At 59.8% G+C, this 55,265-nt stretch carries 59 protein-coding genes and 1 pseudogene (2 of these 60 only partly in view); 26 read left to right on the plus strand and 34 right to left on the minus strand.

Annotation, left to right across the window (positions count from 1 at the left end; all coding sequences use genetic code 11):
• The 6 genes from ACR0L1_RS04025 to ACR0L1_RS04050 form a co-directional block, all read left to right on the plus strand.
• Positions 1–439, plus strand: partial view of a GumC domain-containing protein gene (locus ACR0L1_RS04025; RefSeq protein WP_170774360.1) — the 3' portion only. It extends 344 nt beyond the left edge of the window; only the last 439 of its 783 coding nucleotides appear in the window; its start codon lies off the left edge, out of view; the stop codon is at positions 437–439.
• A gap of 122 nt (positions 440–561) precedes the next feature.
• Positions 562–1,923, plus strand: coding sequence for a DNA repair protein RadA (gene radA / locus ACR0L1_RS04030; protein ID WP_480857279.1), 1,362 nt, complete (start codon positions 562–564; stop codon positions 1,921–1,923).
• Between the two features lie 42 nt (positions 1,924–1,965).
• Complete coding sequence (locus tag ACR0L1_RS04035; protein WP_170788691.1) at positions 1,966–2,565, plus strand: CvpA family protein; 600 nt, start codon at positions 1,966–1,968, stop codon at positions 2,563–2,565.
• A gap of 609 nt (positions 2,566–3,174) precedes the next feature.
• Positions 3,175–4,698, plus strand: a complete 1,524-nt coding sequence (gene purF, locus ACR0L1_RS04040; RefSeq protein ID WP_480548166.1) for an amidophosphoribosyltransferase — start codon at positions 3,175–3,177, stop codon at positions 4,696–4,698.
• 267 nt (positions 4,699–4,965) lie between these two features.
• Entirely contained in the window at positions 4,966–5,214 is a 249-nt protein-coding gene (locus tag ACR0L1_RS04045) for a hypothetical protein (protein WP_170782508.1), read from the plus strand.
• Between the two features lie 42 nt (positions 5,215–5,256).
• Positions 5,257–5,901, plus strand: coding sequence for an SDR family NAD(P)-dependent oxidoreductase (locus tag ACR0L1_RS04050; protein WP_480857281.1), 645 nt, complete (start codon positions 5,257–5,259; stop codon positions 5,899–5,901).
• Between the two features lie 63 nt (positions 5,902–5,964).
• Here the strand turns inward: ACR0L1_RS04050 and ACR0L1_RS04055 are convergent, their stop codons facing one another.
• From ACR0L1_RS04055 to ACR0L1_RS04070, 4 genes are all read right to left on the minus strand, one after another.
• Positions 5,965–6,807, minus strand: coding sequence for an ATP-binding protein (locus tag ACR0L1_RS04055; protein ID WP_480857283.1), 843 nt, complete (start codon positions 6,805–6,807; stop codon positions 5,965–5,967).
• Between the two features lie 111 nt (positions 6,808–6,918).
• Positions 6,919–7,791, minus strand: coding sequence for a twin-arginine translocase subunit TatC (tatC, locus tag ACR0L1_RS04060; RefSeq protein ID WP_480857284.1), 873 nt, complete (start codon positions 7,789–7,791; stop codon positions 6,919–6,921).
• Complete coding sequence (tatB, locus tag ACR0L1_RS04065; RefSeq protein WP_170774374.1) at positions 7,788–8,246, minus strand: Sec-independent protein translocase protein TatB; 459 nt, start codon at positions 8,244–8,246, stop codon at positions 7,788–7,790. Before tatB ends, tatC begins: the two co-directional genes overlap by 4 nt.
• A 6-nt stretch (positions 8,247–8,252) precedes the next feature.
• The gene (locus tag ACR0L1_RS04070; protein ID WP_170354368.1) at positions 8,253–8,468 is read right to left on the minus strand and encodes a twin-arginine translocase TatA/TatE family subunit; all 216 of its coding nucleotides are present in this window, start codon (positions 8,466–8,468) and stop codon (positions 8,253–8,255) included.
• 219 nt (positions 8,469–8,687) lie between these two features.
• Here ACR0L1_RS04070 and ACR0L1_RS04075 point away from each other — a divergent pair, with 219 nt between their 5' ends.
• Positions 8,688–8,993, plus strand: a complete 306-nt coding sequence (locus ACR0L1_RS04075; protein WP_170782513.1) for a hypothetical protein — start codon at positions 8,688–8,690, stop codon at positions 8,991–8,993.
• Between the two features lie 21 nt (positions 8,994–9,014).
• Complete coding sequence (locus ACR0L1_RS04080) at positions 9,015–9,686, plus strand: helix-turn-helix transcriptional regulator (RefSeq protein WP_480857287.1); 672 nt, start codon at positions 9,015–9,017, stop codon at positions 9,684–9,686.
• A 61-nt stretch (positions 9,687–9,747) separates the two neighbouring features.
• Here ACR0L1_RS04080 and ACR0L1_RS04085 read toward each other — a convergent pair whose 3' ends face one another.
• The 8 genes from ACR0L1_RS04085 to ACR0L1_RS04120 form a co-directional block, all read right to left on the minus strand.
• Complete coding sequence (locus ACR0L1_RS04085; protein ID WP_480857288.1) at positions 9,748–10,908, minus strand: peptidoglycan DD-metalloendopeptidase family protein; 1,161 nt, start codon at positions 10,906–10,908, stop codon at positions 9,748–9,750.
• Positions 10,909–10,971: 63 nt separating this feature from the next.
• On the minus strand, positions 10,972–11,622 hold the full coding sequence (locus tag ACR0L1_RS04090) for a protein-L-isoaspartate(D-aspartate) O-methyltransferase (protein ID WP_170774383.1): 651 nt from the start codon (positions 11,620–11,622) through the stop codon (positions 10,972–10,974).
• On the minus strand, positions 11,619–12,401 hold the full coding sequence (gene surE / locus ACR0L1_RS04095; protein ID WP_480857290.1) for a 5'/3'-nucleotidase SurE: 783 nt from the start codon (positions 12,399–12,401) through the stop codon (positions 11,619–11,621). Before surE ends, ACR0L1_RS04090 begins: the two co-directional genes overlap by 4 nt.
• 121 nt (positions 12,402–12,522) lie before the next feature.
• Positions 12,523–13,608, minus strand: coding sequence for an ABC transporter ATP-binding protein (locus tag ACR0L1_RS04100; RefSeq protein ID WP_480857292.1), 1,086 nt, complete (start codon positions 13,606–13,608; stop codon positions 12,523–12,525).
• Between the two features lie 80 nt (positions 13,609–13,688).
• The gene (locus ACR0L1_RS04105) at positions 13,689–14,747 is read right to left on the minus strand and encodes a methyltransferase domain-containing protein (RefSeq protein ID WP_480857294.1); all 1,059 of its coding nucleotides are present in this window, start codon (positions 14,745–14,747) and stop codon (positions 13,689–13,691) included.
• Positions 14,748–14,834: 87 nt separating this feature from the next.
• Positions 14,835–15,944 (minus strand): hypothetical protein, encoded by a 1,110-nt coding sequence (locus ACR0L1_RS04110; RefSeq protein ID WP_480857296.1) that lies wholly within the window; start codon positions 15,942–15,944, stop codon positions 14,835–14,837.
• Between the two features lie 3 nt (positions 15,945–15,947).
• Positions 15,948–16,727 carry an SDR family oxidoreductase gene (locus ACR0L1_RS04115; RefSeq protein WP_170788982.1) on the minus strand — a complete coding sequence of 260 codons (780 nt, stop codon included), beginning with the start codon at positions 16,725–16,727 and terminating at the stop codon, positions 15,948–15,950.
• Positions 16,728–16,800: 73 nt separating this feature from the next.
• A complete protein-coding gene (locus ACR0L1_RS04120) occupies positions 16,801–17,163 on the minus strand; it encodes a SnoaL-like domain-containing protein (protein ID WP_480857298.1) in 363 nt (120 codons plus the stop codon).
• 109 nt (positions 17,164–17,272) lie between these two features.
• Here ACR0L1_RS04120 and ACR0L1_RS04125 point away from each other — a divergent pair, with 109 nt between their 5' ends.
• The 3 genes from ACR0L1_RS04125 to ACR0L1_RS04135 all read left to right on the plus strand — a co-directional run bounded on the left by ACR0L1_RS04125 (position 17,273) and on the right by ACR0L1_RS04135 (position 21,422).
• Positions 17,273–18,877, plus strand: a complete 1,605-nt coding sequence (locus ACR0L1_RS04125) for a peptide chain release factor 3 (RefSeq protein WP_480857299.1) — start codon at positions 17,273–17,275, stop codon at positions 18,875–18,877.
• Between the two features lie 18 nt (positions 18,878–18,895).
• Positions 18,896–19,834: a glycosyltransferase family 2 protein gene (locus tag ACR0L1_RS04130; RefSeq protein ID WP_480857301.1), complete on the plus strand. Its 939-nt coding sequence runs from the start codon at positions 18,896–18,898 to the stop codon at positions 19,832–19,834.
• Between the two features lie 184 nt (positions 19,835–20,018).
• Positions 20,019–21,422, plus strand: coding sequence for a DEAD/DEAH box helicase (locus ACR0L1_RS04135; protein ID WP_480857302.1), 1,404 nt, complete (start codon positions 20,019–20,021; stop codon positions 21,420–21,422).
• Here ACR0L1_RS04135 and ACR0L1_RS04140 read toward each other — a convergent pair.
• The 3 genes from ACR0L1_RS04140 to ACR0L1_RS04150 are packed head-to-tail and all read right to left on the minus strand — an operon-like array spanning position 21,419 to position 23,417.
• The gene (locus ACR0L1_RS04140) at positions 21,419–22,321 is read right to left on the minus strand and encodes an EamA family transporter (protein WP_480857304.1); all 903 of its coding nucleotides are present in this window, start codon (positions 22,319–22,321) and stop codon (positions 21,419–21,421) included. The genes ACR0L1_RS04135 and ACR0L1_RS04140 overlap by 4 nt on opposite strands.
• A gap of 21 nt (positions 22,322–22,342) precedes the next feature.
• Complete coding sequence (locus tag ACR0L1_RS04145) at positions 22,343–23,221, minus strand: fatty acid desaturase (protein WP_480857305.1); 879 nt, start codon at positions 23,219–23,221, stop codon at positions 22,343–22,345.
• A complete protein-coding gene (locus ACR0L1_RS04150; protein WP_170752778.1) occupies positions 23,214–23,417 on the minus strand; it encodes a DUF2061 domain-containing protein in 204 nt (67 codons plus the stop codon). The genes ACR0L1_RS04145 and ACR0L1_RS04150 overlap by 8 nt, the downstream gene beginning before the upstream one ends.
• A 106-nt stretch (positions 23,418–23,523) precedes the next feature.
• Between ACR0L1_RS04150 and ACR0L1_RS04155 the strand changes: the two genes are divergently transcribed.
• Together ACR0L1_RS04155 and ACR0L1_RS04160 are read left to right on the plus strand one after the other, a co-directional pair.
• The gene (locus tag ACR0L1_RS04155; protein ID WP_480857308.1) at positions 23,524–24,384 is read left to right on the plus strand and encodes a helix-turn-helix domain-containing protein; all 861 of its coding nucleotides are present in this window, start codon (positions 23,524–23,526) and stop codon (positions 24,382–24,384) included.
• Between the two features lie 71 nt (positions 24,385–24,455).
• Complete coding sequence (locus ACR0L1_RS04160) at positions 24,456–24,638, plus strand: hypothetical protein (protein ID WP_480857310.1); 183 nt, start codon at positions 24,456–24,458, stop codon at positions 24,636–24,638.
• Here ACR0L1_RS04160 and ACR0L1_RS04165 read toward each other — a convergent pair.
• The 3 genes from ACR0L1_RS04165 to bcoG are packed head-to-tail and all read right to left on the minus strand — an operon-like array spanning position 24,635 to position 27,837.
• Positions 24,635–25,396 (minus strand): SDR family oxidoreductase, encoded by a 762-nt coding sequence (locus ACR0L1_RS04165; protein ID WP_480857312.1) that lies wholly within the window; start codon positions 25,394–25,396, stop codon positions 24,635–24,637. The two genes, ACR0L1_RS04160 and ACR0L1_RS04165, sit on opposite strands and share 4 nt — an antisense overlap.
• Positions 25,393–26,874, minus strand: coding sequence for a carnitine 3-dehydrogenase (locus tag ACR0L1_RS04170; RefSeq protein WP_480857314.1), 1,482 nt, complete (start codon positions 26,872–26,874; stop codon positions 25,393–25,395). The genes ACR0L1_RS04165 and ACR0L1_RS04170 overlap by 4 nt, the downstream gene beginning before the upstream one ends.
• 48 nt (positions 26,875–26,922) lie before the next feature.
• Positions 26,923–27,837 carry a 3-dehydrocarnitine:acetyl-CoA trimethylamine transferase BcoG gene (bcoG, locus tag ACR0L1_RS04175; RefSeq protein WP_480857316.1) on the minus strand — a complete coding sequence of 305 codons (915 nt, stop codon included), beginning with the start codon at positions 27,835–27,837 and terminating at the stop codon, positions 26,923–26,925.
• Between the two features lie 131 nt (positions 27,838–27,968).
• Between bcoG and ACR0L1_RS04180 the strand changes: the two genes are divergently transcribed.
• Positions 27,969–28,955 carry a GlxA family transcriptional regulator gene (locus ACR0L1_RS04180; protein ID WP_480857318.1) on the plus strand — a complete coding sequence of 329 codons (987 nt, stop codon included), beginning with the start codon at positions 27,969–27,971 and terminating at the stop codon, positions 28,953–28,955.
• 88 nt (positions 28,956–29,043) lie between these two features.
• Here the strand turns inward: ACR0L1_RS04180 and ACR0L1_RS04185 are convergent, their stop codons facing one another.
• Genes ACR0L1_RS04185 through ACR0L1_RS04195 form a run of 3 tightly spaced genes read right to left on the minus strand, consistent with a single transcriptional unit; the run spans position 29,044 to position 32,052 of the window.
• A complete protein-coding gene (locus ACR0L1_RS04185) occupies positions 29,044–30,090 on the minus strand; it encodes an aldo/keto reductase (RefSeq protein WP_170782528.1) in 1,047 nt (348 codons plus the stop codon).
• Positions 30,091–30,122: 32 nt separating this feature from the next.
• Positions 30,123–30,581 (minus strand): DNA polymerase III subunit chi, encoded by a 459-nt coding sequence (locus ACR0L1_RS04190; RefSeq protein WP_480857320.1) that lies wholly within the window; start codon positions 30,579–30,581, stop codon positions 30,123–30,125.
• A 4-nt stretch (positions 30,582–30,585) separates the two neighbouring features.
• A complete protein-coding gene (locus ACR0L1_RS04195; protein ID WP_480857322.1) occupies positions 30,586–32,052 on the minus strand; it encodes a leucyl aminopeptidase in 1,467 nt (488 codons plus the stop codon).
• A 231-nt stretch (positions 32,053–32,283) separates the two neighbouring features.
• On the opposite strand from ACR0L1_RS04195, the gene lptG reads away from it, so the two are divergent.
• The 5 genes from lptG to rsmA all read left to right on the plus strand — a co-directional run bounded on the left by lptG (position 32,284) and on the right by rsmA (position 38,676).
• Complete coding sequence (gene lptG, locus ACR0L1_RS04200; protein WP_170788714.1) at positions 32,284–33,384, plus strand: LPS export ABC transporter permease LptG; 1,101 nt, start codon at positions 32,284–32,286, stop codon at positions 33,382–33,384.
• On the plus strand, positions 33,384–35,546 hold the full coding sequence (locus tag ACR0L1_RS04205; protein WP_480857324.1) for an LPS-assembly protein LptD: 2,163 nt from the start codon (positions 33,384–33,386) through the stop codon (positions 35,544–35,546). Before lptG ends, ACR0L1_RS04205 begins: the two co-directional genes overlap by 1 nt.
• A gap of 56 nt (positions 35,547–35,602) precedes the next feature.
• On the plus strand, positions 35,603–36,790 hold the full coding sequence (locus ACR0L1_RS04210) for a peptidylprolyl isomerase (RefSeq protein ID WP_480502493.1): 1,188 nt from the start codon (positions 35,603–35,605) through the stop codon (positions 36,788–36,790).
• Positions 36,787–37,752 (plus strand): 4-hydroxythreonine-4-phosphate dehydrogenase PdxA, encoded by a 966-nt coding sequence (gene pdxA / locus ACR0L1_RS04215; RefSeq protein WP_170788716.1) that lies wholly within the window; start codon positions 36,787–36,789, stop codon positions 37,750–37,752. Before ACR0L1_RS04210 ends, pdxA begins: the two co-directional genes overlap by 4 nt.
• Before the next feature lie 81 nt (positions 37,753–37,833).
• The gene (gene rsmA, locus ACR0L1_RS04220; protein ID WP_480857327.1) at positions 37,834–38,676 is read left to right on the plus strand and encodes a 16S rRNA (adenine(1518)-N(6)/adenine(1519)-N(6))-dimethyltransferase RsmA; all 843 of its coding nucleotides are present in this window, start codon (positions 37,834–37,836) and stop codon (positions 38,674–38,676) included.
• A gap of 55 nt (positions 38,677–38,731) precedes the next feature.
• Here the strand turns inward: rsmA and ACR0L1_RS04225 are convergent, their stop codons facing one another.
• The 3 genes from ACR0L1_RS04225 to prfA all read right to left on the minus strand — a co-directional run bounded on the left by ACR0L1_RS04225 (position 38,732) and on the right by prfA (position 41,442).
• Entirely contained in the window at positions 38,732–39,307 is a 576-nt protein-coding gene (locus ACR0L1_RS04225; protein ID WP_170774436.1) for a DUF4167 domain-containing protein, read from the minus strand.
• A 237-nt stretch (positions 39,308–39,544) separates the two neighbouring features.
• A complete protein-coding gene (prmC, locus tag ACR0L1_RS04230; protein ID WP_480857329.1) occupies positions 39,545–40,390 on the minus strand; it encodes a peptide chain release factor N(5)-glutamine methyltransferase in 846 nt (281 codons plus the stop codon).
• Positions 40,387–41,442, minus strand: a complete 1,056-nt coding sequence (gene prfA / locus ACR0L1_RS04235; RefSeq protein WP_480857331.1) for a peptide chain release factor 1 — start codon at positions 41,440–41,442, stop codon at positions 40,387–40,389. The genes prmC and prfA overlap by 4 nt, the downstream gene beginning before the upstream one ends.
• A gap of 63 nt (positions 41,443–41,505) precedes the next feature.
• On the opposite strand from prfA, the gene ACR0L1_RS04240 reads away from it, so the two are divergent.
• Positions 41,506–41,793 (plus strand): hypothetical protein, encoded by a 288-nt coding sequence (locus tag ACR0L1_RS04240; RefSeq protein WP_170774443.1) that lies wholly within the window; start codon positions 41,506–41,508, stop codon positions 41,791–41,793.
• On the opposite strand, the gene ACR0L1_RS04245 is transcribed toward ACR0L1_RS04240, so the two are convergent.
• The 4 genes and pseudogenes from ACR0L1_RS04245 to ACR0L1_RS04260 all read right to left on the minus strand — a co-directional run bounded on the left by ACR0L1_RS04245 (position 41,734) and on the right by ACR0L1_RS04260 (position 45,360).
• Complete coding sequence (locus ACR0L1_RS04245; protein WP_480857333.1) at positions 41,734–42,141, minus strand: DUF1499 domain-containing protein; 408 nt, start codon at positions 42,139–42,141, stop codon at positions 41,734–41,736. The genes ACR0L1_RS04240 and ACR0L1_RS04245 overlap by 60 nt on opposite strands.
• Positions 42,142–42,213: 72 nt before the next feature.
• Positions 42,214–43,155, minus strand: a pseudogene (speB, locus tag ACR0L1_RS04250) (agmatinase).
• 63 nt (positions 43,156–43,218) lie between these two features.
• On the minus strand, positions 43,219–44,184 hold the full coding sequence (gene speB / locus ACR0L1_RS04255; RefSeq protein WP_170774449.1) for an agmatinase: 966 nt from the start codon (positions 44,182–44,184) through the stop codon (positions 43,219–43,221).
• Between the two features lie 12 nt (positions 44,185–44,196).
• Positions 44,197–45,360, minus strand: a complete 1,164-nt coding sequence (locus ACR0L1_RS04260; RefSeq protein ID WP_480857335.1) for a M20 aminoacylase family protein — start codon at positions 45,358–45,360, stop codon at positions 44,197–44,199.
• A gap of 66 nt (positions 45,361–45,426) precedes the next feature.
• Here ACR0L1_RS04260 and mazG point away from each other — a divergent pair, with 66 nt between their 5' ends.
• From mazG to ACR0L1_RS04275, 3 genes are all read left to right on the plus strand, one after another.
• Complete coding sequence (gene mazG, locus ACR0L1_RS04265) at positions 45,427–46,284, plus strand: nucleoside triphosphate pyrophosphohydrolase (RefSeq protein ID WP_480857337.1); 858 nt, start codon at positions 45,427–45,429, stop codon at positions 46,282–46,284.
• Between the two features lie 63 nt (positions 46,285–46,347).
• On the plus strand, positions 46,348–47,286 hold the full coding sequence (locus tag ACR0L1_RS04270) for a nucleoside hydrolase (RefSeq protein WP_170774454.1): 939 nt from the start codon (positions 46,348–46,350) through the stop codon (positions 47,284–47,286).
• A complete protein-coding gene (locus tag ACR0L1_RS04275; protein WP_170788724.1) occupies positions 47,283–47,732 on the plus strand; it encodes a GNAT family N-acetyltransferase in 450 nt (149 codons plus the stop codon). The genes ACR0L1_RS04270 and ACR0L1_RS04275 overlap by 4 nt, the downstream gene beginning before the upstream one ends.
• 35 nt (positions 47,733–47,767) lie before the next feature.
• Here ACR0L1_RS04275 and ACR0L1_RS04280 read toward each other — a convergent pair whose 3' ends face one another.
• From ACR0L1_RS04280 to ACR0L1_RS04300, 5 genes are all read right to left on the minus strand, one after another.
• Positions 47,768–47,935, minus strand: a complete 168-nt coding sequence (locus ACR0L1_RS04280) for a hypothetical protein (protein WP_170788725.1) — start codon at positions 47,933–47,935, stop codon at positions 47,768–47,770.
• A 324-nt stretch (positions 47,936–48,259) separates the two neighbouring features.
• Positions 48,260–49,537 (minus strand): phosphopyruvate hydratase, encoded by a 1,278-nt coding sequence (gene eno, locus ACR0L1_RS04285; protein ID WP_480857340.1) that lies wholly within the window; start codon positions 49,535–49,537, stop codon positions 48,260–48,262.
• A 124-nt stretch (positions 49,538–49,661) separates the two neighbouring features.
• Entirely contained in the window at positions 49,662–50,543 is an 882-nt protein-coding gene (locus ACR0L1_RS04290) for a DMT family transporter (protein ID WP_480857342.1), read from the minus strand.
• A gap of 126 nt (positions 50,544–50,669) precedes the next feature.
• Positions 50,670–51,083 (minus strand): Fur family transcriptional regulator, encoded by a 414-nt coding sequence (locus tag ACR0L1_RS04295; RefSeq protein WP_480502502.1) that lies wholly within the window; start codon positions 51,081–51,083, stop codon positions 50,670–50,672.
• Positions 51,084–51,157: 74 nt separating this feature from the next.
• Entirely contained in the window at positions 51,158–51,862 is a 705-nt protein-coding gene (locus ACR0L1_RS04300; protein WP_480548240.1) for an endonuclease/exonuclease/phosphatase family protein, read from the minus strand.
• A gap of 165 nt (positions 51,863–52,027) precedes the next feature.
• Between ACR0L1_RS04300 and ACR0L1_RS04305 the strand changes: the two genes are divergently transcribed.
• Positions 52,028–52,939: an FHA domain-containing protein gene (locus ACR0L1_RS04305; protein ID WP_480857345.1), complete on the plus strand. Its 912-nt coding sequence runs from the start codon at positions 52,028–52,030 to the stop codon at positions 52,937–52,939.
• Here ACR0L1_RS04305 and ACR0L1_RS04310 read toward each other — a convergent pair.
• Positions 52,915–54,333, minus strand: coding sequence for a protein adenylyltransferase SelO (locus ACR0L1_RS04310; protein WP_480857811.1), 1,419 nt, complete (start codon positions 54,331–54,333; stop codon positions 52,915–52,917). The genes ACR0L1_RS04305 and ACR0L1_RS04310 overlap by 25 nt on opposite strands.
• A gap of 86 nt (positions 54,334–54,419) precedes the next feature.
• On the opposite strand from ACR0L1_RS04310, the gene ACR0L1_RS04315 reads away from it, so the two are divergent.
• The gene (locus ACR0L1_RS04315) at positions 54,420–54,839 is read left to right on the plus strand and encodes a cupin domain-containing protein (protein WP_480857347.1); all 420 of its coding nucleotides are present in this window, start codon (positions 54,420–54,422) and stop codon (positions 54,837–54,839) included.
• 3 nt (positions 54,840–54,842) lie between these two features.
• Positions 54,843–55,265, plus strand: the start of a protein-coding gene (locus ACR0L1_RS04320) for a fatty acid desaturase (RefSeq protein WP_480857349.1). The gene runs 468 nt beyond the window's last position; the window shows 423 of its 891 coding nt (coding positions 1–423); the start codon lies at positions 54,843–54,845; its stop codon lies off the right edge, out of view.

A 55,265-nucleotide genomic window follows, 5' to 3' on the forward strand; every position in this document is an offset into this window, starting at 1 on the left:
CACATTCATGATGTCGTCCGAGTTCGATGCCGTCAAAGAACGTATCGCCTTTTTGCGCCAACATCCCGACCTGCAAGCGCTGGAGCCCGAAATTCTGGAACTCGCCGCTCAGATGAGTCAGATCAGCCATGAATTGGCCGTCACCTACAGTGATGAACGCGTGGCCCGAGCGCGCACCTTCCTGCAACAGCGTCAGGAAGAGATCGAACAATTCCAGCAGCGCATCGGTGACGCTCAAACCATCCAGCAAGAACTGCGGCAATGGACCCGCGATGTCGAAATCGAAGAATCCATCGCCAAATCGCAACTGGCACGCCTGCGGGACGAGTTGTTCGACCTGCTGCCCGAACTTTCGACCCAGCTTCAGGCCCCGGTCGAGGATCGCAAAACGGCGACATCCAGCGTCATCGCCATGTCGCCTTCACGCGCCGCAGAGTAGGCGCCCTTGGGCGCCCGTCGCGGACGATGGCCCGCAGGGCTTGAGGACGTGGCGCGCCACCGGCGGCAGTGAAAGCCCGCAAGGGCTTGAAGAACCGCCCCACCTCGGGCACCAAGGGCCGCATGGCAAAGACGACTTTTTCATGCTCGGCCTGTGGCGCCACGCATTCCCGCTGGTCCGGCCGCTGTGACGGCTGCGGCGAGTGGAACACGATTGTACAAGAAGCCCCCCTTTCGGCTGGCCCAGCCAAGAAATCCCTCGGCGGCAAGCGGGGCCAGACCATCGCACTCACGGACTTGTCGACCGAGGAAACCCCTCCGCCTCGCACATTGTGTGGGGTCGAGGAACTGGATCGCGTACTGGGCGGTGGCCTTGTCCCCGCCTCGGCCCTACTGGTGGGCGGAGATCCAGGCATCGGAAAATCCACCCTCTTGCTGCAAGCCGCCGCACGGTTTGCTCGTGCTGGCGTCAAAACCATCTATGTCTCGGGCGAGGAAGCCAGCGCCCAGGTACGGATGCGCGCCCGCCGTCTGGGGCTGGAGGACGCGCCGGTGCAACTGGCGGCAGAAACAAACCTGCGCAACATCCTTACCACGCTTGAGGCGGAAAAGCCCGGCCTTGCTATAATCGACTCGATTCAGACCATGTGGGCCGACAATGTCGACAGCGCGCCCGGATCCGTGTCACAAGTAAGGGCCGCAGCCCATGAATTGACCACGTTTGCGAAACGATACGGCATTTCGATCATCATGGTCGGCCATGTCACCAAAGAGGGCCAGATCGCGGGCCCCCGCGTCGTGGAGCACATGGTCGACACGGTGCTGTATTTTGAAGGCGAACGCGGACATCAGTTCCGTATCTTGCGCGCAGTGAAGAACCGTTTTGGCCCCGCCGACGAGATTGGCGTATTCGAGATGACGGGTAAGGGATTGGCACAAGTCACCAACCCCTCGGCCCTGTTCCTGTCCGAACGCGGCGCGCCCAGTCCCGGCTCGGCCGTGTTTGCCGGGATCGAAGGCACCCGCCCGGTTCTTGTTGAGTTACAAGCACTTGTCGCCCCCTCTCCCCACTCACAACCGCGCCGCACCGTTGTAGGATGGGATAGCGGGCGACTGGCCATGATCCTGGCGGTGCTCGAAGCGCGCTGTGGCGTGCCGTTCACCGGTTTGGACGTCTACCTGAACGTCGCCGGAGGCCTGAAGGTCAGCGAGCCCGCAGCCGACCTTGCGGTGGCAGCAGCCCTGCTCAGTGCGCGCGAGGATACCGCCCTGCCTGCAGATACTGTCGTATTCGGAGAAATCTCTCTTTCCGGGGCTCTGAGACCCGCAGCCCAAACCGAAAACAGGTTGAAAGAAGCCCAGAAACTTGGTTTCACATCAGCTATAGCTCCGGCAGGTGGCAAAACCGGCACTGTGGCAGGTCTGACACTCACCCGACCCTCTGATTTAGTGGGGTTTGTTGGCGAAACCTTCGGAGCAGGTTAAGGTAAAGCCTTGAGAGGCTGAAAAAAACTACAGGCGAGGGCCATGGAAGGTTTTACAATTATTGACGGGGTGGTTGCCCTGATCATCGTGGTGTCGGGTCTTCTGGCCTATTCCCGCGGTTTATTGCGCGAGATTTTGGCGATTGCAGGATGGGTTGCGGCCGCTGTTTTGGCCTTTATTTTCGCCCCCCAAGCGGTTCCGCTTATCAAAGAAGTTCCGGTTGTCGGAGATTTCCTGCGCGACAGTTGCGAATTGTCAGTAATCACTGGTTTTGCGGCGGTCTTTGCGGTAGCGCTGATCGTGGTCAGCATCTTTACCCCGCTGTTTTCGTCGTTGGTGCAACGCTCAGCCCTGGGCGGTTTGGATCAGGCACTTGGCTTCTTCTTCGGGATTGCGCGTGGCATCCTGCTGGTCGCCATTGCCTTCTTTGTCTACGACACCGTCATGACCGGTCAATCCTATACGATCGTCGATGAAAGCCGCTCGGCCAAAGTGTTCGAACAGTTCAGCGACCAGATCGAAGAACAAAACCCGGAAGAGGCGCTTGGTTGGATCACACAGCAATATGAAGAGCTTGTCGCCAGCTGCTCGACGGAGCCCACCGCGACCGAAGAGTTGACCGAACCGGCAGCAACTGAATAACCGCGAAAGCCCGGCCTTGGCCGGGCTTTTCTTTTACCAGTCAGGTAAAGCCCTCGCCTGCGCAAACGGTGCAGCGGATATTCTTCAAGCCGAAGCAGCCATCACAGCGGCTGGTTATAGGTTTCCCAAACACATCGCGGCTTTTGACCACCTCGCCTGCGCCATTGCAGATCTGGCAAGGCGAACGCCCCATGCCACGGCAACGGTGGCATCGGCGTTTTACGGGTGTTTCTTTCTTCTGACCCTGTTTGTGCTGCCACATGGCTCAATTCATCCCAGCGAAAACAAATGATACTCTCTATCCGGTCATGACAGCACACCCTGCCCTGCCTGTCACTTGAACAGGCGTGGTTGCTGCAAAATTCGCCTGCAACAGATGCGAATTGTGATCCTTTGATGACACAGGCATCGTTACGCAGTATGTGAGGGCCGAACTGAGATGGAATCGGAGCCACCGATCTTGCTGAACCCGTTTTCTTTCGCACCAGCCCGTTGCGGCAAGGGTGCGACTGTATCCACAGGCAAGCCAGCGGCTTTGAACAGGGCAAGCGCCCCGATGTTTCTCAACCTGCCGTCAATCGCTACGTCATAGAAAGTTGGAGCCCGTACATGTGTGGGATTTTGGGGATCGCAAGCCGAACGCATGATGTGTTTGCGGAAATCTATGACGGGCTGCTGATGTTGCAGCACCGGGGTCAGGATGCCTCGGGGATCGTCACCTACAACGGAGAATTCTTCCGCGAGAAGAAAGCTAATGGCTTGGTCAAGGACGTCTTCAACGCCAAGGATGCGGAAACCCTGCTGGGCAAGGTGGGCATCGGCCACGTACGCTATCCAACCGCCGGATCGCTGAGCGCCGCCGAGGCGCAGCCGTTTTTCGTGAACGCCCCATATGGCATCTATCTGGTCCATAACGGCAACATCACCAACACGGCCGAACAGCGAGAGAAAGTGACCGGCAAATACAGCCGCCACCTGCGTACCACCTCGGACTCCGAGATTCTGCTGAATGTGCTGGCAGACAAGGTGGCTGATGCGATCAAGGTCAACGGCAATGCCGATCCGATCCGCAACATCTTTGCCGGTGTGAAGATGACGATGGAGCGTATTCAGGGCGCCTATTCGGTGATTTGTCTGATTGCCGGTGTCGGCATGCTGGCGTTCCGCGACCCGCACGGGATTCGCCCCTTGTCCGTCGCGGTCCGAGAATCGGATGTGGATGGTGACGATTTTGCCTTTGCGTCCGAGGATGTGGCCTTTGGTATCAACGGTTTTGACAAACTGCGCGACCTGCGCCCCGGCGAGGCAATCCTGATCGATCTCGACGGCAACAAGCATGAGTTTCAGGCCGTCGAAGGCAAGCTGACGCCTTGTATCTTTGAATATGTCTACCTCGCCCGTCCGGATTCGCTGTTGGATGGGGTCTCCGTCTACAAAACCCAGATGCGCATGGGGCAGACTCTGGCCAAGCAGATCCAGGACTCAGGGCTTGAGATCGACCGGATCATTCCCGTCCCCGACAGCGCCCGCCCTGTGGCGCTTGAGGCCGCAAAGATCACCGGTATTCCCTACCGTGAAGGGTTGGTGAAGAACCGATATGTCGGCCGAACCTTCATCATGCCCGGTCAGGAAGAACGCCAGAAATCGGTGCGCCGCAAGCTGAATGCGGTCCCGTTGGAGTTCAAAGGTCACAACGTGCTACTGATCGACGATTCCATCGTTCGCGGCAACACGATCAAGAAGATCGTGCAAATGTGCCGCGAGGCTGGCGCGAAAAAAGTCTATATCGCCAGCGCCTCGCCGCCTGTGAAATATCCCAATGTCTATGGCATCGACATGCCCACCAAGCATGAACTGGTCGCCAACGGCAAAGAGATCGAAGAGATCCGGCAGGAACTGGGCGCAGATGCGCTGTTCTATCAAAAGTTGGACGACCTGATCTGGGCCGCCAAGGAAGGCAACCCCGAGATCGAGGCGTTTGATTGCTCGTGCTTTGACGGTAATTACATCACCGGCAGCGTCAGCGACGATTATCTGGACAGCCTGGAAAACAGCACCCGCGTCAGCAAAAAGCGCGAGGACATGCAGGTGCCGGGCGGGTCTTGGAACGCCACGAAATTGGCGTCGGGTTAATAAATCCAGCGAATCAGAAGCGCGGAAGAGCTCGGATCTTAGTGTCGGTCCGGGCTTTTTTGTCAGATGCAGCGCCGGGGGCAAAATTTTCTGACACACAACTCTCTGGCGAAGGAAACGCAATCGCAATGGGTTCGCAGACCCACGCGAAATTGTGAGAAAACCAGCGAGCACCGCCGCCTTTCGTTTCACCTGCTCATTTGCTAGGCCGCTGCCACCACTCACTCAGACATAAGGGGTTGGGGCCCTTCGCCCCTGCCGCAAACCATGCCAAATTCCACCGTCGAAAGCGCGGCTACGCAGAAGGACGCGCTAAAGAAAAGTTCGGTCGCCCTGTTGGGCGTGTTCGGGCCCAAAACCGAGCTACGTGCGCTGATGCGCCTGTCCTCGGGTCGGGTCAAAGAGGTCAAACCGGGTAGCCGCGTTGCCTCGGGCACCGTCGTAGCCATTGATGCCGAAGGGATCATGCTGCGACAAAGCGGCCAGACCCAGCGGATCGCCATCCCCGGTCGCTAATCCTGTCTTGACGGCTTGCGCGCAGGGGTTCAAACCCCACCCATGACCGATCAGACTAAAATTGCCCTCATCACCGGGGCGTCTCGGGGCCTGGGTGCTGCCCTGGCCGAGGCGCTGGCCCCCGAATACCACATCGTTGCTGTTGCCCGCACCACCGGTGGGCTGGAAGAGTTGGACGACCGCATTCAGGCCAAGGGCGGCGCGGCCACGCTGGCGCCAATGGACATCGCCGACCCGAACGCTATGGCAACCCTGTGCCGGGGCATTTACGATCGCTGGGGCAAGGTGGACCTATGGCTGCATACCGCCATCCACACCTCGGCCCTGACGCCTACGCACTTCATCGATCCCAAGGAATGGGCGAAGGCTTTGAACACCAACGCGACGGCGACTTCAGTTCTGATCCCATATGTCGCGCCTTTGTTGGGCGAGAGCGGTCACGCTGTGTTTTTCGACGACCCCAAGGCGGGTGAGAAATTCTATGGCATCTACGGCGCGACCAAAGGCGCACAGATGGCGTTGGCGCGGAGTTGGCAGCTTGAGACCGAGCGTACTGGCCCGCGCGTGTCTATTGTCGAGCCCGCCCCCATGCCCACCGCCGTACGCGCCCGGTTCCATCCCGGCGAGGACCGTGGTGCTTTGACGAGCCCTACGGATGAGGCGGCCCGGATTTTGGCGTCGCTATAGGGGAATGGCCCTTGCGGGCCATGCCTCTGGCAGGGATATTTTTAGCCAGATGAAGCGGGCGGATCAGCCGATATGGATACCGGTGCGCCCGGCCAGATCGACGAAGAATTGCCACGCTACGCGGCCAGAACGTGCGCCGCGTGTGGCCTGCCATTCGATGGCTTCGGCGCGCAGGGTGTCGGGGGCGACGTTGACGCCATAGGCGGCGCAGTAGCGGTTGATCATGGCGAGGTATTCGTCCTGATCGCAGGGGTGGAAGCCCAGCCAAAGGCCGAAGCGGTCGGAGAGTGAGACTTTTTCCTCGACCGCCTCGGACGGGTTGATGGCGCTGGACCGTTCGTTTTCAATCATGTCGCGCGGCATCAGGTGACGGCGGTTCGAGGTGGCGTAGAAGACAACATTCTCCGGACGGCCTTCGATACCACCGTCCAGCACCGCCTTGAGCGATTTGTAGTGTTGGTCATCATGGCTGAACGAAAGATCATCGCAGAACAGGATGAACCGATGCGGCGCGGCCCGCAGATGGTTTAGCAGACGCGCGACCGAGCCCATGTCCTCGCGCTGAAGTTCGACCAGTTTCAGATCGGGGTATTCATCTTGCAAGCTCCCATGGACCGCTTTGACAAGGCTGGACTTGCCCATACCCCGCGCACCCCAGAGCAACGCATTGTTTGCCTTATACCCAGCCGCAAAGCGCCGCGTGTTGTCCAACAGTGTGTCGCGCGAGCGGTTAATGCCTACCAGCAAATCCAGATCGACCCGGTTGACCTTTGTCACCGGTTCCAGCCGGTCCGGGTCCACATGCCAGACGAAAGCCGGTGCCGCGCCGAAATCCGGGGCTGCCAAGGGGGCTGGAGCCATGCGCTCCAAGGCATCAGCAATGCGGTTCAGGGCTTGGTCATCCATCAGGGCCTCCAGCTGTTTTGGGGTTCAAAACATGATCAGATGCAAGCGGCAAGACCCGCGCATAAAAAAGGCGCGCCACCAGTGGGCGCGCCTAATCCGGGTTAAGCCGGTTTACTTGCTTTCTTCGTCGGCGATTTCGGCATCCGCCTCTTCGTCGTCGTCATAGTAGCCGTCAGCGCGCAGCTGTTCTTCGCGCTTTTTCTCGACACGCGCTACGAGGAAGATCGAGATTTCGTACAGTCCATAGACCACCACGAACAAGATCACCTGAGTAATCACGTCGGGCGGTGTCACCAGCGCGGCAAGCACCAGAATGGCGACCACGGCGTATTTGCGAACCGATCCCAGACCTTCGGCCGTCACAAGCCCCGCCTTGCCCATCAGCGTCAGCAGAACCGGCAGTTGGAAGCACAGACCAAAGGCTACGATGAATTTGATCGTCAGGTTTAGATATTCCTGCGCCGAGCCCTGAAAGACCACGCTCAGCGGGGCAGCAACTGCGCCATCGGTCACGGCCTCGCCTTCGGCACCAAATTGCTGGAATCCAAGGAAGAAATCATAGGCCAGCGGTGTCACTACGTAAAAGGCAAAGCTGGCGCCCAATAGGAACATGAAAGGCGAGGCCAGCATGAACGGCAGGAACGCGTTCTTTTCCGATTTGTACAACCCAGGCGCCACGAACCGCCACATCTGCATCCCGATATAGGGAAAGGCCAGAATGAACCCGCCCAGCAGTGAGACTTTGATGGCCACAAAGAACCCTTCCTGCGGCGAGATGAAGATCAGCCCGCAATCCTGCCCGCGTTCAGCCAGAACGTCACACAAGGGGCGCGTCAGAAAGTTGAAAAGCGGCGTCGCCACAGTGAAACAGATGATCATCCCGATCAGAAACGCCACAACGCAATGAATAAGCCGCGTGCGCAGTTCTGCCAGATGCTCGATCAATGGGGCCGAGCTGTCCTCGATCTCGTCGGTTTTGGTCATGTCTTGCTTTCGGATTTCAGCGCGGCCTCGGCCTCTTCGGCCTTGGCCAGAGCGTCAGCCGCCTCTTTCGCCTTGCGCTCGGCGGCGGCGCGCGCAGTCGAAGCCTGGATCTTCTTGGCTTGCTCTGCCCTTTCGGCCGCCAGCTTGCCGGTCTCGCTGTCGGGGTCGAACTTGGTCGGGTCGATGCTCTTGGCCAGATCCTGCGCGGCCTCTTTCACGCCATCCATGGCGCTGCCCACAGGGTTGGTGGCCGCGTTCAGACCCTTCTTGATCTCATTGACACCCGCCTGATCGGCGGCTTCGTTCATGGCGCTGGAAAACTCACGCGCCATGCCGCGGGCCTTGCCGACAAACCGCCCCACATTGCGGAACAGCACCGGCAGGTCCTTTGGCCCTACAACGATCAGGGCAACAACGCCGATGACCAGAAGCTCGGTCCAGCCCAGATCAAACATCTGCGCTTAGGCCTTGTCTTTGTCGGTCTCGGGGGTGACGTCCTTGGCCATCTCGGAGGCGTCCTGCTCCAGCTCATCCGCGCCTTCTTTGACGCCCTTCTTGAACGAGGTGATGCCTTTGCCCACTTCGCCCATCAGCGAGCTGATTTTGCCGCGGCCAAACAGAACCAGAACCACAACGGCGATCAGCAGCAGACCGGGAAGGCCGATATTGTTAAGCATGTCTTGTCTCCTTCTACATCGACGCCGAGCGCCGGGAATGTTGTTTGGCCATGTGTCTACGCCTGACGAGCCGCGGACAACAGTGCGCCAGATCAAATCCGCGTTCGAATTCGCCCCGTTCACGCGTTTTTTGGGCGCTGGATTTTCTCAACTGACAGGTTTATGTCAGTTGTACGTGATTAGGAAGAGATCATCGAAACCAGGTCAACGGAGATTGAAATGACCCATGTTGCCGAAATCGTCACCTTTTCCCTCGCTGACAGCACCACACCCGAGGCGTTCGTGAAGCTCAGCCAAACCACCGAAGCCTTCGTGCGAGCGGCCCCCGGCTTTGCGCATCGACAGCTGAGCCAAGGCGAGGATGGCCGCTGGACCGACTACGTTGTCTGGACCGATATGAAAGCCGCACAGGACGCCGCCGCGCAGTTCCCGCAACAAGACTTCGCTGCCGCCTTGATGACGGCAATCAAGCCCGACAGCATCCAGATGCGTCACGAGAAAGTGCTATGGAACATGACCGCTTAAACGCGGTTCGGACGGCGTGACATGCGCCGCACGGATCGCCTGTTTGACATCATTCAAATCCTGCGCGACGGCAAATTGCACCGCGCGCAGGACATAGCAGACCGGCTCGAGGTGTCGGTCCGCACGATCTATCGCGATATGGATACGCTGGTCGCCTCGGGCGTCCCGGTCGAGGGTGAGCGCGGCGTGGGCTATATGGTGCGCGAACAGATCACTCTGCCGCCGCTGAACCTGACCCCAGCCGAGCTTGAGGCGCTGAACCTTGGCATGGCGATCGTTGCCCAGGCCGCCGACCCCGATCTGAAAACCGCAGCCGAGACGCTCGCAGACAAAATCGACGCAGTTCTTCCCACGCAGGTGATCGCCGAGGCCGACACCTGGAAATTCGCCGTCTACCCCTTTGCCGATGCTGCGCGTGGACTGGCCCATATGGCCCCGATCCGCGCCGCCATAAAATCGCGCCAGAAACTGCACCTCAGCTACCGCCGGATCGACGGCACACTGACCGACCGCACAATCCGCCCCCTACACATGGAATATTGGGGGCGCGTTTGGACCCTCACCGCCTGGTGCGAGCTACGTCAGGGCTTCCGCGTCTTCCGCATCGACCTGATCGAAGCTGTCCAACCCCTGCCCGAACTCTTCACAGACGAGCCTGGCAAACGCCTGAGCGACTTCGACCCCAAAGCGTGATCCGCCCTTCATCTGGTCAAAAATATCCCCGCCGGAGGCATGGCCCGGAACGGGCCAATTTCTATTTCAAAAACGGCTCAGGATCGACCGCTTCGAACCCTTTGCGAACCTCGAAATGGACATAGGCGTTGTCACCGTCCCGCAGGGCGGCAATCTTCTCACCACGACGCACCCGATCACCCTTTTTCACGGTGATACCGTCCACATTGGCATAAACAGTCAGCAGATCATTGTTGTGCTTGATCACAATGATCGGAACCTGATCTGCATCCGCAGTGATCGCCGCGACAGTGCCGCCATCGGCCGCTTTTACCGCGGTGCCCGGAGCTGCCGCGATGTCGATCCCCTCGTTCTTGCCTTTTTCATAGGTCCGAATGATCGAACCCGTCACCGGCAAACCCAGCGCCGAGTTGCTCTGAGACGTCGGCGCTTCCGCCGTCACATCCGGCGCGGACGGCGCTGCTACGACCTCTTCGTCAGGCAAAGGCTGGGTGGCACTTGGAGGCGTCGGCGTGGGTGAGCCTTCACCCGGCTGAGTCACATTTGTCGCCGGTTCCTCTGTCTGGCGTGGCGGCGTCAGGGTTTTAACCGGGATCAGCAAATACTGGCCTTCGCGAACGGTGAAATCGGAATCCAATCCGTTCCAATCGGCCAGCGCATCCACCGGCACGTCATAAAGGCGCGAAATCGTAAACGCGGTTTCCCCCCGCTTGACCTGATGCCGGATGGGCTCCGGCCCCGAGGCCACCGGTGCAGGCGCTGCCGCCGGCTGCGCAGGCGCAAGGGTCGAGGTACGCACAGACCCATCGGTCGGTGCTTCATCAATCGCAGTCCCGGCAATCGTGGCAATATCGACATTGCCCGACGACGCACTGACCGCACGCGGCAACGCGATCACCTCGCCATCCCGCAACGTATCGGTCGGCTTCAAACCGTTGAATACGGCCAGTTCCCCTTCGGGCAATCCGACCCGCGCCGCCACGTCGCTGACCTTGTCGCCGCGCCGAGCGATGGCGACTTGGTAGGTGGGATAAGTAATGACCCCGCGTGCATCGGGCGCAGGGCGCCTTGTGGTGGCCGATTGCGCCGCGTCAGCGGTCGAAAACCCGCCTACCTGACCGCGCAGATCATAGTCCAGCGGGCCTTCACACCCGGCCAGAACCACCATTGCCACCATGCCGCTTGCGCAGCGGAGCGTCGCTGATTTGGAAACTGCTCTCATTTTACCGTCCTCATCACCTGCCCCTGTTGACCGGGGTTCGGGTGGGTTCCTCAGAATAAACTTCTACGCCTCGTCTTTTCCCAGCCCTTCCAGCAAGGGCACAAAACGAACAGGCAACAATTCGTCATAGTCCAGGCCGGTTTCGGTCCGTCGCACACGGATCAGAGTTTGAACCGCATCCGACTGCCCCACCGGCAATACCATGATACCGCCGATTTTGAGCTGCGCCAAGAGCGGGCCCGGAGGGTCCTCAGCCGCCGCGGTCACAATGATACGATCAAACGGCGCCTGTTCAGGCAAACCAAATGAGCCGTCCGTCAACATCGCGGTCACATTGGTCAGACCCAGCTCGCGGAACAACGCGCCGGTTTCCCGCACCAATCGCTTGTGACGCTCAACTGTGTAGACCCGGCGGGCCAACTTGGACAGGATAGCCGCCTGATAGCCCGACCCGGTCCCGATCTCGAGCACAGTATCGCGTGGCCCCACATCCAGCGCCTGCGTCATCAGCCCCACGACCGACGGCTGGCTGATCGTCTGCCCGCAAGCAATCGGCAACGGCGTGTCCTCATAGGCGCGCTCGGCAAACAGGCCTCTGACGAACTGGCCCCGGTCGATCTGTTCCATCGCCGCCAACACACGCTTGTCCGTCACGCCACGTGACCGTAGCGCAAACAGGAACTGCATCTTGGTTTCTGCACTCAAGCCCGTCATTCGATCGACTTCAAGGTCTCAAGCGTGTCATGCGCTGTCAGATCCGCACGCATCGGCGTGACCGAGACATAGCCCGCCAGATTGACCGCCGCATCCGTCCCGGGCGCGGTCGGATTGTGCTGATAGCCGCCCTTGATCCACAAGAACCGCCGCCCTGAGGGCGAGCTGTGTGGTTCGACCGAGAAATGCGTGTCACGGCGAAAGCCCTGCGGTGCCACGCGGGTGCCCAGCACCTCATCTGCGGGAACGGGCGGGAAATTCACGTTATAAAACAGGCGGTAATCGCCCTGCTCGGCCGGGGTCGCGTCCAAGATCTTGCGCACAAGATCCGCCCCAAACCGGGCGGCGGCCTCGAACGGGTCGTCCAGCCCCAGATTGCGCGGGCCAAAGTATTGCGACAGGGCTATCGCTGGGACACCCTGCAAAGCGGCTTCCATCGCGCCACCGATCGTTCCGGAATAGAGCGTATTTTCGGCCGAGTTATTGCCCCGGTTCACCCCGGACAACACCAGATCGGGCAGTGCATCCTTCATCACATCATGCAGACCGGCCAGCACGCAATCGGCGGGCGAGCCCTCGGCGGCATAGCGACGTTCACCCAGCTTGGCGACCATCATCGGATGGGTATAGCTGATGCAATGGCCCACGCCGGATTGCTCGAATGCTGGCGCAACGACCCAGACTTCTCCGTCGGGCCCGGCAAGCTGGGCGGCGATTGCCTCAAGCGTGATCAGGCCCGGTGCATTGATGCCATCATCATTGGTCAGAAGAATACGCATATGCCCCATCCATCCCTGCGTTTTTCCCTTGATAAACCCGGCCCCGCGCCTCGGCAAGCGAAGCGCACGCGCAATCTGCGGCATTCGCGCACCAGTTGGGTCTAAAATGCCACGTCAGGCATTATTCGGGGAAAACAAAGCACCGGTCCCGGCGAATGGTCAGCCACATAACGCGCCCCGGCTGCGGTACAAATACATTCGGCACCGTGGCCTTCAGGATCGAACCGTCATAGTCCATGCGGAACTCAACCAGGCTTTCATTGCCCAGAAAGCGCGCCCGCTGGACCACGCCACGCGCGGCCACCCCATCAGTCGGTGTGGGCAGCGGTCCTTTGCCGTTTCGGTCGAAATCCAGTTTGACGTGCTGCGGGCGGAAGACGATCTCAACGTCCGTGCCGTCAGGTACACCCGGCGCAAGAAACTGGCCGAATGGCGTTTCCGCCAGAGCTCCGTTAACTTGCGCCTTCAACACATTGACATCACTGAAGAATGCAACCGCCGCTTTATCCGCTGGCCGGGTATAGACATTATAGGGCGCGCCCTGCTGAACGATCTTACCACGGCGCATCAGGGCAATCTCATCGGCCATGCGCATCGCTTCTTCCGGCTCGTGTGTCACCAAAACCACGGCCGCGTCTTCCTCTTTGAGGATCGCCAGCGTCTCATCCCGGATTCCGTCGCGCAAACGATTGTCCAGTCCCGAGAACGGCTCGTCCATCAACATGATCCGGGGACGCGGCGCCAAAGCCCGCGCCAGTGCGACCCGTTGTTGTTCGCCACCCGACAGATGATGCGGATAGCTGTCGACGAAGCGCATCAGATCAACCTTGGTCAGCAATTCCTCGACCCGCGCGCGTTTTTCGTCCTTGTGGCCCTTCAGACCGAAAGCCACGTTGTCGGCCACGCTAAGATGAGGAAACAAGGCAAAGTCCTGAAACATTAGCCCAATCTCGCGCCGCTCGGGCGGGACACGAAACACCGTGTCGCAGATCAGCTTGCCATCCACATAAATCTGGCCGGACTCCTGCATCTCGACCCCGGCGATCATACGCAGCGTGGTCGACTTGCCGCAGCCCGACGGCCCCAGCAAACACGTCACCTGCCCCGCCTGAACACTCAGCGAGACATCATCCACCACAATGCGCCCTTCATACCGGGCGACCAAATTGCGGATTTCCAGACGTGGAGGCGTTGAATTCACTGTCACCGAAGGACCCCGTAGCCTTTCCCGATCATTTCCATCGGGCTTAGGCGGGGATAGCAACCCCGCCCGTCAGGCGCAAGCGATCAGCAGCAACCGCCCGAGGCGGCCTCACCAGTGTTTGTACCCGTAGCTTCGAACGGACTTTCGCCACCGCAGCCTTCGAAAATGCCGTAATGGGTCGAGAAATCGCCGATAAACTCGAAATGGCGCGCAAATCGCGTGTCTTTCAGCATCATCCAGGTGTTGCCACACACCGGAAAGACCTTGCCCGCCTCGATCGCGTGATGGTCGTCCAGCTCGAACAGATGCGGCGCGTGGGGGATCGTGCCCTTGTAGATCACCGCTTGGCCGTAATCCTCGCAAGCTGGTTCCAGTTCGGGCAGTTTGAACAGACGATACGTGGCCGACAGGAAGCTCAAGGGCGCAACCCGCTCTTCCAGCACCGGGTTTTCGATGGTCAGCGGGCGATGCGTCACCCGGCGCGGATCGGCAAACCCGGCCTTGCGCGAGATCGACAGGAAATCATTCCAATAGAGCGCGCCCGACAGGCACTCCCCATACAAAACCTCATCCTCGGCCATTGCGGCGGGGATGCGGCGGTCAGCATAGACGTCCGAGAAATACATCTCGCCGCCATCTTTCAGCAGACGGTGCGCGCCGCGCAGAACGGCCTCTTTATCGGTGGCCAGATTGATCACGCAGTTCGAAACGATGATGTCGAAGGAACCGGGCTCAAGGTCCAGCTCGTCCAGCTTTTCGATATAGCCGTGGTGGAATTCCACATTCGACGCACCATGGCCGAACGCTTGCGCGTGATATTCTTGATGAGCGCGGGCCACATCCAACTGTTCGGGCGTCATGTCCACGCCGACCACGCGGCCATTTTCGCCAACCATCGCCGACAGCGCATAAACGTCGCGCCCGGCACCACAGCCCAGATCAAGGATGCTCATCCCTTCCAGATCCAGCGGTGCAATCAGACCGCAGCCATAGTAACGCGTCAGCACATCATCATGAATTTTTGAGAGAATTTTCTTTACATGATCCGGCATGTCATCGGGCGTGCAGCAGGCATTGGTCTGCAAATCCGCGCTACTTTGAAGGACGTCACCGTAATAGTTCTGCACCGATTCATGCTTCATCGAAGGTATCCCCTGTTTCTGGTAGGGGATCAGCTAATGCAGCAAGGGCCGTGGCGCAATCCGCACATGTGCGATTTTACAAAAGCGTTACCCGAGCAGGTCGAAATCCACGGCAGCGCGCACCTGCCCGTTCACCTGAACCTCCAGCCGGTGTGGGCCGGGCACCAGTTTGAACGTGGTCGCATTGCCCTTGAGCTTGTGGGTCTTGCTTAGCGTCAGCGCACCATCCCGCAGCGCGGTCTGTTTCAATTTGTGCACCTTGGCCGAGGTTTTACCGCCAGGGCGTTGAAAGTGAATGATATAATCCACTAGAATGGGCTGGTCTCCGGCACCACTGAGCGCCACATCGAAATTCAACGCACCCCCGATCCGGGCATCGCCTTGCACCTGAATATCGGCCGAAATCGCCGCGTCAGGATCATAGCCCAGCATCTTCATCGCGCCGGGATGTCCGGATTTCACCAATCCACGCAGGGTGTGGCTGGTCATCCAGCGCAACTCATCTGCGTCCTGCCCGCCCTCGCGCCATTGCTGCAGACGGTCCAGCACCAGATCGGGGTCTTTCTTGGTGATATCGTTCAGATGGTTCGCCACCGACCGCGTCACGTATCGCGTCGGATCGCTGTGCAGGCGATCCAGCAAAGGCAACGGGTCGGTCAGTTCCAGGCACACCGCCTGCCCCCATGGCAAACGCGGGCGAGTGCCTTCGCTGACCAAGCGCCGAACATGATAGCTGTCATGCGCGCACCACGCCTGCATCCTGTCCAGCACCTTGTCCTGATGGGCGTTCAGGAACGGGCGAATGGCCCATTCCATCGAGAATCTCTGCGTCAGTTCATCAAGCACGTCCAGCGCCAGATCCGGATGGTCGAGGCCAACGGCCACAACCCAATCACCCAAAGGCGCAAAGATGAAATCACCGAAATCATCATCTGTCTTTGACGGGTCCAGCGGCGGTGGCAGCGCACTTAACAGCCTAGGCGCAATGTCCGGCAGCGCGCCGGGGATGGCCTGTTGCAGGCATTCGGCGATCCACGCCATGCGCTCTTTCAACTCAAGATCCAGCAGGCGGGACATGACCTGCACCTCGAACGCCTCTGCATCGAAGTCAGCATCCGCCGCTGCAAGAAGCCCCGCCAAATAGCGGGTCTTTTCTTCGTTAAACAGCTGGTCTTTTAATGAAAAATTCTGCGCCATCGTTTACATCGTCAGGTTGGTTCCACCGCCGTCCAAGAGGATGTTCTGGCCTACAATAAAGCCCGCGTGCTGCGAACACAGAAAGGCGCAGGCGGCCCCAAATTCCTGCCGTGTGCCATAGCGGCGCGCAGGGATCGTGGCGGCGCGCTCTGCACGGGCGTCTTCCATCGAGATGTTCTTTTGCAGCGAAACCGCACTATCTAGGGACTCCGCGCGGTCAGTGGCGTGGATACCCGGCAGCAGATTGTTGATTGTCACCCCTTGCGGGGCTACCTGCCGCGCGGTTCCCGCGACGTAGCCGGTCAACCCAGTCCGCGCCGCGTTCGACAGTCCCAGAACGGCGATGGGCGCGCGCACCGATTGCGAAGTGATATTGACCACACGCCCCCAGCCCTTTTCCATCATCCCCGGCAACAATGCCTTCATGAAAGCAATCGGTGTCAGCATGTTGGCATCCAGCGCCTTGATGAAGTCTTCACGCTCCCAATCCGACCACATACCCGGAGGCGGACCGCCCGCATTTGTCACAAGGATATCAACACCCTGTGCGGCTTCGATCACCTGCGTCTGCCCCTCGGTCGAGGTCACATCACAGGCCACCGTCTGAACATCAATGCCATAGGTGTCCCGCAAGCGCGCGGCTTCGGCCTCAAGCGCCTCGGCTCCGCGGGCGTTCATCACCAGATTGACACCGGCCTCGGCCAAAGCTTCGGCACAGCCCAGACCCAAACCCTTGCTGCTGGCACAGACCAGCGCGCGTTTTCCTTTGATACCTAGATCCATCTGATCCTCCCCATCTGTTATTGTTGCCATGTCTAGCACCGGCCAGACAGAGAAGACCAGATTTCAAGCAATATCAGTAAAAGAACTCTTCCCGAACGATCTTGCCATTTGCGACGTGATAGACACCAACTTCTTTCATATCAAAGGCTTCACCGGTCTCTTTTACCTTACCTTGGACCTCGAAGATCACGGCAAAACGGTCTTCACCATGGGGCATCGGGTCGCTGACCGAGGCACCGGAAACCTCATGCGCGCCTTCCCACCATTCATGTTTGCCCCGGATCGCGTCGCGACCGTGGGTTTCGCGGCCCATATCCATGAAATCCTGCGCTTCGACCGAGACGGCATCCTCAGTATAGAGTTTCTCAAGATTTTCCTTGGCGCGGTCCTCGCGGCAACCTGCGACCAGCTCGTCGGCAATCTCTTTCAAATTCATTGTCTCTCTCCACTATTTGTTCACTATATGTTCCTATTGCCATAGGTGTATGATTCGAACCACCCCCTTTGTCTTGCCTCGGCAAGATTCCCCGCCTATACGCGCGAATATGCTTGATACCTCGAACCAACCCACCCTGCCGCCCGAGATCGCCCGTCGCCGGACCTTCGCGATCATCTCGCACCCTGATGCGGGCAAAACGACGCTGACGGAAAAGTTCCTGCTTTATGGCGGCGCGATCCAGATGGCCGGTCAGGTGCGCGCTAAGGGTGAGGCGCGGCGCACGCGCTCGGATTTCATGCAGATGGAGAAGGATCGTGGTATCTCGGTTTCCGCCTCGGCCATGTCGTTTGATTATGGGAACTTCCGGTTCAATCTGGTGGACACGCCGGGCCACAGCGATTTCTCGGAAGATACCTATCGCACACTGACTGCCGTGGACGCCGCCGTCATGGTAATCGACGGCGCGAAAGGTGTGGAAAGCCAGACGCAGAAACTGTTCGAGGTTTGCCGCCTGCGCGATCTGCCGATCCTGACCTTCTGTAACAAGATGGACCGCGAAAGCCGCGATACGTTCGAGATCATTGACGAGATTCAGGAAATGCTGGCCATCGACGTCACGCCCGCCGCGTGGCCGATTGGCGTGGGTCGCGATTTCATCGGCTGCTATGACATGCTGCGCGACCGGCTGGAACTGATGGACCGCGCCGACCGCAACAAGGTAGCCGAGAGCATTCAGATCGACGGTCTGGATGACTCGAAACTAGCCGAACATGTTCCCGAGCACTTGCTTGAGAAACTGCTGGAAGAGGTCGAGATGGCGCGCGAATTGCTGCCCGCGCTGGACCCGCAGGCGGTTCTTGAGGGGCATATGACCCCCATCTGGTTCGGTTCGGCGATCAACTCGTTCGGTGTCAAAGAACTGATGGAGGGCATCGGCGCTTACGGCCCGCAGCCGCAAGTGCAATCGGCCGAACCACGTCAGATCGCGCCGGATGAAAAGAAGGTCGCAGGCTTTGTCTTCAAGGTTCAGGCCAATATGGACCCCAAGCACCGCGACCGGGTGGCCTTTGTACGGATGGCCTCGGGCCATTTCAAACGCGGCATGAAACTGACCCATGTGCGGTCCAAGAAGCCCATGGCAATCTCGAACCCGGTGCTGTTTCTGGCCTCGGATCGCGAACTAGCGGATGAAGCATGGGCCGGTGACATCATCGGCATCCCCAACCATGGCCAGCTGCGCATCGGCGACACGCTGACCGAAGGTGAGGCGCTGCGCGTGACCGGCATCCCGTCCTTCGCGCCGGAATTGCTGCAAGGCGTGCGTGCGGGCGACCCGATGAAGGCCAAGCACCTGGAAAAGGCACTCATGCAATTTGCCGAGGAAGGCGCAGCCAAGGTGTTCAAACCCTCGATTGGGTCGGGCTTTATCGTGGGTGTCGTCGGCGCGCTGCAATTCGAAGTGCTCGCCAGCCGGATCGAGATGGAATACGGCCTGCCCGTGCGGTTTGAGGCGTCTCAGTTCACATCCGCCCGCTGGGTCAGTGGTGACAAGGTGGCGGTGGACAAGTTCGTCAACGCCAACAAGCAGCACATCGCGCATGATCATGACGGCGACATCGTCTACCTGACACGTCTGCAATGGGATATCGACCGGGTGGTGCGGGACTATCCTGACCTGACCCTGACTGCGACCAAGGAAATGATGACGTGACCGGCCAAAGGGCCGCGCATGGGCGCTAAACCGACCTGGGGAACTGTCTCGACGGTACGGGGGACGGCCCCGGACATCCTGCGTTTAGTGGCCTATCACCTCGACCTTGGGGTGGATCGGATGCATGTCTATCTGGACGAACCCTGCCCCAAGGCCTTCAACGCCCTGAACCGGCATCCAAAGGTTGAGGTCCGCAATTGCGACGACGGGTTCTGGGCCAATCGTAAGCGGGAGCGCCCCGACAAGCATCAGGTGCGCCAGACATCCAACGCTTCATTCACTTACCGAAAGGCCAGCGAAGACTGGTTGCTGCATATTGATCTGGACGAGTTTCTGTGGCCCGACCGCCCGGTAGCCGATCTGCTGGACGAGGTCGCGCAGGGTACCCCTTATATCCGCGTACGCCCGGAAGAGGCAGTGGCCGACGCCAAGGACCTGTACAAAGCCTATATCCCGTCCGGGCCTGATCGTGCCGCAACGGTGCAGGCGCTCTATCCCAACTATGGGGCTTTCGTGAAGGGTGGGTTTCTCAGTCACCTGCAAGGCAAGGTGTTTGCTCGCACCGGTTTGCCAGGCATCAACTTCCGCATTCACGGGTTGTTCCAGCATGGGGAACGCCTGATCTGCAAAGCGGAACTTGCCGAGGCTGCGCTCTGCCACCGGCACGCCCCGGATTGGGATCACTGGCTGGCGCATTACCGGTTCCGACTTGAGCGTGGGTCATACAAACCTGGAATGACGCCAAATGTCCCGCGGGATGAGGGCGGGATGAACATGAACGAACTGCTCAGCTGGATCGAAAGCGAGGACGGTGTCGACGGTTTGCGCGCGTTTTTCGATGAGATCGGCGGCGCGCACCCCGAGGTGCGGGCACGGCTTGAACAACACGGGTTGATCCGGCATCGGCCACTGGATCTGGACCGGAAGCTTGCGAAACATTTCCCCGGAAGCATCTGAATTGTTGCATTAAATCTGCACAGTATCGGAGCACAGGGGTCTGAAACCCTCTTCATTTGACCCTGCCCAACGTTTTTGTTATGTCCCGCCTCAGCCGAAATGCGCGGGATGCGCATGGCCATCCGGGCCCGGCACACCTTCATACGCGCGGGCCAGGTCGAGTGTCCGCAAAAACCGGACATACATGACAAAGTTTAACGAACTGAACCTGAACCCAAAGGTCCTCAAAGCCATTGAGGAAGCCGGATACGAAACCCCCACCCCGATTCAGGCCGGAGCGATTCCACCTGCGCTTGAGGGCAAGGATGTACTGGGCATCGCGCAGACCGGCACCGGCAAAACCGCCAGCTTCACGCTGCCGATGATCACTCTGCTGGCCCGTGGCCGCGCCCGTGCTCGGATGCCGCGCTCGCTGGTGCTGTGCCCGACGCGGGAACTGGCCGCGCAGGTGGCTGAGAATTTCGACACCTACACCAAGCACCTGAAACTGACCAAGGCGCTGTTGATCGGCGGTGTCAGCTTCAAGGAACAGGAAGCGCTGATCGACCGGGGCGTGGATGTTCTGATCGCCACTCCGGGCCGCCTGCTGGACCATTTCGAACGTGGCAAACTGCTGCTGACCGGCGTTCAGATCATGGTGGTGGACGAGGCCGACCGGATGCTGGATATGGGGTTCATCCCCGATATCGAGCGCATCTTCTCGCTGACCCCGTTCACCCGTCAGACGCTGTTCTTCTCAGCCACCATGGCGTCCGAGATTGAGCGCATCACCGACACATTCCTGTCTGCCCCTGCCCGGATCGAGGTTGCCCGTCAGGCCACCGCGTCCGAGACGATCGAACAGGGCGTGGTCATGTTCAAAGGTGGCCGCCGCGACCGCGAGGCCAGCGCCAAGCGCAAGGTTCTGCGCGCGCTGATCGACGCCGAGGGTGAAGGCTGCACCAACGCGATCATTTTCTGCAACCGCAAGACGGATGTGGATATCTGCGCGAAATCGCTGAAGAAATACGGCTATAACGCCGCCGCCATTCACGGCGATCTGGATCAGTCGCAGCGCATGAAAACCCTGGACGGATTCCGCGACGGCTCACTGCGCCTGCTGGTGGCCTCGGACGTGGCCGCACGGGGGTTGGATATCCCCTCGGTCAGCCATGTGTTCAACTTTGACGTCCCCGGCCATGCCGAGGATTACGTTCACCGCATCGGTCGCACCGGTCGAGCGGGGCGCGAGGGAAAGGCGATCACGATCTGCTCGGGCCGCGATGAAAAGGCGCTGGATGCGATTGAGAAGCTGATCCAGAAGGACATTCCCCGGCTCGACAATCCGGTCAAGGAAGAGCCCAAGGACGAAAAGCCCAAGCGCGAGAAAAAGATTAAGCCGGTCGACGAGGCAAAGGTCGACAAAAAGCCCGAGCGCAAGAAGGACGCGGACCGCCGAAAGGACAAGGAACTGCGTGGCCGTGGTCGCCGCACCGATTCAGGTCCGGCGGTTGTTGGCATGGGTGATCACCTGCCCAGCTTCATAGCGCTGAGCTTTGACGAACGCCGCGCAGGCGTAACGGCGCTAGCCGAGGCGGACGCCTCTTAAATCGTTAGCACCAGGGCCAGGATTGAGGCCCCCAGCAATGCCATCCCGGCGATCTCGCGCCGGGTGATGGTTTCGCGGAAGAACAGGATCGAGGCGAACAGGCTGAGGATCAGTTCAACCTGCCCCAACGCCTTCACATAAGCCGCATTCTGCAATGTGAAGGCGAAGAACCAGCAAAACGACCCGCTTAGACTGGTGAGGCCTACGAAGACGCCGGTGCGCCGCGTCTCCCACACCGCGCGCAGTTCGGCGCGGTCTCGCCACAGCAGCCACAGCCCCATGCTGACGAATTGGAATGTCACAACAACGGCCAGCGTCACCAATGCGCGGAACCATGCGTCGATCTCGCCAAGCTGTAGCGATGCGCCCCGGTAGCTGACCGAGGAAAAGGCGAACAGAATCCCCGACCCCAGCCCCAACCGTGACGCGCGATTGGTCAGGTGTTTCCACCACGCACCGTCCCCTCCGGGGTTTTTCGACAGCAGCAGAACTGCGGTCAGGCCCATCAGAATGGCGACTAGCGCTCCGGCTGAAACCTGGTCGCCCAGCACAAGGAAACCGACGATAGCGGTCTGGATCACCTCGGTTTTCTTGAACGTGATTCCGACCGCGAAGTTGCGCTGCTTGAACAAGGAGACCACACAGATGGTTGCCAAGATCTGCGTTGTGCCGCCAATGGTCGCGAACAGCCAGAACAGGGGTGGCATCGAAGGCAAAGACAACTCGCTGAGTTGCAGTGCAGCCCAAAGCGCCAGAACGGCCAACGGCATCGAATAGGCAAATCTGGCAAAGGTCGCACCTGCGGCGGACAATTTCACGCTGCTCAGTGATTTTTGCAGCATAAACCGCACGGTCTGAAACGAGGCGGCGGCGATGGTGACGGGTATCCAGAGGCTCATACCGCCCCTTGTGGCCGCAATTTACCCCTTTGGCCAGAGCGGATGCGGCACCGGATCCTTGGCCTTTAGGAAATGGGCTCGAAACACCTGCGCGTAAGAGCGATAGACATAAGCCTCGTTCCGCGCCAAGTACGTGTCTTGCCCTGCGCGATACAAGGCGGGCAACCGGTACCACGGCGCCGCTGGATTCATGTGATGAACCACGTGCAGGTTGTTGTGAAGAAAGAGAAAGGCCAAGGGCCCCCGATCTTCGATGATCACCGTACGAGCCGAAGCCCGATCATGGGCGCGGTGTTCAAGAAAGGTTCGGATCTTCACCAAGCCTAGCCCCAGATATGCAGCCAGAACATAGGCCCAGATTGGCATGGGCGACAGCGACACAATCCACAGCACCACCAGAACTCCGCATAGATGCAATGCCCAGGCAAGCAGGATATCTTGTTGCAAAACGGACCGTAACTCATTCCGTATGAACACAAATTGACCAATGGCCGGACCCAACACGATGCGCCCTAGTAACGTATTGTTCACTGCCAGCAAGCGTTTCTGCCAACCGCGCAGAGCTGCCCAGACCTGTGGATCCAGATAGTTAGATTCGGGGTCGTCATAGGGGTCGGTCAGCGTCGCATCCCGATGATGTGCCAGATGCTGGTCGCGGAACCGGCGGTACGGAATGAACAGCGTCAACGGCAACGCCATCAACGCCTCATTCAACGCCTTTTGCCGAAAGGGGTGGCCGTGGATCGCTTCATGCGTCAGCGAGGAATGTAGTGCTGCGACAACGCCAACCAATGGCACGGCGGCCCAAACCGGCAAATAAAGCAGCATCGCCAACCACACCCCATAGCACCCAATGATAAGGGCAAGAGTGCCCCATTCAGGCCCTGAACGCTCAGACATTGCGGCCCCATGAGATACCTGCCCATATACGCTCGTAAATCACGTAGAGCGTCAGGCCGATGGCCGTGTTGACCAAAGCCAAGCCGCCACCGATCGCCGCTGATCCGGTTGCGATCAACCCTACAAAACTCATAACGACAAGGCCTACTGCATTCCACAATACAGCCTTCACGACTGATCTGCGTCGTGTCTCCATTCCGTCACCCATATTTTTGTTATGGCTTAAGAATTACGGATCACGCAGGTGGTGAACATTCTGAATGTAATTAACAAAATTCATCATCTGTGATAAAACCAAACACATGTCCGAAAATATCGACAAACGAGACCGTGCCGCACAGTTCCGCCTCCGCCTTGCACGCGCGATGGAAGAGCGACACGTCAGCCAAAGTGCTCTGGCGCGAAACATCGGCGTGGATCGCTCGACCGTGTCGCAACTTCTGACCGACGATGGAGCTCGGTTGCCGAATGCCCATGTGGTGGGTGGCTGCGCGTCGGCTCTTGGGGTTTCGGCGGATTGGCTCCTGTCGCTCTCGGACCGACCCGAAAGCGCGGCCGAGCTTTTGGCGGGTGCGCTAACTGTGACCGAGGCCGCCCGCGCGTTGGTGGATGAGCGGATATTCGAATGGCACCAAGAGGCTGCCGGATACAAAATCCGTTACGTTCCAGCGACTTTGCCGGACATGTTAAAGACCCGCGCCGTGCTGGAATGGGAGTATGCACCGCATCTGGGGCGGACGGCAGATCAGGCCATCGGCGCATCTGAGGACCGGTTGACCTGGATGCGCCGATCGCAGTCGGACTACGAAATTGCAATGCCTTTGTTTGAAATCGAAAGCTTCGCAAGCGCATCCGGGTATTACCAAGGGCTGGATCTGCAAACACGTCAGGATCAGATCAACCACCTACTTGCTCTGTGCGACCAGCTCTATCCCCGCCTGCGCATCTATCTGTTTGATGCAAAAAGGCTTTATTCGGCACCAGTCACGATCTTTGGCCCCTTGCTCTGCGTGTTCTATGCGGGCAGCCACTATATGGCGTTCCGCGACCGCGACCGGATCGAAACGTTCACCCGCCATTTTGACACTCTGGTCCGCGAGGCCGACGTCACCGCGCGGGATTTTCCCGGCCATCTGCGCGCATTGCGCGACAGGATGCGTTGAACTCAATCCTGTGCTAACGTTGCTGGGCGCGAACCCTTTCGCATTCCGATTATGAACGGAGGAGCACAGGAATGGACGCAATGCAAACCGCCCAATACGCACGGGCCTTATATTCAGCACACGGAGACAAGGCCGAGGCAGAAGCCGCGCAGAAGATGCGCGAATGCGAGGCCGCCGGGAATATGCAACAGGCACAGGATTGGCAGTCGGTCCGCCAGACCATCCGCCAGATTCGTGGTCCCAATCAGGGCTAAATCTTGGGGTCGGGGTTGACGGTATGCCCGTCCACAGCGATCACTTGCCCAGAAACCAGCCGCGCCGCGCCTGACGCCAGAAACACGGCCATGTCGGCAATGTCGCGCCCCTCGACAAACCGCCCCATCGAGGTGCCTGCGGCATAGCCATTGTAGACCTGATCGCGGGTCATGCCCTTGGCATTGGCCTCGCGGGCCAGAACGCCCTCCATCCGGGGGCCTTCGACGGCGCCGGGGCAGATCGTGTTGCAGCGCACGCCGTGGGGGCCAAGCTCCATCGCCAGCGTTTTGGCCAGTCCGATGACACCCCATTTCGCCGCCGCATAGGGCGCGCGATTGGGATATCCGTATTGCCCGGCCGTAGACGAAGTGATGATGATCGCCCCACTGCCCTGACGCTTGAGGATCGGTGCCGCGTATTTCGCGCATAAAAACGCCCCCTCTAGGTTGACCGCCAGACAGGCACGCCATTCGTCAAGCGCCACATCCTCGACCAACGCCGTCGGTCCGGCGATCCCGGCATTGGCGCAGAGCGTATCCAGCCCACCCCATTGCGCCGCAATCTCGGCGAACAGGGCGGCAACCGAGGGCTCATCCGCCACATCCACCTGCGACCGTTTCCAATGCTCTGGGCACGCGCTTAACGCCTCCGCATCCAGATCGGCGACCCAGACCTGCGCCCCAACGGCGTCGAACGCCTCGGCCATGGCCCGGCCGACGCCCGAGGCCCCGGCCGTGATCAGAACCCGCCCGCTCATGCAGGTTTACGGATCGCCGCCCCCGCGCCTTCGGGATAAGGCAACCCGGCCTGCGCCTCGGCAATGCGGGCCATGGCCGCCTCGATCTGTGGCGACGGAGCACTTGGACGGCGGGTGTCCAGACTGACATGCAGCAGAAAGCTTTCACCCGTGGCCAGCAGTTTGTCGCCCTCATACATACTGTGGAAAACGTGCAGTTTTTTGCCCTGCCCCAACAGCATCTGCGTGCGCACCTGTATCTTTGCGCCTGCATGAACCTCATCCACATAGCGGATGTGGTTTTCAGCGGTGAAGTAGCTGCCGCCCGAGGCGATATAGTCCGCGTCGCAGCCAATAACCTCCATGAACCGGTCGGTAGCAGCGGCAAAGGCCTCTAGATAACGCGCCTCGTTCATGTGGCCGTTATAGTCCGTCCAATCCAGCGGCACAGCGCGCGACAAGGTCAGGATCGGTTGGCTGAGATCAGCCTGATCGATCGTAGGCAACGCACCGGGTTTCAGCATCGCATCATGCTGGTTCAGTACCGCCCCCGCGCCATAGTTTTGCGCCTTGAGCGCGCGCATCATGCCCACGAGGTTATTGTCGCGGATGCGCTCCAGTTCGCGGATCGTATGCATCCCCGATTGCGCATCCGACTGATCGGCGATCATATCGACCAGTTCATCGGTGAACTCGGGCACATCCATCAGCTTGGTCCAAGGCCATTTCAGCGCTGGCCCAAACTGAGCCATAAAGTGCCGCATCCCGGCCTCGCCTCCGGCCACGCGGTAGGTCTCGAACAGGCCCATCTGCGCCCAGCGGATGCCGAACCCCATACGGATCGCCTCGTCCACCTCTTCGGTGGTGGCGATGCCGTCCTTGACCAGCCACAGCGCCTCGCGCCAAACCGCTTCAAGGAACCGGTCAGCGATATGCGCGTCGATTTCTTTTTTGATGTGCAGAGGGAAGAACCCCACCGATTTCAGGAGCCCCTGCGCACGCTCGACCATCTCAGGCGGGTTCTTGTCCGTCGGTACAAGTTCGATCAGTGGCAGCAAGTACACCGGGTTGAACGGATGCGTCACAACGATCTGTTCGGGCCGTAACGCACCCTCCTGCAATTCCGAAGGTTTGAACCCACTGGTCGACGAGCCAATGATCGCGCCCGGATCACACGCCTCCTGCAACCCCTTGTAAACCTTCAACTTAAGACCCAACCGCTCGGGCACACTTTCCTGAATCCACTCCGCGCCCTGCACGGCCTCAACCATATCTTCATGAAAACTCAGAAAACCCTCGGGTGGCAACGGAACATCACTCAGCCCCGGCAGCGAACGCCGCGCATTGTCCAGAACCTCCCCAATCTTGCGCTCAGCTTCAGGATCAGGGTCAAAAACCCGAACATCCCACCCGTTCAGCAAAAACCGCGCGGCCCAACCGCCGCCGATCACACCACCACCAATGATTGCCGCTGTTTTCACGTCGATCCGCCTCTTCATCTGGCTAAAAATATCCCGGGGGTTTGGGGGCAGGCCCCCAAACCGCGCTTATTTCGCCGCCGGCGCACGCTTGGTCAAACCCAGCTTCTCGCGCACCTCAGCAGGCCCAATGACCTTCGCGCCCATATTCTCGATAATGGTCCCCGCACGCTCGACCAATTGCCAGTTCTCGGCCAGAACACCCTTGTCCAGCCACAGATTGTCCTCCAACCCAACCCGCACGTTGCCGCCTGCCAGCACCGAGGCCGCCACATAAGCCATCTGGTTCCGCCCCAACGAAAACGCACTGAACGTCCAGTCGTCGGGCACATTGTTCACCATGGCCATAAACGTATTCAGATCATCCGGCGCGCCCCACGGCACGCCCATACACAGCTGAACCAGAGCGTTCGGCTCCAGAATTCCATCTTTCACCAACTGTTTGGCGAACCACAGATGACCGGTGTCAAAAGCCTCAATCTCGGGCTTCACACCCATATCTGTCATCATCTGCCCCATCGCCCGCAGCGCGCCTGGGGTGTTGGTCATGACGTAATCCGCCTCGGCAAAGTTCATGGTGCCGCAGTCCAGCGTGCAAATCTCAGGCAGACATTCCGCGATATGTGCGACGCGCTCGGAGGCGCCGATCATGTCGGTGCCCTCAGCCACCGGAAACGGGCTCTCGACGCCGCCGAACACGATATCCCCACCCATCCCGGCCGTCAGGTTCAGCACTACATCCACATCCGCATCGCGAATCCGGTCCGTCACCTCGCGATACAGGTCCAGCCGTCGGCTGGGTGCGCCGGTCTCGGGGTCGCGCACATGGCAATGCACCACCGCCGCCCCTGCTTTGGCCGCCGCAATCGCGCTGTCGGCAATCTGCTGCGGCGAGCGCGGTACATGCGGGCTGCGATCCTGCGTTCCGCCCGAGCCGGTCACGGCACAGGTGACAAATACTTCGCGGTTCATTTCCAAAGGCATGGCGTTCTCCCCAGCTTATACCCGGTTTTGCCCTGAGTTTTCCCCAGACTTCTCCCCGGCAATCGATTTGCGTTGCCTGCGACTCTGACGCAGCCTTGTGGAAACACTTGCCAGAATGCGAATCAAACTTGATGAAATCCGCAAAAAACATCCTCCAACCCGAACATCGCGCCCTGAAAACGGCTGTGCTGGTGCTGGACGACTGCAACACGCTTAGTTTTGCATCCGCTGTAGACCCCATGCGCGCAGCCAACCGTCTGGCCGATCGCCCCGCCTTTGACTGGGATTATGTCACTGCCACGCCTGAGCCCGCGATGCTGACCAGCGCACTGACCGTACCGGGTATCCCGCTGGCGCGCCTGCAAAGCTGCGACCTGATGATCGTGGTCGCAGGCTTCCAACTGGCGCGCCACGCAACCCCCAGTCTGTTGGCTGGACTACGCCGGATCGCAAACACCGGCGCCACAATGGCAGGCATCGACGGAGGCCCCTGGCTACTGGCCGAAGCAGGCCTGCTGGACGGCCACGCCGCAACAACCCATTGGGAAGATCTGGATAATTTCGCAGCCCGTTTCCCCGAAGTCGACGTCCGCCCCGACCGGTTCGCTGTCTCGCAAAACCGCCTCACCTCAGGCGGCGCAATCCCAGCGGTCGAAATGATGCTGCATATCATCGCCGCCCGCCACGGCGCAGGCTTCGCCGCGCGCGTCTCGGGCCTATTCCTCTATGACGGCGCGCCCGACCCCAGCAAACCGCAAAGCCGCACCGGCGCCCCACACCGCCACACAGCGCTGACGGCCAAAGCCAACAGCCTGATGCAATCCGCGCTGGATGACCCCCTGCCGCTGACCAACATAGCCGCGACACTGGGTACCAGCCCCCGCACCCTGCAACAGCAATTCCGCCTGCGCCTGAACACCACGCCGCAAGACCACTACCTGCAACTGCGCCTGGCCGAGGCCCGCCGTCTGGTCACAGATACTGACATGCCGCTGATGGACGTAGCACTGGCCACAGGCTTTGCCTCGCAATCAAGCTTCGCCCGCGCCTTCCGCACGGCCCACGGCCTGTCGGCCCGTGACCTAAGACAAGAACGCGCGCACCCCACCCATCACTGACCGGATCCGCTTTCATCTGGCCAAAAATATCCCGGGGGAGACGCCCGTAAAGGGCGGCGGGGGCAGAGCCCCCGACCCACCGCGAAACCTAGTACGGCATCGGAAAGGCGCGATGGGCCGCGGTGATCTCGCTCAAAACTTCCGAGGACAACTCAAGATCCTTACCCGCAAGGATACGTTCCAGTTGCTCGACCGTCGTGGCCCCGAATATTGCCGACAACATGAACTTCCGTGTCTGGCACCATGCTAGCGACATCTGGACCGGGTCCAGCCCATGCCGATCTGCAATATCAAGATAGGCCGCAACCGCGTCAAACACACGATCTGACTTGCGCCCACCCATCTCGGCATTGATCGACATGCGCGATCCGTCGGGCACCGCACCGCCCTGATACTTACCAGTCAGGAACCCCGCAGCCAAAGGTGAGAACGCCATCAATCCCACATCCTCATGCACGCTCAACTCGGCCATATCGGTATCGAAATGCCGACAAAGCAGTGAATACTCATTCTGAACCGAAGCCACCCGTGGCCCCGCCCCTGCCTCAGCCAAGCGTAACCATTGCGCGGTGCCCCAAGCGCTTTCGTTGGACAGGCCAAAGGCGCGGATATTGCCCTTGTTCACCTGCACCTGCAGCGCCTCCAGACACTCCTGCATGTTGGCCAGCACTTCGTCGGTGTTGTCACCTGCCGGCGCAAAGGTCCAATTCTGGCGGAACATGTAGCTGCCCCGGTTTGGCCAGTGAAATTGGTAAAGGTCGATGCAGTCCGTCTTCAACCGCCGCAGGGATCCCTCGACCGCCTCTGGAATGGTTTGGGCAGAGATTGGAGACCCGTTCCGCGCATGCGTAAACCCTGCTCCTGAATGTTTGGTCGCCAGCACATAGTCACTGCGGCGCGACGGGTTTGCCGCGTTCCAGTTCCCCAAGATCTCTTCGGTGCGCCCCACCGTTTCGGCCGAGATCGGGTTAACCGGATACATCTCGGCTGCGTCGACGAAATTGATCCCGGCCTCCAACGCCATATCCATCTGAATGTGGGCGTCCGCCTCGGATGTCTGGGTTCCGAATGTCATGGTCCCAAGACATAGATCGGTCACCATGATGCCGGTGCGGCCCAAAGGCTTCATTTCCATTTATCACTCTCCTGAAATCTGTACGGCAGGGCCTAAGCCTCGGCCTTCTTCTCCCATCGACCCGAAGCCTCGGACCAGTATTGCGCCGAACAACCTGCGTCAGTCAGTGCTTTCCACTGCCCCCGCGCGTGCTGCACCGCCTGTTCATCATTGCCGTCGAACAGGATGCATACCCGCTCCAACGCGTTCACTTCGTCCGGGGCAACAGCGGCACCGTCAACGGCCATCACACAAGCCGGATCGTTGCCAGCCTGCGGGCCGGTGGTCAGCAAGATGGGCTGATCCGCGTCATGCGGACCTCCCGCAAGACTATGCGGCAGGAACCCATCCTCGGGCCCCAGCCACAGTTTTTCATCCAGCCAGTCCATCCGTGCGGGATCAGTGCCCCGCACGGCAATCCGCCACCCGGCCTGACGCGCCTTGTCCAGCAACGCCGGCAAGGTGTGCTCCAGCGGGCGTTGGGTCAGGTGGTAGAAATAGACAGCCCCCATCCGATTACTCGAAATTGTCCTGCACGAACCGGCTCAGCGCCCGCACGCCCCATCCCGTTGCCCCTTTTGGCGCGTAGGACGTCTCGGACGCGACCGAGGCGACACCAGCGATATCCAGGTGAATCCACGGCGTTTCCTCTTTCACGAACCGTTGCAGGAACTGCGCCGCCGTGATCGAACCCGCAGGCCGTCCGCCCACGTTCTTCATATCCGCGATGCGCGACTTCAGCATCTTGTCATATTTCGGGCCAAGCGGCATCCGCCACGCGCCCTCATCCTCGGCCTTGGCGGATTTCAGGAAGGCATCGCAGAACGTGTCATTGTTCGAGAAGACACCCGCATTCTCATGCCCCAGACCGATAATGATCGCTCCGGTCAGGGTCGCCAGATCGACCATGCCCACCGGGCTGAAGCGTTCCTGCGCATACCACATCACGTCGCACAGGACCAAGCGGCCCTCGGCATCGGTGTTGATGATCTCGACTGTATCGCCCTTCATGGACTTGACGACATCGCCCGGACGCGTGGCATTGCCCGAGGGCATGTTCTCGACTAGCCCAACTAGGCCGACCACGTTGGCCTTGGCCTTGCGCTTGGCCAGCGCGCGCATGGTGCCAGCGACAACGCCTGCGCCGCCCATATCCATGGTCATGTCTTCCATGCCACCCGCAGGTTTCAACGAAATCCCGCCGGTATCGAACACAACGCCTTTGCCCACCAGCGCCAGCGGAGAATCGCCCTTGTCGCCACCGTTCCACTGCATCACCACAACCTTCGAGGGGCTAACCGAGCCCTGCCCGACGCTCAGCAATGTGCGCATCCCCAGTTCTTCGAGCTTGTCCTCTTCCAGAACCTCGACCTCAAGGCCCAGTTCCTGCATTTCGACCAAGCGATCGGCGAATTCGGTGGTGGTCAGAACGTTTGCAGGCTCATTGGTCAAGTCGCGCGTCATCCGCACGCCGTCGGCAATGGCGTAGAGCGGCGCAAATGCCACCTCGACCTCATCGGGTTTTTGATGCGCGATCGTGACCGGAGCGGCCGCGTCGGCATCTTTTGTCTTGTGCGCATCGAAATCATAGCTGCGAAGGGCGATACCAAGGGCCAGTTCCTCGGTCCTAATCTGGTTCGCCGCCATGACCAATAGCGCTTTGCCGCCTGCCAGTTTGGCCAGCGCAACACCGCCCTTGCGGGCCTCGGCCGGATCAGGACGGCGGGGCAGAATCAGGATGTCCAGTGCCTCGGCCACCATTCCTCCGGGCCAAGCCAGCGTGATCACGTCACCGCTTTTCACCTTGCCGAAGCGTTCGCTTTCCACCAGTCGTGCGACGGCTCCACGGGTCAGACGATTGGCACGCCGTGCTGCTGGGCCCATCTTACCATCGTCCGTGATGATTATCGCCACGCGCCCCTCGGCCTGTGCCATTACGTCGATGTCGAAAGACTGAAACTGGATCGGGATAAGACTGCTCATGGCGAACTCCTGAAAATCTGTTTCCCAAGACCTAGCCCGCGCTGCCCGGCTTGACCAGATAGCAGTTTTCCCCGACAGGCATTTGCAGTACAGTCGCGAAAAAATTCCGGCAGGTTGGTGGGAGAGTGCAGTGGTAAGACGGGGCAGGCATATGCCGTCGCATATAAGCGCGGCCCGCGGTGTGTCCGACCCGTTGCCTCCCACAAATATTGGTCCGGCAGGATGGGTGCTATGATCCTCGACCGCTACTTCGCCCGCCGCTTCATGCAGAGTTTTTTAGTCATCGGCGCGATTTTCCTGACCCTGCTGATTCTGATCGACCTGATCGAACAGGTGCGCCGCTTTGACGACGAAAACCTGTCCTTCGGACGGTTGCTGCATTTGACCCTGCTGAATACCCCCGCTGCCATCAGCGAGATGCTGCCCCTTTTGGTGATCCTGTCCACAATCGCGCTTTTTGTCGGTCTGGCCCGCAGTTCGGAGCTGGTGGTGACACGCGCCATCGGTCGGTCAGGCATTCGCGCGCTGCTCGCGCCCGCCACGCTGGCGCTGGTCATCGGCGCAGGAGCGGTCGCCCTGCTGAATCCCATTGCGGCTGCCACGTCCGAGGAATATCAACGCCTGTCCGACAGCTACCGCAACAACGGAAGTTCGGCCTTTTCGATCAGCAGCGAAGGCCTGTGGTTGCGACAGGGCTCGCGCAATGGACAATCGGTGATCCACGCGCGGGGCACCGCAAATGGGAACACTTTGGTCCTGAACGAGGTGACGATCATCACCTTTTCACCTGACGGGACACCGAACCAGCAGATCCAAGCAGACGCGGCTGAACTTAAGGACGGGAATTGGATCCTCAGCAACGCAAAGGTTTGGCCGTTGATCCAAGGCGTCAATCCTGAAACCAACGCGGCAGAGCATGAAAGGCTGGAGATTCCGACCTCGCTCACACGTCAGCGTATTCTGGATACATTGGGCGATCAGGGATCCGTGTCGGTCTATGACCTGCCAGAACTGATCCGCGATTTGGGTGAAGCGGGGTTTTCGACCAAACAATATGAGGTCTGGCTGCAAGTTCAGCTTGCCCGGCCCTTCTTTCTAGTGGCAATGGTCCTGATCGGGGCCGCCTTCACAATGCGCCATGTAAGGTTCGGAGGCACCGGGATCGCCGTACTGTCGGCGGTTTTGCTGGGGTTCGCCATCTACTTCGTAAGAAACTTTGCCCAAATTCTGGGAGAAAACGGACAATTGCCTATCTTCGTCGCGGCCTGGGCTCCGCCATTTGCAGCCATTCTTTTGTCGCTCGGCCTCCTTTTACACGCGGAGGACGGCTGATGCGTCTTTTCGCGCGTTTATTGTTGTCTGGTGCCGTCGCGCTCACACTGCCCGTAGCTGCGACAGCGCAAGCACAGCCCACAGCCGCCCCAGTGCAGGATCAGGAGCAACAGGATGAACCGGCGTTGCTGGTGGCCGACAAGATCTTTATCACCCCCGACCGCGTTCTGGTGGCTGAGGGCAATGTCGAGGCGTTTCAGGGCGACGCCAAAGTCACCGCCAACCGGATCACGTATAACCGCGACACCGGCGAGCTGAATCTGGAAGGCCCCGTGCGCATTGATCAGGCCGGGACAACCACGATTCTGGCGGATTCGGCCACGTTGGACAGCGGCATCCAAAACGGCCTGCTGATAGGTGCGCGGATGGTGTTCGAACAGCAGGTGCAGATCGCATCCGTTCAGGCCAAACGTGCGGGCGGACGGTATACGCAGTTCGACAAGGTCTCGGCCACATCCTGTCATATTTGTTCGGACGGCAGGCCGCCTCTTTGGCAGATCCGGGCGCGGAAAGTCACGCATGACCAGCTGGAGCGGCAACTATACTTCGAAGGCGCACAGTTCAGGATTCTGGACCTGCCTGTCTTCTACTTCCCTTATCTGCGCCTTCCCGATCCGACGCTGGACCGCGCCACGGGGTTTCTGGTGCCGTCGATCCGCACGACGTCGCAGCTTGGGACCGGAGTTCAGGTTCCCTATTTCTTCAAGTTGGGTGATCACCGGGATCTGACGCTGACGCCTTATATCTCGCCCGAAACCAAAACGCTGGGCTACCGTTATCGGCAAGCGTTCAAGCGGGGGCGGATCGAAATTGATGGCGCGTATACACGTGACGATCTGGAACCCGGTGAGGATCGCGGGTTCTTATTTGCAAACGGATATTTTGGGCTTAACGACGGATATCTGCTCAGTTTCAACCTGCAAACCACGTCGGACGACGCGTATCTGGCCGATTATGGCCTGCCCGAATTCGACCGCCTGCGCAGTGAAATTGCATTGGAACGGTACGAGCGCGATACCGCATTCCGCACCAGCTTTATCCACTTCAAAACCCTGCGCGACAGTGAAGATCAGGATGAAATCCCATCGCGCATCTTCGATCTGTTCTACGAGAAACGCCTGTTTCCCAAATCGGTCGGAGGCGAAGTTCGGCTAGGCGTCGAGACCCACGCGCATGAGCGCACCAGCGACGAAGACGTGCTGGGCCGCGACGTCGCACGGGCGACATTCGATGCGGAATGGCTTCGCAGCTGGACTTTTGCATCCGGGCTGCGTGCCGACGCGCAACTGGGTGCGTCTGTGGACACATTCAACATTCGCCATGACAGCAATTTTCCCGATCAGGTGACGCGCACCACGCCGCGCGCCGCGCTGACCCTGCGCTTTCCGATGGCACGCCGCGAACAAAGCGGGGCAACACAGGTGCTGGAGCCGATTGCGCAGGTCGGTTGGACCCAGGTTTCGACCAATGATGTGCCGCTGGATGAAAGCACCTTTCAGGAATTCGACCAAGGGAACCTTTTGTCCCTGTCGCGCTTTCCCGCACCCGACAGGCGCGAGGATGGGGTCACGGGCGTATTCGGGCTCAACTGGTCCCGATATGCGGGCAATGGTCGCCGTGCGTTGGTTACAGTCGGGCAGGTCTATCGCGCAGATGCAGACCCCGAGTTCAACCTGACCTCGGGCTTGCAGGGAACCTCGTCCGATCTGTTGCTGGCCGGGCAGCTGCAAACCGCCAATGGTTGGTCCCTCGCGGGGCGCGGTCTGTTGAACGGCGATTTCAGCTTCGCCAAGGCCGAGATGCGCGCGGCCTGGCAAAGGAAAACCGTTGGGATCGTAGGAAGTTACGTCTGGCAAGAACCCGACCCGGATGAAAATATCGACGACGAGATATCGGAAATACGTTTGGACGGGCGCTATACAATCGACCAAAACTGGCTGACCCAGGCCCTCGCCCGATATGATATTAGTGAATCCGAGCCGATCCGATACGGGCTTGGCGTCACCTACCGCAACGAATGCGTACAAGTTAACATGAGTGTCAGCAGGCGCTTTACTTCGTCATCAAGTATTGAGCCTTCGACAGAATTCGGCTTTACCGTAGCTTTGACGGGATATTCCGTTGAAGGCAGTGGCCAACAGTTCAAGAGAAGATGCAGTTGATTCCAGGTTTCTCAAGTTTCCTTCGTTCCGGTTGGCTTAAACCGGTTGCTCCGGTTTTGACCGCGCTTGTCCTTGCTTTCGTCGCTCCGCAAACGCAGGCCCAAAGCCTGTTCTCGCCTGCAATCAAGGTCAATCAGGATATCGTCACCTGGTACGAACTGGATCAACGCCAGCAATTCCTGACCGTTCTGGGCGCGCCGGGCGCATCAGACGAAGAAGTCCGCCAGGCCCTAATTGATGACCGTCTACGCCGACAGGTCATGCGTCAGGCCGGAATCTCGGCCAACCCCGAGGCCGTTCAACTGGGCATTGACGAGTTCGCAGCACGCGGCCAGCTTTCCAGCGATGAATTCCTGCAACTCCTTGCTGATGCCGGGGTATCACGTGAAACCGTACGTGATTTTATCGCCGACCAACTCTCGTGGCGTGATTTCATCAGCGCCCGGTTTATCTCGCAAGCGCGCCCGACCGAGGATGAGATTAACCGTGCCCTGGGCCAATCGGGCAGCGGCGGCCTTCAGGTTTTGCTCTCCGAAATCATCATCCCCGTGACACCGCAGACTCTGCCGCAAGTGCAATTGTTGGCCGACGAAATCGCTCTGGTTGAAGGGTTCGATGCCTTTTCAGCGGCGGCAACGCAATATTCGGCCGCCGGCACCCGCACCAATGGCGGTCAATTGGACTGGTTGAACCTGACCGAGCTTCCGCCCGCTTTGCAGCCGGTTATTCTTGGGTTGAAGACCGGTGACATCACCCAACCCATATCCCTGTCCAACGCCGTCGCACTGTTTCAGATGCGGGGCATCCGGGAAAGCGCAACAGCCGCGCCACAGTACTCCAAGGTCGATTACGCAATCTACAATCTGCCAGGCGGACGCAGCCCGGCAACCCTCGCGCGCGCAGCCGAATTGCGTGAAGAGGTCGATACCTGCGACGATCTCTACGGTATCGCACAGGATCAGCCCCCAGAAGTTCTGGAACGGATTGAGGCCGCACCAGCCGAGATTCCGCGCGATATAGCGCTGGAACTGGCCAAGCTGGACCTCAACGAGGTATCCACCACCCTGACCAGCAACAATGGTCAGACACTGCGCTTCCTGATGCTGTGCACGCGCACATTGGACCGTGGAGAAGAAACATCGCGGGCAGACGTCGCCAACGCCCTGACGCAGCAGCGCCTGCAAGCCTTTTCCGAAAGCCTTCTGGAGCAGCTGCGCGCCGACGCCACGATCGTCGAGCAATGACAGCCCCTATCGCGCTAAGCTGCGGTGATCCGGCCGGTATCGGCCCGGAAATCGCAGCAAAAGCTTGGGCCGAGCTGCGCGACACCTGCCCGTTCTTCTTCATCGGAGACGCAGCGCATTTGCCGGGCGGGACCCCGACCGCAAAAATTTCGGATCCGGCCGAGGCAATGAAACTTAGCACCACGGCCCTGCCCGTCCTACAGCTCGACTTTCCCGAATCCGCTCTTCCCGGCCGCCCTGCCTCCGCCAACGCGCCAGGTGTCATTGATGCAATCGAGTTTGGCGTATCCCTGGTCCAATCCGGTGCGGCCTCCGCGCTGTGTACGGCACCGATCCACAAAAAGGCACTGATCGACGGCGCCGGTTTCGCCTATCCCGGCCATACCGAGTTTCTGGCGGCGCTTTCTGGTTGCAAACGGGTGGTGATGATGCTGGCCAGCGACCAGCTTCGTGTGGTGCCCGCAACGATCCACATTCCGCTGTCCCGCGTCCCGGCGGAACTGACCCCTGACCTCCTGCAAGACACGATCGAGATCACCGCGCATGGCCTACGCACCCAATTCGGTATCCCGAACCCTCGCATCGCCATCGCGGGCCTCAACCCTCACGCAGGCGAAGGCGGCAAAATGGGGCATGAGGAACTGGACTGGATCGGCCCCCTGATCGAAAGGCTGCCTACCTATGACTACACGGTCACCGGCCCCCACCCGGCCGACACCATGTTTCACGCCGCCGCCCGCACCCGCTATGACGCAGCTATCGCGATGTATCACGACCAAGCGCTGATCCCGATCAAGACGCTGGACTTCGACCGCGGCGTGAACGTGACACTGGGACTACCCTTCATCCGCACCTCACCCGACCACGGCACCGCCATGGACATCGCCGGGCAAGGCATCGCCAACCCCTCCAGCCTGATCGAGGCCCTGAAGCTCGCTCAACGCATGGCGCAAAGCACTTGACCCTTCACCTGGCTGAAAATATCCCCGCCGGAGGCAAAAAAACTGGCGCACCGCCTCAACCCGCGCCACGGTAACCGGATCATGAGCGCCATCGACACCCTTCCCCCACTGCGCGAAGTCATCGCTGCACACCAGCTTTCGGCCCGCAAATCTCTGGGCCAGAATTTTCTGCTGGATCTGAACCTAACTGCCAAGATCGCCCGTCAGGCCGGTGATCTGACTACATGTGACGTGCTGGAAATCGGCCCCGGTCCCGGCGGCCTGACCCGTGGGCTTCTGTCCGAAGGCGCCCGTAAAGTCGTCGCCGTCGAAAAAGACACCCGCTGCATCGCCGCTCTCAACGAGATCGCAGCCGCCTATCCGGGCCGGCTTGAGATCATTAACGGCGATGCGCTGGAAATCAATCCGCTCGCCCACCTGACGCCCCCCATTCGCATTGCCGCGAACCTGCCCTACAATGTGGGCACCGAATTGCTGGTGCGCTGGCTGACCCCGCCAGAATGGCCCCCGTTCTGGCAAAGCCTGACCCTAATGTTCCAACGCGAAGTGGCCGAGCGGATCGTCGCCCAACCCGGCAGCAAAGCATATGGCCGCCTTGCCATCCTTGCGCAATGGCGGGCCGAGGCAAGGATCGCCATGTCCCTGCCGCCGGGTGCCTTTACGCCACCCCCAAAAGTTTCCAGCGCGGTGGTCCACCTGACCGCCCTGCCCGAGCCTCGTTTTCCGGCAGATGCAGCCACCCTGTCCCGCGTTGTCGCGGCAGCCTTCAACCAGCGGCGCAAAATGCTGCGCGCCTCGTTGAAAGGTGTCGCCCACGATATCGAAGACAGGCTGCGCGCTGTTGGCATAGAACCCACCGAAAGGGCCGAACAGGTCCCGTTGGAAGCCTTCTGCGCTCTGGCTCGTGCAGTGAAGCAGCCCTAAGAAACAAAAAAACCTCGGGTCGAAACCCGAGGCCTAACTTTGCTATTCAAACCGATTACTCAGCCGCCTCCGGGGCGTCTCCCTTGTCGGCAGCGGGTTCTTCCGCAGCGGGCGCGGCCTTGGGCTTGCGCGCACGTGGCTTGCGTGCCGGTTTTTCTTTCTTCTCAGGTGCGGCGTCGCCGCCTTTGCTTTCGGGTGTCTCCACCAGACCGGATTCAGGTGCCGCATCTTCGGGCGCGAACCCCATCACATCAGGCTGCGGAGCCTCTGCCGGGTCGGCTTGACGGGCGGCTTCACGTTCCTGACGCTCGGCGCGCTCGCGGTCACGTTCGGCCTGGCGTTCGCGGTTCTGACGCTCTTGCTCTTCGCGGCGGGCTTCCATCTCGCGTTGGGCTTCGCTCAGCAGGCGCAGGTAATGCTCGGCATGTTGCTGGAAATTCTCGGCGGCCACACGGTCATTGGACAGCTGCGCATCGCGGGCAAGCTGGTTGTACTTGTCAATGATCTGCTGGGGCGTGCCTCGCACTTTGCCTTCCGGCCCCGAGCTGTCAAAGACCCGGTTTACAACGTTGCCGCCAGAAGGACGATTGCGGTTATTCTTGGCCCGCGAGCGGGATTTGGAAGATCTCATCTACTTTCGTCAGCCTTGTCTTACGATGTCGATCACCTCGCGACGTACACTGCTCAAAGGCTTTAGCTGTGACGCGATGTCGACTTTTTGGGCTTGGCGTCAGGGGCGCGCTGTAACGGCGTCAACCTCGCTGACTGTTCCTGAGTAAACATGTCCGGCAGGTTCAGACAAGGGGTTTGTCCCATTTTTCGCTGCTTTTTTACATCAATCGGCAGAAATCGGCCTCAGAACGTGTCGTCATTGCGGCATTCTGGCGAAAACGACGCGGTCACGCCCATCCAGATCAGGAATAACGCGCGTCTCAGACAAACCTGCCGCATCAAAAAGCGCCGCCACGGCAGCGCCCTGCGTCGGGCCAATTTCCACCAGCAACCGCCCGTCCGGTAATAGAAAATCAGGCACACCGGCGGCGATGCGTCTATACGCCCCAAGCCCATCCCCTTCGTCGGTCAGAGCCATGCGCGGTTCATGCTCGCGCACTTCCGGGGACAGCGCCTCCATTTCGGACAGCGAAATATACGGGGGATTCGAGACAATAAGATCGAATTCACCCTCAATGTTTCCAAACCAATCGGATTGAAGAACCTCCACCCGGTCTTGTACCTGATGCTGCACGGCATTCGCACTGGTTTGCAGGCAGGCCGATTCACTCAGATCAACGCCAACGCCCGACGCGCTGGTGCGTTCAGCCAGCAAAGTGATCAGAATACAGCCCGAACCTGTGCCCAAGTCCAGAACGTGATCGAACGGCTCGCTCAAGGCGGCTTCGATCAGGGTCTCTGTCTCGGGACGCGGGTCCAGCACATCGCGACTGACCCGGAACCTACGGCCATAGAACTCACGCTCGCCCAGCAGATGCGACACCGGGACACGAATGGCCCGCAGCGCGATCAGTTGATCATAGCGTTCGGCGATTTCCGGAGCCAATTCCTCTGGCGCAATCAGGGTGACACGGCTGGCTTCGATCCGGGCGGCATGGGCAAGCAGAACACGTGCATCGCGCGCCGGATCATCGACGCCCGCCGCGCGCAGCCGAGCCGTCGCGGCAACCATCGCCATAGCCGCTGTCTGCGGCCCGTTCATTGTGCCATCTCGGCCAGCAAACGCGCCTGATCGTCAGCGGTGAGCGCGTCGATGATTTCGTCCAAGTCGCCCTGCATCACCTGATCCAACTTATAAAGCGTCAGGTTGATGCGGTGATCCGTCATGCGGCCCTGCGGGAAGTTATAGGTCCTGATCCGCTCAGAGCGGTCCCCGGACCCCACCTGACTGGCCCGATCGGCTGAGCGTTCACTGTCGATCCGCTGGCGCTCCAAGTCATAGAGGCGCGTTTTCAGCACCTGCATAGCAATCTCGCGGTTGCGGTGTTGGGATTTCTCGGAACTGGTCACAACCAGCCCGGTCGGAAGGTGGGTAATGCGCACCGCCGAGTCGGTAGTGTTCACATGCTGTCCCCCCGCGCCCGAGCTGCGCATGGTGTCGATACGGATGTCATTGGCGTCGACCTGAATGTCCACATCCTCAGCCTCGGGCAAAACGGCCACGGTGGCTGCCGAGGTATGAATCCGCCCCCCGCTTTCGGTTTCGGGCACGCGCTGCACCCGGTGTACGCCGGATTCGTACTTCATCCGGGCAAAGACGTTCTCGCCCTTGATATGGGCCACCACCTCTTTGATGCCACCCAGATCGGAGGCCTGTTCTTCGATGATCTCAAACCGCCAGCCGCGCGCCTCGGCGTAACGCTGATACATGCGCAACAGATCGCCTGCGAACAATGCGGCCTCGTCCCCACCCGTGCCCGGTCGGATTTCCAGCATCGCTGGGCGTACGTCGGCCTCGTCTCGGGGCAACAGCGCCAATTGCAGCGCATGTTCTGCTTGCGGGATACGGGCCTGAAGATCAGGAATTTCCTCTTCGGCCAGTTCCTTCATGTCGGGGTCGGCCAGCATTGCCTCTGCCTCGGCCAAATCGGCCCGCAGCTGCCGCCAGGCCATGATCTGATCAACCACGGGCTTGAGATCCGAATACTCCTTGGCCAAGGCCGCAATATCTCCACCCGAGGCACCATCGGACATGGCCGCTTCGAGGTATTGGAATCGCTGGGTTATCTGCTCAAGGCGTTCTTCGGGGATCATCTGGGCGGTGTCCCCTAATATGCCGCTTTGGTCAAGGGCCGAGCTTGTGCTAAGATAGCCGACATGAAGGGGTTGGTTTTCGTTTTATCGCTGTTTGCGGTGCCTGCCATGGCGGATTACGTCGGGCCGGACGGCAAGGTGCGCGACTGCTATTGCACAGACAAATCAGGTGCACGCGTGGATTTGGGTGAGATGATCTGCTTGCAGGTCGATGGCCGCATGTTCATGGCACAGTGTCAGATGTCGCTGAACGTGCCAATGTGGCGCGAGGTGTCCGAGGGGTGTTTGTCCTCAGGGTTGGAGCGCAGCAAGCCACTCATCAACTCGGTCTCGGTTTACCCCAAAATCTGATCGCCCAAAGCGCAGGCGTGCATGGATGCGTAGGGTATCGCCGTCTTGCTGGACCGTGGTGTAGTCGGGAAAGCCGATCACTTTGCTGCGGGTAATGTAGGTGATCATCCCCTCATCCACCGACCCGGCCAGCACGGTAGTGCGCGGCGTGGCCTGCGCGATATCGTCCAGTCGGGCAAGACCTTCCGGCCCGGTTTCAACGATGCGAATGACGCCGCCTTGCATATCCGTATCCGCCATTGCAGTCAGCGGTATATGCCATTGGGCAGAGTCAGAGGGTGCGAGACGGATATAAACCCCCAGAGCCACAACAGCCCCGACTAGCACCCAAACGACCATCTTCTTCATCCTGAACCTCGTGTTTCCGCAAAACCTATTTGGTTCTTAGCGCCCGACAAGGCACCAAGCGCCCCTTTACCGTTACGTCACGCTAGGCAGGATGCATAGCAGTTCGAAAAGCAGGTTTGCCGCCGTCAGCGCCGTCGTCCCCGCAGGGTCATAGGGCGGAGACACCTCAACCAGATCGCAGCCCACCACGTTCACCCCACTCAAAGTTTGAAGCAATTGCAGAGCTTGCGGCGTGGTCAATCCGGCGATCTCAGGCGTACCGGTGCCGGGCGCAAAGGCCGGATCAAGGCTGTCGATATCATAGGTGATATAGGTCGGATGCTCTCCGATCTCATTGCGAATTTGTGCGCCGATTACCGTCAGGTTCTGCTGCCACAACTCCCACGCGGGGAATTGCTTGAAACCCCAGCCCTTGGCCTGGGTGAAATCTGACGCCGCTTAGCCCGAGCCGCGAATGCCGATCTGAAAGGTCTTGTCGGGGACGATCAGGCCCTCTTCATAGGCGCGGCGGAAGACGGTGCCATGGGTTTCACGCTCGCCAAACATCTCGTCATTCACGTCGGCGTGCGCATCCACATGCACCAGCGCCACAGGCCCGTGCTTGGCCGCGATCGCCCGCAGGATTGGCAGGGTGATCGAATGATCGCCGCCCATCGCAACTGGCGTCACCCCCTGCGCCAGAATGGCGTCATAGCTTTCCTTGATGATCTTCAGGCTTTCTGCCAGTGAAAACGTGTTGATCGCAAGATCGCCAATATCGGCGATTTGAAGGCTGTCAAAGGGCGCGGCAAAACTGGCCATGTTATAGGGCCGTATCATCGCACTTTCGGCGCGGATCTGTTTTGGCCCGAACCGCGTGCCCGACCGCCACGAGGTGCCGATATCCATCGGAATGCCCAGCACGGCCACATCCAGCCCCGCCAGAGACTCCGCCTGCGGCAGGCGCATGAACGTGTTCGGCCCCGAAAACCGCGCCAGATCATTGCCACTGAGGGGTTGGTTAAACTGTGTCATGCCCGTATCTCTCCCGTCCGACCTTTTGGCTAAGGTGATACCGGAAAGATGGCTAACCAATGGTTAAGGCTGCAGTTTGTTCCATCCCAAAAGACAAATAATCTGCGTCGCCACATGGGCACCGGCGATCGCCGTCGCGCCCGAGGTATCAAAAGGCGGAGAGACCTCGACTACATCGCCGCCCTTGATGTTGATCCCGGCAATGTCACGCAAGATGATCTGCGCCTGAATAGAACTCAGACCACCCCAGACTGGTGTACCGGTGCCGGGGGCAAAAGCGGGATCCAATCCGTCGATGTCGAAGCTCAAGTAAACTGGGCTATCGCCCATGATCTCTTTGATCTTTTGCGCCACGGCAGCGGGGCCGGATTCGTAGACCTCACGCGCGTCGATGATGTTGACGCCTAGCGTGTCCTCGTTGGTGGTGCGGATACCCACCTGAACGGATCGCTTGGGGTCCACGATCCCCGACTTTACCGCCTTGTAAAACATCGTCCCGTGATCCACGCGGGTCATATCGTCATCGGCCCATGTGTCCGTATGCGCATCGAATTGCAGCAGCGACATGGGCCCGTATTTCTCGGCATAGGCTTTCAGGATCGGGAAACTGATATAGTGATCCCCGCCCAAAGTGACCGAGGCCACATCGGCGGCAAGAATGGTGCGGATGTGATCGGTCAGCGTGTCGGGAAAGGCTGGGATATTGGCATAGTCATAGGCCATGTCGCCATAGTCTACGATGGCCAACTCGCTGAGTGCATCAAAGGGCCAGCCATAGGGCGCGTCGGGCGATTGCAGCGCGCTGGCCTCGCGGATTGCGCGCGGGCCCAGCCTGGTGCCGGGGCGGTTCGTCACCGCCTGATCGAACGGAACGCCGGTCACGGCGATGTCCACCCCTTTCAGGTCCTTGGTGTATAGCCGCCGCAGAAACGACGTCGCTCCACCAAAGGTATTCTCGAACGACAGCCCCTTGAGGTCGGGGTTGGTGAATGCCTCATCCACCTGAGTTTTTGCGTCTTCCAGTCCCATGTCTTTCCCTTATCAGCCCAGTGGCTGTGCCTTTTCGACGATCCGCGCAAAGAAGGATGCCCCGATGGGCGCGATCTCATCGTTGAAGTTGTATTTCGGATGGTGCAGCCCGGCGCCATCACCCTGCCCCACAAACAGATAGGCACCGGGGCGCGATTGTAGCATGAATGAGAAATCCTCGGCCCCCATCATCGGCGGAACCTCGGTCAGCACGCGCTCATCCCCCGAGATATCGCGCGCCACATCGGCGGCGAATTCAGCCTTGGCGGCGTCGTTGATCGTGGCGGGATAATTGACCTCATAATCCAGCCGAGCTTCCACCCCGTAAGACTGCGCCTGACCCTGCACGATCTGCGCCATTCGATCCATCACCATCTTCTGTACACTCGGATCAAAGGTGCGCACGGTACCGTTGATATAGGCAGTATCAGGGATCACGTTGTTCACCGAACCGGTATGGATCTGAGTGACCGAGACCACCAGATCGTCCAGCGCATAGTTGTTGCGACTGACAATGGTCTGAATCGCCTGCGCAATCCCGCAGGCTGCCATCACAGGATCGCGGGTTTCATGCGGCATCGCCCCGTGGCCGCCGACACCTTGAATATGAACTTCAAACGTGTCCACCGCAGCCATGATCGGACCGGTATTGGTCTGAAACATCCCCTCGGGCACGCCCGGCGCATTATGCAGGGCGTAGACCTGAGAGATGTCGAACCGCTCCATGATGCCTTCCTCGACCATGACGCCCGCGCCGCCGCCATCCTCTTCGGCGGGTTGAAAGATCAGGGCCACGCGGCCCGAAAAATTCCGCGTCTCGGCCAGATAGCGCGCCGCGCCCAGCAGCATTGTCGTATGTCCGTCGTGACCGCAGGCGTGCATATTCCCCGGCTTGGTCGAGGCATAGTCCACCCCGGTTTCCTCAGGGATCGGCAGCGCATCCATATCAGCGCGCAGACCGATGGTAGGCCCTTCGCCCTGCCCGTTGATAATGGCGACGATGCCGGTGGTGGCGATCCCCTCGTGAATCTCGTCCACACCGAATTCACGCAGACGCTCGGCCACGAAAGCTGCCGTTTCATGGCATTCGAATTTCAGTTCAGGGATCGTATGCAGGTGCTGCCGCCACGCGGTCATATCGGCGGTATAATCGGCAATTCGGTTGACGACGGGCATCTGGGGTGGACTCCTGTTGCGGTCTGCGGAATGGATGCATCTGACACCGGAACGAAAGGGTTCGCAATGGCCGAAAATCCTCTGATCCACGATAAAGACGCAGGCATCGAACGTCTGCTGGAGATCATGCGCCGCCTGCGCGACCCGCAGACTGGCTGTCCGTGGGACATCGAACAGGATTTCGCCACCATCGCTCCCTACACGATCGAAGAAGCCTATGAGGTCGCTGATGCTATCGAACGCGAGGCTTATGGCGAGCTGAAGGGAGAGTTGGGCGACCTGCTGTTCCAATCGGTCTTTCACGCACAAATGGCTGAAGAAGCTGGGCATTTCACCTTTCAGGACGTGGTCCGCACCATGTCCGACAAGATGGTTGCGCGTCACCCACATGTGTTCGGTGACGAATCCCGCGACAAGTCTGCCGAACAGCAGACGCTGGATTGGGAAACGATCAAGGCAGCGGAACGTGCAGGTAAGGAACAGAAAGGCGCGCTAGACGGTGTGGCCGCGAACCTGCCTGCCCTGCTGCGCGCGCACAAGCTGCAAAAACGCGCCGCGCGCGTGGGGTTCGACTGGCCCGACGCTAGCCATGTGTTGGCCAAGATCACCGAAGAGGCCGCCGAACTGGAAGAGGCCCGCGACAGCATGGATGCCGACGCGCTCGAAGATGAATTCGGCGATCTGCTGTTCGTGATCGTCAATCTGGGCCGTCATCTGGGAATCGAGCCTGAGGCCGCTCTGCGCCGCACCAACGCCAAGTTCACCCGCCGCTTTGAACAGGTCGAATCCCGCCTGGCCGAACGCGGTAAAACACCCAGCCAAAGCGATCTGGCCGAGATGGATGCCCTGTGGGACGAGGTGAAAACCGAGGAGCATCGCGCCAATGGCAAACTCCCGCCGGTGGATGTCGCCACGGGGGTCTGAAACCGCTGGACAAGTGCTTTGACACTTGCGAGTGTCCGCCCTTCACCACCCCCGGAGACACCCATGCCGCGCAAAATCATTATCGACACCGACCCCGGTCAGGACGACGCCGTTGCCATCCTGTTGGCGCTGGCCAGCCCGGATGAAATCGACTTGCTGGGCGTAACAGCCGTCGCCGGGAACGTGCCGCTGGAGCTAACCGCCAAGAACGCGCGCATCGTCTGCGAACTGGCTGGCCACACGGACGTGCCGGTTTATGCAGGCTGTGATCGGCCGCTGAACCGCCCTTTGGTCACAGCAGAACATGTGCACGGCAAAACCGGACTGGACGGTCCCGTTCTGCCCGATCCGCAAATGCCGTTGGCCCAAGGGCACGCGGTCGATTTCATCATCGACACCCTGCGCGCGCATGAGCCGGGCACGGTGACTCTATGCCCACTGGGGCCGCTCACCAATATTGCGACGGCTTTCACCAAGGCCCCCGATATCGTTGACCGGGTACAGGAAATCGTGCTGATGGGTGGGGCGTACTTTGAGGTCGGCAACATCACTCCGGCGGCGGAATTCAATATCTATGTCGACCCTGAAGCAGCTGATATCGTGTTCAAATCCGGCGCGCACATCGTCGTCATGCCACTGGACGTGACCCATGACGCGCTGGTCACGCCACACCGCAACGACGCCTTCCGCGCGCTGGACAGCAAGGTCGGACACGCAGTGGCCGAGATGACTGATTTCTTCGAACGGTTCGACAAGGAAAAATACGGATCGGAGGGCGCACCCCTGCACGATCCCTGCGTCACCGCCTATCTGATCCGGCCTGAGCTGTTCTCGGGCCGTCACATCAATGTCGAGATCGAGACCCAGTCCGAGCTGACACTGGGCATGACCGTTGCCGATTGGTGGCGCGTCACAGATCGCCCGGCAAACGCCATGTTCATGGGCAGCGTCGATGCACAAGGGTTCTTCGATCTGCTAACCGAACGGCTGGCTCGACTATGAGTGCTGCACTTAAACTCGCCCGGCCTGAGGATCTGGGCCGTCTGATGACCCTTGTCGCCGCCTTTCACGCCGAAGCGGGCATCGATCAGGACGCTGATCACCGGCGCAACGCGCTGGCACCGCTGCTGGACGGTATTCCCCATGGCTGCGTATATTTGATCGGTCCGGCGCGTGCACCGCTTGGATACGCGGTTTTGACCTTTGGGTGGTCTGTCGAGTTCGGCGGAATGGACGCCTTTATCGACGAGATTTACATCCGCCCCGCCGTGCGGGGTCGCGGCATCGCCACCGAGGTGCTGCTGGACCTGCCCAAAGCCCTTGCCAGTGCCGGGCTGACCGCCCTGCACCTTGAGGTCGACCGCACCAATGAAACCGCGCAGAAGCTATATCTGCGCACCGGCTTCAAACCGCGCGATCGCTATGTATTGATGAGCAAGAAGCTCTGATAGCAGTCTTTTGTCAGCCCCCCAGCGACAGCACGTTAGCGCAACTCGCCGCTATACATATAGATGGGCGAATCCATGTCTTTGACGGGGTCGGTTGCCGAAACTGACTGCCCTGAAACCGGGTAAACACCTGGTGCCGAGCAGGCCGCCAGAAAAACAGTACTAATCACTGTTGCCGCAAGAAGGAATTTGGAACCAGTCATGGTATTCTCCTTTCGAGTAGTGACCTCAGGTTAGGGTTTGGCGGGCTCGCCCAAATAGGGAAAAGTTCACACAAAATTGCCTTTATGTTGCCACAATGTTGGCAACTACCTGCAAACGTTGGACAAAAATTTTTCGAAAAATTGAAGATTCTTTACCTAACGTAACCTGCGCACACTTTTCAGGCGACAGCACGAGGTTTTCAACGCGCATAAAGGGTGCGGATCGGACAATCCGCATAACCGATTCCCCACGAGTTCAGGGCGAGAGACGAAAAAGCCCGGCCTTCCAGCGAAGACCGGGCCTATTTGCGTTTTTTGGTACGATCAGCGTTTGAGGATCGAAGCCCCCGCATATTCTGCGACCTCACCTAGCGATTCCTCAATGCGGATCAGCTGGTTGTATTTGGCTAGCCGGTCCGACCGCGCGAGGCTGCCGGTTTTGATCTGACCGCAATTGGTCGCAACCGCCAGATCTGCAATGGTGGCGTCCTCGGTCTCGCCCGAACGGTGCGACATCACGTTGGTGTACCGCGCGCGGTGGGCCATATCGACAGCGCGCAGCGTCTCGGTCAGCGAACCGATCTGGTTCACTTTGACCAGCATCGAGTTCGCACAGCCGCGATCGATGCCTTCGGCCAGACGTTCAGGGTTGGTCACGAACAGGTCGTCACCCACCAATTGCACCTCGTTGCCGATGGCGTCGGTCAGAGCTTTCCAGCCGTCCCAGTCATCTTCGGACATGCCGTCTTCGATCGAGATGATCGGATAGTCATTGACCAGCGCTGCCAGATAGGCCGCGTTTTCCTCGGACGTCAGTGTTGTGCCCTCGCCCGCCAGCACGTATTTGCCGTCTTTGTAGTATTCGGTCGCGGCGCAATCCAACGCCAGGTGGATTTCTTCACCCGGTTTGTAGCCAGCCTTTTCGATGGATTTCAGGATGAAATCCAGCGCCTCGCGCGTGCTAGCAATGTTGGGGGCAAAGCCGCCCTCATCACCGACGCCAGTGGCCAGACCGGCCGAGGACAGCTCTTTTTTCAGTGTGTGGAACACTTCGGACCCCATGCGCACCGCCTCGCGGATATTCGCGGCCGAGGTCGGCATGATCATGAATTCCTGAATGTCGATAGGGTTGTCGGCATGTTCGCCGCCATTGATGATGTTCATCATCGGCACTGGCAGAACGCGGGCCGAGGTGCCGCCTACATAGCGGTACAAAGGCTGAGTGGTAAAATCCGCAGCCGCCTTGGCCGTCGCTAGCGAAACACCCAGAATAGCGTTTGCGCCCAGACGACCTTTATTCTCGGTCCCGTCCAATTCGATCATCGCCTGGTCGATGGCGACCTGTTCAGTCGCGTCAAAACCCACAAGCTCCTCGGCAATCTCGCCGTTCACGGCAGCGACCGCTTCCAGCACGCCCTTACCCATGTAGCGCGCCTTGTCACCGTCACGCTTTTCCACCGCTTCATAGGCGCCGGTAGACGCGCCCGAGGGCACAGCCGCGCGGCCCATGGTGCCATCTTCCAGGATCACGTCCACCTCGACCGTCGGGTTGCCCCGGCTGTCCAGAATTTCGCGTGCGTGGATGTCGATAATCGTGCTCATGAGGCCCGTCCCTGTGGCTGCAATCCGTTGCACGCCTCATACCATCACCGGGCAAAAAGTAAACCATTCATGTTATCGCTAACACATTGCACAGCAGGTATTTGCGCAAACCTGCGACGATCCGTCAAGCCGCAGCCACCATGACCCGCGCCAAACGACGTTCCCGCAGGAAAGTGTAAAGACCCGATCCCAGGATCAGCGAGGCCCCCGCAATGGTCATCAGGTCCGGGCGTTCGCCAAACATGATCATGCCCGCCGTGATCGAAAACACCAGCCGCGTATAGCGAAACGGGGTCAGCGCCGAGGCATCCCCCACCCTCATCGCCGTGACGATGCCGTAGTAGCCCAAAACACTAAACAGGACGGCCCCAATCAACGGCCCCATCTGCGGACCTGCGATCGGCACCAGCGGTTGCGTCTGTACAACCATCAGCACCAGCCCGCCCAAGATCGCCGCGATATAGGCCTGCATCGCCACCACGGACGAGGCGATATCGGCATCTAGTCGCCGGGTGATCAGATCGCGGGCGGCGATACAGACAACGCTGATCACCACCAACAGGGTCTCGGGCTGGAACCCGGCAAGACCGGGGCGGATGATCATCAAAACGCCCAGAAATCCGACGCAGACCGCGCTCCACCTGCGCCAACCGACCTGCTCGCCCAGAAACAGCGCCGCACCGACAGTTACGGCAAGCGGCAATGCCTGGAACACTGCGGCGACTGTGGACAGATCGACCAAGGCCAGCGCAGTCACGAAGGCAATCGCACCGACCCCTTCACTGCCTGCGCGGATAAGTGGCAAGGGGCGCCACGCAGCCCGATCAAAGATGCGCTTGCGCGTTACGACGGTCATCACCGCAAAGATCAGGCCGCAAATCGCACCCAGCAAAATCATGATCTGACCGGTCGGCACCGAGGCCGACAGGTGCTTGATAAACATATCCTCAAGCGCAAAGGCCGCCATTGCGCCGACGACCAGCAGGATGCCGTTTACGTTGTTCATGATCCGATCCGTCAGAGGAGCGCTGTTCGCCCGATCACAGAACTCGAAAGCTGGTCGGTCAGGCAAGTCCTATCCGCATGGAATACATGAATTCGCGTGCGGTCACCGTTCGAGATTCGTGATGAATCAGTCCTGTTCCAGCGGCACACCATAGAGTTCCAGCCGGTGGCCTTTCAGCTTATAGCCCAGCTTGGCCGCGATCTTTTCCTGCAAAGCCTCGATCTCGGGGTCGACGAATTCAATGACCTGCCCCGATTGCATGTCGATCAGATGGTCGTGATGGTCCCGTTCGGCATCCTCATAGCGCGCGCGGCCATCACCGAATTCCAGACGCTCGAGAATCCCGGCTTCTTCGAACAGCTTCACAGTGCGATAGACCGTCGCGATAGAAATCCCCGCATCGACCTTTGAAGCGCGGGCATACAGTTCTTCTACATCCGGGTGATCCTCGCTTTGTTGCAGCACCTGGGCGATGGTGCGGCGCTGACCTGTCATGCGCAGGCCCTTGGCCTCGCAACGGGCGATGATCGTGTCGGACATGAGTGACCCTCGGGGTGTATTCGGTTCTCTGTCTTAATACGTCTGCGCACTCTGCGCCACAGGGGAATTGTATCTTAGGCAACGCGCCGCAGGTCGGCCCAGATCGGCAAATGGTCCGAGGCAATATGCGCAGGTCGCGCATCGTGAACGCCGTGCACCACTGCCTCAAGCCCTGCGCCCAGCGCGATGCGATCCAGCGCGCCCAAAGGCTGCGCTGCGGGAAAGCTGGGAACCGGAGGAAGAAACCGCATGTCAGGCGCCAGATGGTCCAGCACCGGCTGACGTGACCATTCGTTGAAATCCCCGGCCCAGACTGTAGGCATCTGCGCCAGGTCAACGTCACAGCGGCGGATATGGGTGATCTGCTGACGGCGCGATGCGGGCAGTAGGCCCAGATGCATTCCCATCACACGCAGCGGCCCGATGGGAGTGTCGAATTCAACCCGCACCGCCCCCCGAGGCTCCAGCCCCGGAAGGTCGTGATGTCCGGTCTGTCGCACTTGGATCGTGTCACCCTTCCAGATCACCGCATTTCCATGCCAACCCAGACTGCCTGCCCCGCCCAGATCGACAATCTGCCATCCGGCCTCGTCCAGCATGAAATGCGGCAGGGCTGCGGGGCGCGGTGGCAGGCGTTTGTCGGCCTCCTGCAACACCACGATATCGGCCTTCATATTGTCGATGACCTGCATGATGCGCTGCGGTTGGCGGCGGAAATCAAGCCCAACGCATTTTTGGATGTTGTAGCTGGCAATGCGAAGTGTTGGCGTGGATGTCATAGCGCTCGGGTCAAATATCTGCCCGCAACAGTGCCACGCCCTGCGCCCAGCGCAACATTAAATTTCCGCGCGTGTTGTAAGGATCGGATGTGCAAGAGGGTTTTCGCCTTGTATACCCTTTGGCATAACAGTCCAAACACCGCCAGCCCAAACCGAGGACTCCACGTGAGCACCACCTTCGCGACCCTGGTCATTGCTGATATTTCCGGCAGCACGCCTTTGTACAAGGCTGTAGGCGATGCCGAGGCACAAAGGCTGATCCAGTTGGAACTGGATCGCCTTCGGCGCGTCCTGTTTGAGCATGGTGGGGTGCAGGTCGGTCAGAAGGGGGACGATGTTCTTAGCTATTTTCAGGATGCGAATGCGGCAATCAACGCCGTTCTGACCCTGATCGAAGGATCGCCCGAAACCTCGCTGTCGGTCCATGTCGGCGTTCACTGTGGGCCGATCGTCATTGCGGAAAAGGGTGTCTATGGCGAGGCCGTGAACGTAACCGCCCGTCTTGCCTCTGTGGCCAATCCCGGCGAGGCCTGCGTCAGTGACGAGGCCGCCGCATTGCTGCACAACGGCGCGCGCCAGATGCTGACCCCGCTGGGTCAGCTCAACCTCAAGGGTTTGACCGAACAATTCGCGGCGCATTCGCTGATCAGCCCTACGGCAAATTCCTTCACCCAAACCCGCCTGCCCCAATCCTATGGCCGCACCGAAGACAATCTTGCCGCACCCGAGCATCTGACGCTGGTCCTGCGACACGAGGGCCAAAGCTGGAGCTGCCCCGACAATGGCGAGCTGACGGTTGGTCGATCGCCGGGATGCGACGTGGTGCTCAGCCAGCCTTGGGTGTCCCGTCTGCATATGGTGATCACCATGAAAGACGGCAGGCTGATCCTGTCGGATCGCAGCACATCAGGCACCTATGTCAAATCCGAAGGCGGGCGGGAAATCCAGCTTAAGCGTGAAACTGTCATGCTGGCTGATAGCGGCCTGATCTCTCCCACATTGCCCCTCGAACATTCCGAGGCCTGTTTAGAATTCGAGATCCTAGGCCGTCGTCAGGTGCCGCAAAACGTGGCGTGAACCACTTCACCTTCCGAAGGCAGGTGCGTCAGGTCGATCGCTTCAGGCTGGTCCTCATAAGGGCGCGACAGCACGTCATTCAAACGGTGGAACGGGGCATAATCGCCCCGTAAAGCGGCTTGTATCATCTGCTCGACACGGTGATTGCGCGGGATGAAAACCGGGTTCGCCGACATCATGGTGGCACGTGGATCGTTTTCCCGCTGCAGCCGCGCCTTCCAAGCATCGGCCCATTGATCAAAGGCCTGCGGGTCTGTGAACTGATCGCGCGCAGTATCACCGCCCAGCGCGCGGAAGGTATTTGTAAAGTCAGCCTGGTTCTGCGCCATTCGCGCCAAAAGGTCCGAAACCAGTTGCCGATCTCCGTCCTCCTCGGTCACAAGCCCGATCTTGGCCCGAAACCGCGTCAGCCAGTGCTGTTCCAGCAAATCGGGCATGGCGTGAACGATCTCGGTCGCTTCTTCCACAGCGGCCTCTTTGTCGTCCATCTGCTGGATCAGGGCCGTCGCCAGTTGCGCCAAATTCCACACCGCGATGCCCGGTTGGTTCGAATAGGCATAGCGTCCCATCCGGTCGATCGAGCTGTAGACCGTGTTCGGATGATAGCTGTCCATGAAGGCGCAGGGGCCGTAGTCGATGGTCTCGCCGGCGATCGAGCAATTGTCGGTATTCATTACACCATGGATGAAACCCACGCTCATCCACCCGGCAATCAGTTCAGATTGCGCCTGCGCCACGGCGCGCAACAGACCCATAGGACCCGCAGCCTGCGGAAAGTGGCGTTCGATGGCATATTCAGTCAGGCGGCGCAGGCTGTCCAACTGCCCCCGCGCGGCAAAGACCTGAAACGTACCCACGCGCAGATGGCTACGTGCGACGCGGGTCAGAACCGCGCCCGGCATGGGTTCTTCGCGGAAAACAACCTCGCCCGTCTCGACAGCAGCCAAAGCCCGCGTCGTGGGGATGCCCAGCGCGTGCATCGCCTCGGACACCACGTATTCGCGCAACACAGGCCCCGACCAAGCGCGCCCGTCCCCCTGACGGCTAAAGGGCGTGGGGCCAGACCCTTTCAACTGAATATCCCGGCGCAGACCGTCTGTTCCGACGGTCTCACCCAGCAAAACCGCGCGCCCGTCCCCCAACTGGGGATTGTAGTTGCCGAATTGATGCCCTGAATAAAGCTGCGCGATGGGTTCGGCCCCCTCGGGGAGCGTATTGCCGGCAAAAGCCTCGGCCATGTCCTGCACCTCACCCGGTGTGATCCGCAGGACCTTCGCCAGATCGGTGTTAAAGGCGATCAATTGCGGCGCGCGCACAGGCACTGGGGCCTGCCGGGCGTAGAAGCTGTTGGGAAGGCGGGCGTAGCTGTTGTCAAACGGGATCGTCAGGGTCATGTGCCAAAGATATTCCTCATCCACGCGAATACCATAGTGGATCACGCAATCCCGTGCATAATCGCTCCAAACACCCCGAGGGCCCCATGACCGCACAAGAGATTATCGACCACCTGAACCTGCAACAGCACCCCGAAGGGGGATGGTTCCGCGAGACATGGCGCGCCGACAACGCAGGCCGCGCCAGCGGTACCTGCATCTACTTCCTTCTGGCCGAAGGAGAGAGCAGCCACTGGCACCGAGTCGATGCGACCGAGATCTGGCTGTACCACGCCGGTGATCCACTGATCCTGTCGCTCAGCGCCTCGGATGCGGGGCCTGCCACAGATCATATGCTGTCCCCCGACCTGACCAAAGGCGCGCCGCAACTCATCGTCCCCAAGGGTCATTGGCAGGCCGCACGCAGTACCGGAGCCTATACGCTGGTCAGCTGCACGGTTTCTCCGGGGTTCGAGTTCAATGGCTTTGAACTGGCCGCACCGGGTTTCGATATACCAAAGGGTTAGGCCATGGATCACCGCGCCCTCATCACGTCCATTCCAGCCGAGGCCAAAGACAAACTGCAAGAGCGGTCCGACAAAGCCGGGCTGCGGCATCTGGCGCTCTATGTGCTGGCATTGACTGCCACCAGTATTGGTATCATCGCTCAGGTGCCATTCTGGCCTTTGCTGATCCTGCCTCAGGGTATCATGTTGGTGTTCCTCTTTACCCTCAGCCATGAATGCACGCACAAGACGCCGTTCAAATCCCCTTGGCTGAACGAGGCCATTGGCCATCTGGTGGCGATTCCGATTGCCCTGCCCTTTGTCTGGTTTCGGTATTTTCACCTGGCCCATCACAAATGGACCAACCACCCCGAGAATGATCCCGAACTGGGCGGCAAACCCAAGCCCGACAATTGGTCCAGCCTGCTGATTTACCTCAGCGGCTGG

It is taken from the genome of Ruegeria sp. J8 (assembly GCF_056531925.1).

Coding starts and splice junctions, on each gene's coding strand:
- ACR0L1_RS04205 (WP_480857324.1), top strand. CDS start 33,384: ATGCGTCTTTTCGCGCGTTTATTGTTGTCTGGTGCCGTCGCGCTCACA.
- purF (WP_480548166.1), top strand. CDS start 3,175: ATGTGTGGGATTTTGGGGATCGCAAGCCGAACGCATGATGTGTTTGCG.
- prfA (WP_480857331.1), bottom strand. CDS start 41,442: ATGATCCCCGAAGAACGCCTTGAGCAGATAACCCAGCGATTCCAATAC.
- prmC (WP_480857329.1), bottom strand. CDS start 40,390: ATGAACGGGCCGCAGACAGCGGCTATGGCGATGGTTGCCGCGACGGCT.
- ACR0L1_RS04245 (WP_480857333.1), bottom strand. CDS start 42,141: ATGAAGAAGATGGTCGTTTGGGTGCTAGTCGGGGCTGTTGTGGCTCTG.
- ACR0L1_RS04260 (WP_480857335.1), bottom strand. CDS start 45,360: ATGCCCGTCGTCAACCGAATTGCCGATTATACCGCCGATATGACCGCG.
- ACR0L1_RS04090 (WP_170774383.1), bottom strand. CDS start 11,622: ATGACGGGCTTGAGTGCAGAAACCAAGATGCAGTTCCTGTTTGCGCTA.
- eno (WP_480857340.1), bottom strand. CDS start 49,537: ATGAGCACGATTATCGACATCCACGCACGCGAAATTCTGGACAGCCGG.
- ACR0L1_RS04115 (WP_170788982.1), bottom strand. CDS start 16,727: ATGGATCTAGGTATCAAAGGAAAACGCGCGCTGGTCTGTGCCAGCAGC.
- pdxA (WP_170788716.1), top strand. CDS start 36,787: ATGACAGCCCCTATCGCGCTAAGCTGCGGTGATCCGGCCGGTATCGGC.
- ACR0L1_RS04155 (WP_480857308.1), top strand. CDS start 23,524: ATGTCCGAAAATATCGACAAACGAGACCGTGCCGCACAGTTCCGCCTC.
- ACR0L1_RS04150 (WP_170752778.1), bottom strand. CDS start 23,417: ATGGAGACACGACGCAGATCAGTCGTGAAGGCTGTATTGTGGAATGCA.
- mazG (WP_480857337.1), top strand. CDS start 45,427: ATGGCCGAAAATCCTCTGATCCACGATAAAGACGCAGGCATCGAACGT.
- ACR0L1_RS04170 (WP_480857314.1), bottom strand. CDS start 26,874: ATGAAGAGGCGGATCGACGTGAAAACAGCGGCAATCATTGGTGGTGGT.
- ACR0L1_RS04080 (WP_480857287.1), top strand. CDS start 9,015: ATGCGCCGCACGGATCGCCTGTTTGACATCATTCAAATCCTGCGCGAC.
- tatC (WP_480857284.1), bottom strand. CDS start 7,791: ATGACCAAAACCGACGAGATCGAGGACAGCTCGGCCCCATTGATCGAG.
- ACR0L1_RS04125 (WP_480857299.1), top strand. CDS start 17,273: ATGCTTGATACCTCGAACCAACCCACCCTGCCGCCCGAGATCGCCCGT.
- speB (WP_170774449.1), bottom strand. CDS start 44,184: ATGGGACTGGAAGACGCAAAAACTCAGGTGGATGAGGCATTCACCAAC.
- ACR0L1_RS04070 (WP_170354368.1), bottom strand. CDS start 8,468: ATGCTTAACAATATCGGCCTTCCCGGTCTGCTGCTGATCGCCGTTGTG.
- ACR0L1_RS04275 (WP_170788724.1), top strand. CDS start 47,283: ATGAGTGCTGCACTTAAACTCGCCCGGCCTGAGGATCTGGGCCGTCTG.
- ACR0L1_RS04190 (WP_480857320.1), bottom strand. CDS start 30,581: ATGGGGGCTGTCTATTTCTACCACCTGACCCAACGCCCGCTGGAGCAC.
- ACR0L1_RS04280 (WP_170788725.1), bottom strand. CDS start 47,935: ATGACTGGTTCCAAATTCCTTCTTGCGGCAACAGTGATTAGTACTGTT.
- ACR0L1_RS04195 (WP_480857322.1), bottom strand. CDS start 32,052: ATGAGCAGTCTTATCCCGATCCAGTTTCAGTCTTTCGACATCGACGTA.
- ACR0L1_RS04120 (WP_480857298.1), bottom strand. CDS start 17,163: ATGAATTTGAAAGAGATTGCCGACGAGCTGGTCGCAGGTTGCCGCGAG.
- ACR0L1_RS04185 (WP_170782528.1), bottom strand. CDS start 30,090: ATGGAAATGAAGCCTTTGGGCCGCACCGGCATCATGGTGACCGATCTA.
- ACR0L1_RS04035 (WP_170788691.1), top strand. CDS start 1,966: ATGGAAGGTTTTACAATTATTGACGGGGTGGTTGCCCTGATCATCGTG.
- bcoG (WP_480857316.1), bottom strand. CDS start 27,837: ATGCCTTTGGAAATGAACCGCGAAGTATTTGTCACCTGTGCCGTGACC.
- surE (WP_480857290.1), bottom strand. CDS start 12,401: ATGCGTATTCTTCTGACCAATGATGATGGCATCAATGCACCGGGCCTG.
- ACR0L1_RS04310 (WP_480857811.1), bottom strand. CDS start 54,333: ATGACCCTGACGATCCCGTTTGACAACAGCTACGCCCGCCTTCCCAAC.
- ACR0L1_RS04240 (WP_170774443.1), top strand. CDS start 41,506: ATGAAGGGGTTGGTTTTCGTTTTATCGCTGTTTGCGGTGCCTGCCATG.
- ACR0L1_RS04300 (WP_480548240.1), bottom strand. CDS start 51,862: ATGACATCCACGCCAACACTTCGCATTGCCAGCTACAACATCCAAAAA.
- ACR0L1_RS04045 (WP_170782508.1), top strand. CDS start 4,966: ATGCCAAATTCCACCGTCGAAAGCGCGGCTACGCAGAAGGACGCGCTA.
- ACR0L1_RS04075 (WP_170782513.1), top strand. CDS start 8,688: ATGACCCATGTTGCCGAAATCGTCACCTTTTCCCTCGCTGACAGCACC.
- ACR0L1_RS04315 (WP_480857347.1), top strand. CDS start 54,420: ATGACCGCACAAGAGATTATCGACCACCTGAACCTGCAACAGCACCCC.
- lptG (WP_170788714.1), top strand. CDS start 32,284: ATGATCCTCGACCGCTACTTCGCCCGCCGCTTCATGCAGAGTTTTTTA.
- ACR0L1_RS04145 (WP_480857305.1), bottom strand. CDS start 23,221: ATGTCTGAGCGTTCAGGGCCTGAATGGGGCACTCTTGCCCTTATCATT.
- tatB (WP_170774374.1), bottom strand. CDS start 8,246: ATGTTTGATCTGGGCTGGACCGAGCTTCTGGTCATCGGCGTTGTTGCC.
- ACR0L1_RS04050 (WP_480857281.1), top strand. CDS start 5,257: ATGACCGATCAGACTAAAATTGCCCTCATCACCGGGGCGTCTCGGGGC.
- ACR0L1_RS04130 (WP_480857301.1), top strand. CDS start 18,896: ATGGGCGCTAAACCGACCTGGGGAACTGTCTCGACGGTACGGGGGACG.
- radA (WP_480857279.1), top strand. CDS start 562: ATGGCAAAGACGACTTTTTCATGCTCGGCCTGTGGCGCCACGCATTCC.
- ACR0L1_RS04135 (WP_480857302.1), top strand. CDS start 20,019: ATGACAAAGTTTAACGAACTGAACCTGAACCCAAAGGTCCTCAAAGCC.
- ACR0L1_RS04165 (WP_480857312.1), bottom strand. CDS start 25,396: ATGAGCGGGCGGGTTCTGATCACGGCCGGGGCCTCGGGCGTCGGCCGG.
- ACR0L1_RS04055 (WP_480857283.1), bottom strand. CDS start 6,807: ATGGATGACCAAGCCCTGAACCGCATTGCTGATGCCTTGGAGCGCATG.
- ACR0L1_RS04085 (WP_480857288.1), bottom strand. CDS start 10,908: ATGAGAGCAGTTTCCAAATCAGCGACGCTCCGCTGCGCAAGCGGCATG.
- ACR0L1_RS04295 (WP_480502502.1), bottom strand. CDS start 51,083: ATGTCCGACACGATCATCGCCCGTTGCGAGGCCAAGGGCCTGCGCATG.
- ACR0L1_RS04180 (WP_480857318.1), top strand. CDS start 27,969: ATGAAATCCGCAAAAAACATCCTCCAACCCGAACATCGCGCCCTGAAA.
- rsmA (WP_480857327.1), top strand. CDS start 37,834: ATGAGCGCCATCGACACCCTTCCCCCACTGCGCGAAGTCATCGCTGCA.
- ACR0L1_RS04110 (WP_480857296.1), bottom strand. CDS start 15,944: ATGGCGCAGAATTTTTCATTAAAAGACCAGCTGTTTAACGAAGAAAAG.
- ACR0L1_RS04140 (WP_480857304.1), bottom strand. CDS start 22,321: ATGAGCCTCTGGATACCCGTCACCATCGCCGCCGCCTCGTTTCAGACC.
- ACR0L1_RS04105 (WP_480857294.1), bottom strand. CDS start 14,747: ATGAAGCATGAATCGGTGCAGAACTATTACGGTGACGTCCTTCAAAGT.
- ACR0L1_RS04160 (WP_480857310.1), top strand. CDS start 24,456: ATGGACGCAATGCAAACCGCCCAATACGCACGGGCCTTATATTCAGCA.
- ACR0L1_RS04270 (WP_170774454.1), top strand. CDS start 46,348: ATGCCGCGCAAAATCATTATCGACACCGACCCCGGTCAGGACGACGCC.
- ACR0L1_RS04225 (WP_170774436.1), bottom strand. CDS start 39,307: ATGAGATCTTCCAAATCCCGCTCGCGGGCCAAGAATAACCGCAATCGT.
- ACR0L1_RS04290 (WP_480857342.1), bottom strand. CDS start 50,543: ATGAACAACGTAAACGGCATCCTGCTGGTCGTCGGCGCAATGGCGGCC.